54 protein-coding genes (1 of these 54 running past the window's edge) are annotated in these 57,671 nt (G+C 57.1%); 25 read left to right on the forward strand and 29 right to left on the reverse strand.

What is annotated here, in order from left to right; all coding sequences use genetic code 11:
• From DOU50_RS18175 to mdcA, 4 genes are all read right to left on the reverse strand, one after another.
• A partial coding sequence (locus tag DOU50_RS18175) for a carboxyl transferase domain-containing protein (protein ID WP_322742066.1) occupies positions 1–329 on the reverse strand: 329 nt, incomplete at its 3' end.
• Positions 322–621, reverse strand: coding sequence for a malonate decarboxylase acyl carrier protein (gene mdcC / locus DOU50_RS18180; protein ID WP_024907938.1), 300 nt, complete (start codon positions 619–621; stop codon positions 322–324). The genes mdcC and DOU50_RS18175, both read right to left, overlap by 8 nt.
• A 9-nt stretch (positions 622–630) precedes the next feature.
• On the reverse strand, positions 631–1,488 hold the full coding sequence (locus tag DOU50_RS18185) for a triphosphoribosyl-dephospho-CoA synthase (RefSeq protein WP_024907937.1): 858 nt from the start codon (positions 1,486–1,488) through the stop codon (positions 631–633).
• Positions 1,488–3,143 (reverse strand): malonate decarboxylase subunit alpha, encoded by a 1,656-nt coding sequence (mdcA, locus tag DOU50_RS18190; protein WP_024907936.1) that lies wholly within the window; start codon positions 3,141–3,143, stop codon positions 1,488–1,490. The genes DOU50_RS18185 and mdcA overlap by 1 nt, the downstream gene beginning before the upstream one ends.
• 228 nt (positions 3,144–3,371) lie before the next feature.
• Between mdcA and DOU50_RS18195 the strand changes: the two genes are divergently transcribed.
• From DOU50_RS18195 to DOU50_RS18205, 3 genes are read left to right on the forward strand one after another with little or no spacing between them, the layout of a single operon-like run.
• Entirely contained in the window at positions 3,372–4,394 is a 1,023-nt protein-coding gene (locus tag DOU50_RS18195) for a hydrolase (protein WP_024907935.1), read from the forward strand.
• On the forward strand, positions 4,391–4,609 hold the full coding sequence (locus tag DOU50_RS18200) for a YheU family protein (RefSeq protein WP_008503016.1): 219 nt from the start codon (positions 4,391–4,393) through the stop codon (positions 4,607–4,609). The genes DOU50_RS18195 and DOU50_RS18200 overlap by 4 nt, the downstream gene beginning before the upstream one ends.
• A gap of 30 nt (positions 4,610–4,639) precedes the next feature.
• Positions 4,640–5,509: a phosphoribulokinase gene (locus DOU50_RS18205; RefSeq protein ID WP_008503017.1), complete on the forward strand. Its 870-nt coding sequence runs from the start codon at positions 4,640–4,642 to the stop codon at positions 5,507–5,509.
• Positions 5,510–5,575: 66 nt separating this feature from the next.
• On the opposite strand, the gene DOU50_RS18210 is transcribed toward DOU50_RS18205, so the two are convergent.
• A complete protein-coding gene (locus DOU50_RS18210; RefSeq protein ID WP_008503018.1) occupies positions 5,576–5,980 on the reverse strand; it encodes an OsmC family protein in 405 nt (134 codons plus the stop codon).
• Between the two features lie 311 nt (positions 5,981–6,291).
• Between DOU50_RS18210 and crp the strand changes: the two genes are divergently transcribed.
• Both crp and DOU50_RS18220 read left to right on the forward strand, forming a co-directional pair.
• On the forward strand, positions 6,292–6,924 hold the full coding sequence (gene crp / locus DOU50_RS18215; protein WP_000242758.1) for a cAMP-activated global transcriptional regulator CRP: 633 nt from the start codon (positions 6,292–6,294) through the stop codon (positions 6,922–6,924).
• A gap of 57 nt (positions 6,925–6,981) precedes the next feature.
• Positions 6,982–9,069, forward strand: coding sequence for a YccS/YhfK family putative transporter (locus tag DOU50_RS18220; RefSeq protein ID WP_032648358.1), 2,088 nt, complete (start codon positions 6,982–6,984; stop codon positions 9,067–9,069).
• Here the strand turns inward: DOU50_RS18220 and argD are convergent.
• The 4 genes from argD to ppiA form a co-directional block, all read right to left on the reverse strand.
• Entirely contained in the window at positions 9,066–10,286 is a 1,221-nt protein-coding gene (gene argD, locus DOU50_RS18225; RefSeq protein WP_194266159.1) for a bifunctional acetylornithine/succinyldiaminopimelate transaminase, read from the reverse strand. The two genes, DOU50_RS18220 and argD, sit on opposite strands and share 4 nt — an antisense overlap.
• A gap of 86 nt (positions 10,287–10,372) precedes the next feature.
• Positions 10,373–10,936, reverse strand: coding sequence for an aminodeoxychorismate synthase component 2 (gene pabA, locus DOU50_RS18230; protein ID WP_148769865.1), 564 nt, complete (start codon positions 10,934–10,936; stop codon positions 10,373–10,375).
• A gap of 30 nt (positions 10,937–10,966) precedes the next feature.
• Positions 10,967–11,551 (reverse strand): putative adenosine monophosphate-protein transferase Fic, encoded by a 585-nt coding sequence (locus DOU50_RS18235; protein WP_148769866.1) that lies wholly within the window; start codon positions 11,549–11,551, stop codon positions 10,967–10,969.
• Between the two features lie 105 nt (positions 11,552–11,656).
• Entirely contained in the window at positions 11,657–12,229 is a 573-nt protein-coding gene (gene ppiA / locus DOU50_RS18240) for a peptidylprolyl isomerase A (RefSeq protein WP_023309471.1), read from the reverse strand.
• 278 nt (positions 12,230–12,507) lie between these two features.
• On the opposite strand from ppiA, the gene tsgA reads away from it, so the two are divergent.
• Complete coding sequence (gene tsgA / locus DOU50_RS18245; protein ID WP_061716375.1) at positions 12,508–13,692, forward strand: MFS transporter TsgA; 1,185 nt, start codon at positions 12,508–12,510, stop codon at positions 13,690–13,692.
• Positions 13,693–13,710: 18 nt separating this feature from the next.
• Here the strand turns inward: tsgA and DOU50_RS18250 are convergent, their stop codons facing one another.
• Positions 13,711–15,012, reverse strand: coding sequence for a cytosine deaminase (locus tag DOU50_RS18250; protein WP_148769867.1), 1,302 nt, complete (start codon positions 15,010–15,012; stop codon positions 13,711–13,713).
• 239 nt (positions 15,013–15,251) lie between these two features.
• On the opposite strand from DOU50_RS18250, the gene nirB reads away from it, so the two are divergent.
• From nirB to DOU50_RS18270, 4 genes are all read left to right on the forward strand, one after another.
• On the forward strand, positions 15,252–17,795 hold the full coding sequence (gene nirB / locus DOU50_RS18255; RefSeq protein WP_047646837.1) for a nitrite reductase large subunit NirB: 2,544 nt from the start codon (positions 15,252–15,254) through the stop codon (positions 17,793–17,795).
• Complete coding sequence (nirD, locus tag DOU50_RS18260) at positions 17,792–18,118, forward strand: nitrite reductase small subunit NirD (RefSeq protein WP_032648347.1); 327 nt, start codon at positions 17,792–17,794, stop codon at positions 18,116–18,118. The genes nirB and nirD overlap by 4 nt, the downstream gene beginning before the upstream one ends.
• 110 nt (positions 18,119–18,228) lie before the next feature.
• Entirely contained in the window at positions 18,229–19,602 is a 1,374-nt protein-coding gene (cysG, locus tag DOU50_RS18265; protein ID WP_148769868.1) for a siroheme synthase CysG, read from the forward strand.
• Positions 19,603–19,745: 143 nt separating this feature from the next.
• Positions 19,746–19,916 (forward strand): YhfL family protein, encoded by a 171-nt coding sequence (locus DOU50_RS18270; RefSeq protein WP_090420636.1) that lies wholly within the window; start codon positions 19,746–19,748, stop codon positions 19,914–19,916.
• A gap of 143 nt (positions 19,917–20,059) precedes the next feature.
• Here DOU50_RS18270 and trpS read toward each other — a convergent pair whose 3' ends face one another.
• The 12 genes from trpS to pilM form a co-directional block, all read right to left on the reverse strand.
• Entirely contained in the window at positions 20,060–21,064 is a 1,005-nt protein-coding gene (trpS, locus tag DOU50_RS18275) for a tryptophan--tRNA ligase (RefSeq protein ID WP_148769869.1), read from the reverse strand.
• Entirely contained in the window at positions 21,057–21,818 is a 762-nt protein-coding gene (gph, locus tag DOU50_RS18280; RefSeq protein WP_024907924.1) for a phosphoglycolate phosphatase, read from the reverse strand. Before gph ends, trpS begins: the two co-directional genes overlap by 8 nt.
• A complete protein-coding gene (gene rpe, locus DOU50_RS18285; protein WP_024907923.1) occupies positions 21,811–22,488 on the reverse strand; it encodes a ribulose-phosphate 3-epimerase in 678 nt (225 codons plus the stop codon). The genes gph and rpe overlap by 8 nt, the downstream gene beginning before the upstream one ends.
• A gap of 41 nt (positions 22,489–22,529) precedes the next feature.
• Positions 22,530–23,342 (reverse strand): adenine-specific DNA-methyltransferase, encoded by an 813-nt coding sequence (dam, locus tag DOU50_RS18290; protein ID WP_024907922.1) that lies wholly within the window; start codon positions 23,340–23,342, stop codon positions 22,530–22,532.
• A 67-nt stretch (positions 23,343–23,409) separates the two neighbouring features.
• The gene (gene damX / locus DOU50_RS18295) at positions 23,410–24,726 is read right to left on the reverse strand and encodes a cell division protein DamX (RefSeq protein ID WP_024907921.1); all 1,317 of its coding nucleotides are present in this window, start codon (positions 24,724–24,726) and stop codon (positions 23,410–23,412) included.
• 92 nt (positions 24,727–24,818) lie between these two features.
• The gene (gene aroB / locus DOU50_RS18300) at positions 24,819–25,907 is read right to left on the reverse strand and encodes a 3-dehydroquinate synthase (RefSeq protein WP_024907920.1); all 1,089 of its coding nucleotides are present in this window, start codon (positions 25,905–25,907) and stop codon (positions 24,819–24,821) included.
• Positions 25,908–25,964: 57 nt separating this feature from the next.
• Positions 25,965–26,486: a shikimate kinase AroK gene (gene aroK, locus DOU50_RS18305; RefSeq protein ID WP_003861630.1), complete on the reverse strand. Its 522-nt coding sequence runs from the start codon at positions 26,484–26,486 to the stop codon at positions 25,965–25,967.
• A gap of 286 nt (positions 26,487–26,772) precedes the next feature.
• The gene (gene hofQ, locus DOU50_RS18310; protein WP_148769870.1) at positions 26,773–28,011 is read right to left on the reverse strand and encodes a DNA uptake porin HofQ; all 1,239 of its coding nucleotides are present in this window, start codon (positions 28,009–28,011) and stop codon (positions 26,773–26,775) included.
• Positions 27,923–28,327, reverse strand: a complete 405-nt coding sequence (locus DOU50_RS18315) for a HofP DNA utilization family protein (RefSeq protein ID WP_032645261.1) — start codon at positions 28,325–28,327, stop codon at positions 27,923–27,925. The genes hofQ and DOU50_RS18315 overlap by 89 nt, the downstream gene beginning before the upstream one ends.
• The gene (locus DOU50_RS18320; protein ID WP_148769871.1) at positions 28,317–28,772 is read right to left on the reverse strand and encodes a HofO; all 456 of its coding nucleotides are present in this window, start codon (positions 28,770–28,772) and stop codon (positions 28,317–28,319) included. The genes DOU50_RS18315 and DOU50_RS18320 overlap by 11 nt, the downstream gene beginning before the upstream one ends.
• 3 nt (positions 28,773–28,775) lie before the next feature.
• Positions 28,776–29,270: a PilN domain-containing protein gene (locus tag DOU50_RS18325; protein ID WP_148769872.1), complete on the reverse strand. Its 495-nt coding sequence runs from the start codon at positions 29,268–29,270 to the stop codon at positions 28,776–28,778.
• Complete coding sequence (gene pilM, locus DOU50_RS18330) at positions 29,267–30,043, reverse strand: pilus assembly protein PilM (RefSeq protein ID WP_148769873.1); 777 nt, start codon at positions 30,041–30,043, stop codon at positions 29,267–29,269. The genes DOU50_RS18325 and pilM overlap by 4 nt, the downstream gene beginning before the upstream one ends.
• A 120-nt stretch (positions 30,044–30,163) precedes the next feature.
• On the opposite strand from pilM, the gene mrcA reads away from it, so the two are divergent.
• Positions 30,164–32,716 carry a peptidoglycan glycosyltransferase/peptidoglycan DD-transpeptidase MrcA gene (gene mrcA, locus DOU50_RS18335; RefSeq protein ID WP_032648328.1) on the forward strand — a complete coding sequence of 851 codons (2,553 nt, stop codon included), beginning with the start codon at positions 30,164–30,166 and terminating at the stop codon, positions 32,714–32,716.
• 79 nt (positions 32,717–32,795) lie between these two features.
• On the opposite strand, the gene nudE is transcribed toward mrcA, so the two are convergent.
• Positions 32,796–33,356, reverse strand: coding sequence for an ADP compounds hydrolase NudE (nudE, locus tag DOU50_RS18340; protein ID WP_023333707.1), 561 nt, complete (start codon positions 33,354–33,356; stop codon positions 32,796–32,798).
• Positions 33,357–33,677: 321 nt separating this feature from the next.
• On the opposite strand from nudE, the gene DOU50_RS18345 reads away from it, so the two are divergent.
• The 5 genes from DOU50_RS18345 to pckA all read left to right on the forward strand — a co-directional run bounded on the left by DOU50_RS18345 (position 33,678) and on the right by pckA (position 39,843).
• A complete protein-coding gene (locus DOU50_RS18345; RefSeq protein ID WP_061716367.1) occupies positions 33,678–35,813 on the forward strand; it encodes an intracellular growth attenuator family protein in 2,136 nt (711 codons plus the stop codon).
• A gap of 67 nt (positions 35,814–35,880) precedes the next feature.
• Positions 35,881–36,564, forward strand: coding sequence for a GMP/IMP nucleotidase (gene yrfG, locus DOU50_RS18350; RefSeq protein ID WP_024907913.1), 684 nt, complete (start codon positions 35,881–35,883; stop codon positions 36,562–36,564).
• Complete coding sequence (gene hslR / locus DOU50_RS18355) at positions 36,561–36,962, forward strand: ribosome-associated heat shock protein Hsp15 (RefSeq protein ID WP_023333710.1); 402 nt, start codon at positions 36,561–36,563, stop codon at positions 36,960–36,962. Before yrfG ends, hslR begins: the two co-directional genes overlap by 4 nt.
• 17 nt (positions 36,963–36,979) lie before the next feature.
• Entirely contained in the window at positions 36,980–37,864 is an 885-nt protein-coding gene (gene hslO, locus DOU50_RS18360) for an Hsp33 family molecular chaperone HslO (RefSeq protein WP_194266160.1), read from the forward strand.
• Positions 37,865–38,223: 359 nt separating this feature from the next.
• Positions 38,224–39,843: a phosphoenolpyruvate carboxykinase (ATP) gene (gene pckA, locus DOU50_RS18365; RefSeq protein WP_148769876.1), complete on the forward strand. Its 1,620-nt coding sequence runs from the start codon at positions 38,224–38,226 to the stop codon at positions 39,841–39,843.
• Positions 39,844–39,909: 66 nt separating this feature from the next.
• Here pckA and envZ read toward each other — a convergent pair whose 3' ends face one another.
• Both envZ and ompR read right to left on the reverse strand, forming a co-directional pair.
• Positions 39,910–41,256: a two-component system sensor histidine kinase EnvZ gene (envZ, locus tag DOU50_RS18370; protein WP_008503047.1), complete on the reverse strand. Its 1,347-nt coding sequence runs from the start codon at positions 41,254–41,256 to the stop codon at positions 39,910–39,912.
• Positions 41,253–41,972 (reverse strand): two-component system response regulator OmpR, encoded by a 720-nt coding sequence (ompR, locus tag DOU50_RS18375; protein ID WP_001157751.1) that lies wholly within the window; start codon positions 41,970–41,972, stop codon positions 41,253–41,255. Before ompR ends, envZ begins: the two co-directional genes overlap by 4 nt.
• A 228-nt stretch (positions 41,973–42,200) precedes the next feature.
• Here ompR and greB point away from each other — a divergent pair, with 228 nt between their 5' ends.
• The 5 genes from greB (at position 42,201) to feoC (ending at position 48,200) form a co-directional block, all read left to right on the forward strand.
• A complete protein-coding gene (gene greB, locus DOU50_RS18380) occupies positions 42,201–42,674 on the forward strand; it encodes a transcription elongation factor GreB (RefSeq protein WP_014885539.1) in 474 nt (157 codons plus the stop codon).
• Between the two features lie 86 nt (positions 42,675–42,760).
• Entirely contained in the window at positions 42,761–45,091 is a 2,331-nt protein-coding gene (locus DOU50_RS18385; protein ID WP_148769877.1) for a Tex family protein, read from the forward strand.
• Between the two features lie 284 nt (positions 45,092–45,375).
• The gene (gene feoA, locus DOU50_RS18390) at positions 45,376–45,603 is read left to right on the forward strand and encodes a ferrous iron transporter A (protein ID WP_008503050.1); all 228 of its coding nucleotides are present in this window, start codon (positions 45,376–45,378) and stop codon (positions 45,601–45,603) included.
• A gap of 29 nt (positions 45,604–45,632) precedes the next feature.
• The gene (feoB, locus tag DOU50_RS18395) at positions 45,633–47,951 is read left to right on the forward strand and encodes a Fe(2+) transporter permease subunit FeoB (RefSeq protein WP_148769878.1); all 2,319 of its coding nucleotides are present in this window, start codon (positions 45,633–45,635) and stop codon (positions 47,949–47,951) included.
• Between the two features lie 12 nt (positions 47,952–47,963).
• Positions 47,964–48,200 carry a [Fe-S]-dependent transcriptional repressor FeoC gene (gene feoC / locus DOU50_RS18400; RefSeq protein WP_024907906.1) on the forward strand — a complete coding sequence of 79 codons (237 nt, stop codon included), beginning with the start codon at positions 47,964–47,966 and terminating at the stop codon, positions 48,198–48,200.
• 33 nt (positions 48,201–48,233) lie between these two features.
• Here feoC and DOU50_RS18405 read toward each other — a convergent pair whose 3' ends face one another.
• Both DOU50_RS18405 and bioH read right to left on the reverse strand, forming a co-directional pair.
• Entirely contained in the window at positions 48,234–48,503 is a 270-nt protein-coding gene (locus tag DOU50_RS18405) for a YdgH/BhsA/McbA-like domain containing protein (protein WP_024907905.1), read from the reverse strand.
• Between the two features lie 111 nt (positions 48,504–48,614).
• Positions 48,615–49,388: a pimeloyl-ACP methyl ester esterase BioH gene (gene bioH, locus DOU50_RS18410; protein WP_148769879.1), complete on the reverse strand. Its 774-nt coding sequence runs from the start codon at positions 49,386–49,388 to the stop codon at positions 48,615–48,617.
• 36 nt (positions 49,389–49,424) lie between these two features.
• Here bioH and gntX point away from each other — a divergent pair, with 36 nt between their 5' ends.
• The 3 genes from gntX to gntT all read left to right on the forward strand — a co-directional run bounded on the left by gntX (position 49,425) and on the right by gntT (position 52,377).
• Positions 49,425–50,108 carry a DNA utilization protein GntX gene (gntX, locus tag DOU50_RS18415; protein ID WP_148769880.1) on the forward strand — a complete coding sequence of 228 codons (684 nt, stop codon included), beginning with the start codon at positions 49,425–49,427 and terminating at the stop codon, positions 50,106–50,108.
• A gap of 61 nt (positions 50,109–50,169) precedes the next feature.
• The gene (gene nfuA / locus DOU50_RS18420) at positions 50,170–50,745 is read left to right on the forward strand and encodes a Fe-S biogenesis protein NfuA (RefSeq protein ID WP_003861601.1); all 576 of its coding nucleotides are present in this window, start codon (positions 50,170–50,172) and stop codon (positions 50,743–50,745) included.
• A gap of 315 nt (positions 50,746–51,060) precedes the next feature.
• Positions 51,061–52,377 (forward strand): gluconate transporter, encoded by a 1,317-nt coding sequence (gene gntT, locus DOU50_RS18425; RefSeq protein WP_024907902.1) that lies wholly within the window; start codon positions 51,061–51,063, stop codon positions 52,375–52,377.
• Between the two features lie 108 nt (positions 52,378–52,485).
• Here gntT and malQ read toward each other — a convergent pair whose 3' ends face one another.
• Entirely contained in the window at positions 52,486–54,564 is a 2,079-nt protein-coding gene (malQ, locus tag DOU50_RS18430; RefSeq protein WP_148769881.1) for a 4-alpha-glucanotransferase, read from the reverse strand.
• A gap of 9 nt (positions 54,565–54,573) precedes the next feature.
• Positions 54,574–56,967, reverse strand: coding sequence for a maltodextrin phosphorylase (gene malP, locus DOU50_RS18435; RefSeq protein WP_024908894.1), 2,394 nt, complete (start codon positions 56,965–56,967; stop codon positions 54,574–54,576).
• 585 nt (positions 56,968–57,552) lie between these two features.
• On the opposite strand from malP, the gene malT reads away from it, so the two are divergent.
• On the forward strand, positions 57,553–57,671 hold the start of the coding sequence (gene malT / locus DOU50_RS18440) for an HTH-type transcriptional regulator MalT (RefSeq protein ID WP_024908893.1). Its footprint extends 2,587 nt past the window's final position; the window shows 119 of its 2,706 coding nt (coding positions 1–119); the start codon lies at positions 57,553–57,555; its stop codon lies beyond the right edge, outside the window.

A 57,671-nucleotide genomic window follows, 5' to 3' on the forward strand; every position in this document is an offset into this window, starting at 1 on the left:
AGGCACAGCACCGCCTGAGTCGGAATGCCGTTGCGGTTATCTTCCGCCGCCAGCTCCAGCGCCGCCGCCATTTTTGCACCGGACACTTCGCCCATGCTGCCGCCCTGGAACGCGCCTTCAATCGCCACGACGACGGCAGGCTTGCCGTTGATGGTGCCTTTTGCGACGACCATGCCGTCATCGGCCTGAGGAACAATCCCCTGCGGCCCAAGCCACGGAGAGATAATGCCTTCAAACGGATCCAGCAGTTCGCGGTAGCTGCCGTCATCCAGCAGGGCCTGCGCGCGCTGGCGCGCTTTTAGTTCGATAAAGCTGCTGTCATCACGCATGGCTCACCCCCTCAAAAACCTGTTCGATGCGAATGCGCGCCACGCCCGGCGTCGCGCCGAAGTCATGAATGGTCAGTTTGCCTGCCGGCAGGCTGCTGACCGTCTGCAGACGGTTGAACAGTGCCTCCCAGCGGCCACGGCTATTGTCTACTGAAGTGGTGATATCAATGGTTAAGGTCTGGCCCGGTTCGGCGGCGAACAACACCTCCATATCCCCGGAGCCGACAACCCCTGCCAGCGCCCTGCCGCTTACTTCGCGACTGGCGGGCACGGTCAATGTAATTTTTTCCATAACATCCTCTTAATGCTTTGAATAAGGCGTTTCGACGCGGTCGAGAAACAGCGTGGCGGCAAGCAGGTCGGCAGCGCCGCCCGGTGAGGCGTTAAGCGCCAGCATCTGACGGTCCAGGCTCGCCAGCGCCTGCTGGCCCGCCGCCGTTGCACAGCCTCCGGCGTTCAGTACCGCACGGGCACCGCTCTGCATGGCGTCCAGCCCCTCCATTCCGGCGCGCGACAGCACGCAGGTGTCGGTGAGCGACGTCATGATCGCCATCAGCGCGTCGAGCCTGGCATGCGTTTCGCTGCTGCCGTTGAGACGGCTGAGGCGAAGCTGCGGCAATGCGCGCTGCATAACGTGCGGGAACGCCTGCTGCGCCTCTTCGCGTGCGCCCGGCACGCGGTAGCGGTGCGTGGCGCGCAGGCCTTTGCTGAACACTTTGGGCGCCGCCTCGTCCGGTAGCTTTGCCAGCTGCGCGGCGGTGCGGGCGACATCTTGCGCCCTGGCATCACCGCCGAGCATCGCCACCGCGCTGACCAGCAACCCCAGCGCCCAAATCGCGCCGCGATGGGTGTTTACGCCCCCGGTTGCGGACATCATTTGCTGCTCGCCTTCGCGACCGAGTCGCCCGACGGTTTGCCGAAGCGCAATATCTGCCGGACGCTGCCAGCTTTGCTGCGCCAGCGCCTGAAACGTGGAGGTCAGGCTGTGCGCGGAGCGCTCCATCAGCGCAAGGGATAAATCGTGGTGCGCGCCGTTCCCCCGACTGTCCACCAAACCGGGTTTCGGGCTTAAACGTGCTTCGTCAATCAGACACTGCGTGGCGGTTCGCGCCAGCCATTCGGCACCGCCTTCAACCTGAATCTGGGGGAGAAGTTTCATTACCAGCTCCGGAATTTCGCAGGTGGGTTATACAAACCGCCGGACCACTCAACGAGGTCAGACACGCTGCCCGCAGCCAGCAGAGAGCGGGTGGCGTCAGTGCGGCGAATCCCCATATCTTCCGGATACACAACCTTGCCGCTCTGGCGCAGTTCCGCCACGCGTTTGGCGTCCACGCCCAGGCCGATGTCGGTGATCCCCGCGACGGCGGCAACCATGGCCCGACGCTCTTCCAGATCTTTCGCCCGGTAGAGGTAGGCAATCCCCTCTTCCGTCAGCACGTGCGTCACGTCATCGCCGTAAATCATGACTGGCGCCAGCGGCATACCGGAGGCTTTCGCCACGTCAACGGCATCGAGTTTTTCCACGAAGGTCGGCTTCACGCCTGCCTGGAAGGTTTCCACCATCTGCACGACCAGCTTTTTACCGCGCTGCATCGGGTCAGGCTCGGTGATCATGTTCAGCCAGGCCGGCGTGGCGTGGCGGCGACCGTGCGGGTCATGGCCCATGTTTGGCGCACCGCCGAAGCCGGAAAGACGACCGCGGGTCACGGTTGAGGAGTTGGCGTAGCCGTCAACCTGCAGCGTAGAGCCGATAAACATATCCACCGCGTACTGACCTGCCAGCTGGCAGAAGGCACGGTTGGAACGCATAGAGCCGTCGGCACCGGTAAAGAAGACGTCCGGACGAGCACGGATGTACTCTTCCATCCCCAGTTCGCCGCCGAAGCAGTGCACGCTCTCCACCCAACCGCTTTCGATGGCGGGGATCAGCGTCGGATGGGGGTTCAGCGTCCAGTGTTTACAGATTTTGCCCTTCAGGCCGAGCTGTTCGCCGTAGGTGGGCAGCAGCAGCTCGATCGCTGCGGTGTTAAAGCCGATCCCGTGGTTCAGGGACTGCACCTGGTGCTCCGCGTAGATGCCTTTGATGGCCATCATCGCCATCAGGATATGTTCCTGTTTAATGAGGCGTGGGTCGCGGGTGAACAGCGGTTCGATAAAGAACGGCTTATCGGCAACCACCACGAAGTCAATCCACGAGCCCGGGATATCCACGCGCGGCAGCTCGCATTCGTCGTCCACCAGCTCGTTCACCTGCGCGATGACGATGCCGTCGTGGAACGCAGCGGCTTCCACCAGCGCCGGGGTATCTTCGGTGCTCGCCCCGGTGTAGAGGTTGCCTTTGCGGTCGGCTTTAAAGCCGGCAATCAGCGCCACGTTGGGCGACAGGTCGACGTAGAGACGTGAGTAAAGTTCGATGTAGGTGTGAATTGCGCCGATTTCGAGCTGACCGTCTTCCAGCAGCTGGGAGATTCGCAGGCTCTGCGTCCCGGAGAAGGAGAAATCCAGCTTGCGGGCGATGCCTTTCTCGAAGATATCCAGATGCTCGCTGCGGCCGACGCTCGGCATGATCATATGCAGGTCGTGGACAATTTGCGGATTCACTTCGGCCAGCGCGCGGGAAAGGAAATCCGCCTGCTTCTGGTTGTTACCTTCCAGAACGACCTTGTCGCCAGGCGCGATTAATTTTTCCAGCATGGCGACAAGATCGCCGGTTGGCAGTACCTTGCCCTGCACCGGTACGGACGCCAGGCGACGCGCTTTTTCGCTGCGTCGCGTGTTCCATTGCCGGGTGGGTGTTTGCCCAGATAACATTATTAACCTCCTGATTCAGCTAATCATTTTGATTTGCTTAACGTTGAGTAAAGTGTGCGCTCTGGTGAGAAAGGCATCAATTAAGCGTAGAGTGGAATCATTAGCCTGAGAGTAATAATCAAGGTAAAGATTTGTGATCGGGATCAGTTCATGTTTCGGAAAACCAGGCTAAACGGGGTACAATTCGGAAAGTACCGTAAATTTCTGACAAGAATCAGCATCGCCCTTATGACCCAAATCATTCCATCAGACTTCGACATTGCGGCCGAAGACAGCACTGAGTTCGTGCCTATGCGCGGCGTGGCCAATCGCCATTTGCAGACCATGCTGCCGCGACTGATCCGCCGCAAGGTTCAGTTCACCCCACACTGGCAGCGGCTTGACCTGCCAGACGGTGATTTTCTGGATCTCGCCTGGAGCGAAGCGCCGGAGCAGGCCCGCCATAAGCCGCGTCTGGTGGTCTTTCACGGTCTGGAAGGCAGCCTGCACAGCCCGTATGCACATGGGTTAATTGAGGCGGCAAAAGCGCGCGGCTGGCTCGGCGTGGTGATGCATTTTCGCGGCTGCAGCGGCGAACCGAATCGTCAGAAACGCATTTATCACTCGGGTGAAACCGAAGACGGAACGTGGTTTTTACACTGGCTACGGGACAACTTTGGCACCGTGCCGACCGCCGCGGTGGGCTACTCGCTGGGCGGCAATATGCTGGCCTGCCTGCTAGCCAAAGAGGGTGAAACCGTCCCGCTGGATGCCGCCGTCATTGTCTCCGCACCGTTTATGCTGGAGCAGTGCAGCTACCACATGGATAAAGGCTTTTCCCGCGTCTATCAGCGCTACCTGCTCAACCTGCTGAAGGCCAACGCGGCGCGTAAGCTGAAAGCCTATCCGGATACCCTGCCGGTCAGCCTGCGTCAGCTGAAAAAGGTGCGCCGTATTCGCGAGTTCGACGACCTGATCACCGCGAAAATCCACGGCTTCGCCGATGCGATTGACTATTATCGTCAGTGCAGCGCCATGCCGCTGCTCAGCAAGATCACGCAGCCGACGCTGATCATTCATGCCAAAGATGACCCGTTTATGGATCATCACTCGATCCCCGCTCAGGAATTCCTGCCCGACAACGTTCACTATCAGTTGACCGAGCACGGCGGCCACGTCGGGTTTATCGGCGGTACGCTGCGCCGCCCGAAAATGTGGCTTGAGACGCGTATTCCTGACTGGCTAACCCCTTATCTGGACGGTGCAAAATGATTATTCCCTGGCAGGATCTGGCTCCCGAAACGCTCGATAATCTGATTGAAAGCTTTGTATTACGCGAAGGCACCGATTATGGTGAACAGGAACGCTCGCTTGAGCAAAAGGTCAACGATGTTAAGCGCCAGCTGAAAAGCGGCGACGTGGTGCTGGTGTGGTCAGAACTGCATGAGACGGTCAATATCATGCCCCGCAACGCGTTTCACGGCTGATCTTCCACCCTTTTCAGTCAGGGAGTTGCTATGTCTGCCAGACATCCGGTTATTGCCGTTACGGGGTCGAGTGGTGCGGGAACCACCACCACCAGCCTCGCCTTTCGCAAGATTTTCGCCCAGCTGAATCTTCGTGCGGCGGAGGTCGAAGGCGACAGCTTTCACCGCTACACGCGTCCGGAGATGGATATGGCCATCCGTAAAGCGCGCGATCTGGGTAAACACATCAGCTATTTCGGCCCGGAAGCCAATGACTTCGGCCTGCTGGAACAAACCTTTATAGAGTACGGTCAGAGCGGCAAAGGGCAGTCCCGCAAGTATCTGCATACCTATGATGAAGCCGTTCCCTGGAATCAGGTGCCGGGGACGTTCACCCCGTGGCAACCGCTGCCGGAACCCACCGACGTACTGTTTTACGAAGGATTGCACGGTGGCGTGGTCACCCCTCAACACGACGTGGCGCGCCACGTGGATCTGCTGGTCGGCGTGGTCCCTATCGTTAACCTGGAGTGGATCCAGAAGCTGACGCGCGACATGAGCGAGCGCGGCCATTCGCGAGAGGCGGTGATGGACTCGGTGGTGCGCTCCATGGAAGATTACATCAACTTCCTGACGCCGCAGTTCTCCCGCACCCATATCAACTTCCAGCGCGTGCCGACGGTGGATACCTCCAACCCGTTCGCGGCCAAAAGTATCCCATCCCTGGATGAGAGCTTTGTGGTGATCCATTTCCGCAATCTCGAAGGCATTGATTACCCCTGGCTACTGGCCATGCTGCAGGGCTCGTTTATTTCGCACATGAATACGTTAGTCGTGCCGGGCGGAAAAATGGGGCTGGCGATGGAGCTCATCATGACGCCGCTGGTGGAGCGACTGATGGAAGGGAAGCAGATTGCGTGAACATGTTCCCTCTCCCTGTGGGAGAGGGTTAGGGTGAGGGCATCAACACGCACGATGCCCCAATAATTAAGCCTCGATCACTTCATACGAATGCGTGATTTTTACCGCTTTCTCCAGCATTAACGCCACAGAGCAGTACTTCTCCGCAGACAGGTCCACCGCACGCGAGACCGCTGCGTCTTTCAACTCTTTACCGGTGACCACAAAGTGCAGATTAATATGGGTGAACAGGCGTGGCGCCTCTTCGCGACGTTCTGACGTGAGTTTAACCTCACAATCCGTCACGTCATGACGACCTTTTTGCAGAATCGACACCACGTCAATGGCGCTGCATCCCCCTGCCGCCATCAGCACCATTTCCATTGGGCTTGGCGCTTTATCGCCGGAGTTACCGTCCATCAAAATCTGGTGTCCTGACGCGGACTCGCCCAGGAACGTTAAACCTTCAACCCATTTCACGCGCGCTTGCATATTCTTAAACTCCAACGTTGCATTTTTGGTGACAGATTACGCGTGCGTTACATTTCTCGCAATGGAAGGCGACCTGCATCATGCTGAAGCGAGACACCAGGAGACACGCGGCGAAAGCTATGCTAAAACACTCTGGATGCTACAGTAATACATTGACGTTACACATGTATGCAGAGGACATCAAACTTTACTGGCTGCGAAACGTTACGGTAGCCGACTTCCCAGGGTATGGGTAAGAATTCGATTGCAACCCCAGAGTCCGGATGCATCTGATGACTCTGGTGACAGCTTATAACAGAGGATAACAGCGCATGGTGCTTGGCAAACCGCAAACAGACCCGACTCTCGAATGGTTCTTGTCTCATTGCCACATTCATAAGTACCCATCAAAGAGCACGCTGATTCACCAGGGTGAAAAAGCGGAAACGTTGTATTACATCGTTAAAGGCTCGGTGGCAGTGCTGATCAAAGATGAAGAAGGGAAAGAGATGATCCTTTCTTATCTGAACCAGGGCGATTTCATCGGTGAACTGGGCCTGTTTGAAGAGGGCCAGGAACGTAGCGCCTGGGTTCGTGCAAAGACAGCATGTGAAGTGGCTGAAATTTCTTACAAGAAGTTCCGTCAGCTGATTCAGGTTAACCCTGACATCCTGATGCGTCTTTCTTCCCAGATGGCGCGCCGTCTGCAGGTCACCTCAGAGAAAGTGGGCAACCTCGCCTTCCTGGACGTGACTGGCCGTATCGCACAGACCCTGCTGAACCTGGCGAAACAGCCAGACGCCATGACCCACCCGGACGGCATGCAAATTAAAATTACCCGTCAGGAAATTGGTCAGATCGTCGGTTGCTCCCGTGAAACAGTGGGCCGTATCCTGAAAATGCTGGAAGATCAAAACCTGATCTCCGCCCACGGTAAAACCATCGTGGTTTACGGAACGCGTTAATTCCGCTTAAACGGCGTGCCACCGCAAGGTGTCACGCCGTTTTTGTCTCTACTCCCCATGTGGCGCAGGCTGATCTATCACCCGGAAGTTAACTACGCACTGCGACAAACGCTGGTGTTGTGTCTTCCCGTGGCCATAGGCCTGATCCTCGGACATCTTCAGCAAGGTCTGCTGTTTTCCCTCGTGCCTGCCTGCTGCAACATCGCCGGTCTGGACACGCCGCATAAGCGCTTTTTCAAACGCCTGATTATCGGCGGCTGCCTGTTTGCGGGCTGTAGCCTCGCCGTACAGCTTTTACTGGCTCGGGATATCCCGCTGCCGCTGATCCTGACCGTGCTGGCGATGACCCTCGGCGTCACGGCGGAAATCAGTTCGCTGCACGCCCGCTTGCTTCCCGCGTCGCTGATTGCGGCCATTTTCACGCTGAGCCTCGCCGGGAATATGCCGGTGTGGGAGCCGCTGCTGATCTACGCCCTGGGGACATTATGGTACGGCCTATTTAACTGGTTCTGGTTCTGGCTGTGGCGGGAGCAGCCGCTGCGTGAATCCCTGAGCCTGCTCTACGTGCAGCTTGCGGATTACTGCGAAGCCAAATACACCCTGCTGACCCAGCATACCGATCCGGAAAAATCCTTACCGCCCCTGCTGACGCGCCAGCAAAAGGTGGTGGATCTGATAAGCCAGTGCTATCAGCAGCTGCATATGCTCGCCGCCAACAAGAACCACGAGTACAAACGGCTGCTGCGCACCTTCCAGGTCGGGCTGGATCTGCAGGAGCATATCTCCGTGAGCCTGCACCACCCGCAGGAGGTGCAAAAGCTGGTCGAGCGCAGCCACGCCGAAGCGGTGATCCGCTGGAACGCGCAGACGGTGTCCGCACGCCTGCGCGTGCTGGCCGATGATATTCTCTATCACCGCTACCCGACGCGCTTTAACATGGATAAGCAACTGGGCGCGCTGGAGAAAATCGCTCGTCAGCATCCGGATAACCCCGTCGGCCAGTTTGCCGCCTGGCACTTCAGCCGTATCGCCCGCGTGTTGCGCACGCAGCGCCCGCTTTATCCCCGCGACCTGATGGCGGATAAGCAGAAACGGCTGCCGCTATTGCCCGCGCTCAAAAGCTATCTTTCTCTTAAATCGTCCGCCCTGCGCAACGCCGCACGAATTAGCGTGATGCTCAGTACCGCCAGCCTGATGGGCATGGCGCTGCATCTGCCGAAACCCTACTGGATCTTAATGACCGTGCTGTTTGTCACCCAGAACGGCTATGGCGCCACGCGGGTGCGTATTCTGCATCGGGCTGGCGGAACGATGGCCGGGCTGATCATCGCGGGCGTGACGCTGCACTTCCACGTGCCGGAAGGCTATACTCTGGCAGGCATGCTGGCGATCACGCTGGTGAGCTACCTGATTATCCGCAAAAACTACGGCTGGGCGATGGTGGGCTTTACGGTGACGGCGGTATATACCCTGCAGCTGCTCACGCTCAATGGCGAACAGTTTATTGTTGCCAGGCTGATTGATACCCTGATCGGCTGTCTGATTGCCTTTGGCGGCATGGTCTGGCTGTGGCCGCAGTGGCAAAGTGGACTGCTGCGCCAGAACGCCCACGACGCGCTGGAAGCCGACCAGCAGGCCATTCGCCTGATCCTGAGCGACGACCCGCAGCCCTCTCCGCTGGCTTATCAGCGCATGAAGGTCAACCAGGCGCACAACGCCCTGTTCAACTCGCTCAACCAGGCGATGCAGGAGCCGGGCTTTAACTCGCACTATCTGGCAGACATGAAGCTCTGGGTGACGCACAGCCAGTTTATCGTCGAGCACATTAACGCCATGACCACGCTGGCGCGCGAGCACACGATGCTCACGCCGGATCTGGCGCAGCGCTATTTGCAGTCGTGTGAAATTGCGTTGCAGCGGTGTCAGCAGCGTCTGGAATATGACTCGCCGGGTGAGTCGGGAGATTCGAACATTCTGGAAGCGCCGGAAACGTTAACCCACGGGCCAATGAGCACCCTGGAGCAGCATTTGCAGCGCGTACTGGGGCATCTGAACACCATGCACACCATTTCGTCGGTGGCATGGCGTCAGCGTCCGCATCACGGGATTTGGCTAACCCGCAGGTTGAAGCGGACGGCGTATTAACCTTTTACGATCTTCGCGACCGCGGCGGCAAAGCGGATTAATCCTTCTTCGATGTCTTTGTCTTCAACCACCAGCGACGGTGCAAAGCGCATCACGTCCGGCCCGGCGTTCAGCACCATCACCCCTTCGCGAGCGGCGGCGTGCAGGAAGTCGCGCGCGCGGCCATTATACTGCGGCTTCAGCTCAGCGCCAATCAGCAGCCCCATCCCACGTATCTCGCTGAACACGTCGAACTGCTCGTCAATCTTTTGCAGGTGTTTTACGAACAGCTCGCGCTTCGCGTTGACGCCGTTCAACACCTCTGGCGTGTTGATGATGTCGAACGCGGCACCCGCCACGGCGCTCGCCAGCGGGTTACCGCCGTAGGTTGAGCCATGAGAACCGACGTGGAACGCGGAGGCGATCTCCTGCGTCGTCAGGACCGCACTCACCGGGAAACCGCCGCCGAGCGCTTTCGCGCTGGTCAGAATATCCGGCGTCACGCCGTAGTGCATATACGCGAACAGGTCCCCGGTACGTCCCATTCCGCACTGCACTTCATCAAAGACCAGCAGCGCCTGATGTTCGTCGCACAGTTCGCGCAGCCCTTTCAGGAATTCCGGGGTTGCCGCCGTCACGCCGCCTTCACCCTGGATCGGCTCAACGACTACCGCGCAGGTATGGTCGTCCATCACCGCTTTCACCGCGTGCAGATCGTTAAACGGCACGTGGACGATGTCGGCCGGTTTCGGGCCAAACCCGTCGGAATACTTCGGCTGGCCGCCAACGGAGACGGTAAAGAAGGAGCGTCCGTGGAAGGCATTGTGGAAGGCGATGATTTTGGTTTTGTACGGGCTGTGGCGCGTTGTCGCGTAGTAGCGCGCCAGCTTAAAGGCGGTTTCGTTGGCCTCGGTGCCGGAGTTCATAAACAGCACGCGCTCGGCGAAGGTGGCATCGATGATCTTACGTCCCAGGCGCAGCGCCGGTTCGTTGGTGAACACGTTGCTGGTGTGCCACAGGGTTTCGCCCTGGGTTTTTAGCGCCTCCACCAGCGCGGGATGGCAATGACCCAGCGCCGTGACCGCAATACCGCCCGCGAAATCCACATACTCTTTACCCTGCTGATCCCAGACGCGGCTGCCCTTTCCCTTCACCGGGATAAACTCAGCCGGTGCATAAATCGGCAGGATCACTTCATCAAATGTCGCGCGGGTAATTGCTGGTTGTTCAGTTGCCATGTCATGCCCATCCATTTTATGTCACATTGACTGTGAAAATATAATCACAAAATATGCATAAAAAATCACAGCAAGGCAACAGTTATTCAGCGATGGAGGAAATTTGCCAGCAGCGCATGGCCCTGCTCGCTGAGGATGCTTTCCGGGTGAAACTGCACGCCTTCGAGGTCCCATTCACGGTGACGAATCCCCATGATCTCCTGCGTATCGCTCCAGGCCGTCACCTCAAAGCAGCCGGGCAGCGTCGACGGGTCAATGACCAGGGAATGGTAGCGCGTCACGGTTAACGGATTATTGAGCCCCGTGAACACTCCGGTGCCCGTGTGGGTGACCGGCGAGGTTTTACCGTGCATCACTTTGGCGGCGCGCACGATGGTGGCACCAAACGCCTGGGCAATCGCCTGATGGCCCAGACAGACGCCCAGGATCGGCAGCCTGCCGGCATAGTGCTGGATCACATCCAGAGAAATACCCGACTCCGAGGGCGTACACGGCCCCGGAGAAATCACGATTTTCTGTGGAGCCAGCGTCTCGATATCGGCGAGATCGATCTCGTCGTTGCGACGAACAACCACCTCGGCACCCAGTTCGCAAAAATACTGGTAAAGGTTCCAGGTGAAGGAATCGTAGTTATCAATCAGCAGAATCATGGCGGCTCCCGAAAAAAATGCCGCCCTATTCTACTCAGATTCCCGCGCTTCGCTCACTACTTTGGCAAAGATAGCGTTCAGCGCGGATAAATCACCCGTTGCGCCGCTGCGGTTAGCCGCCACCCACTGCTCGGGATCGATATCGCGCCAGTCCAGCGCGTAGCCTGCATGGAACGCCAATTGCTCGAAGAACACGCGTTGGGCAATACCGTTGCCGCGCATGAAGGGATGCAGCATGTTGATTTCGCAGTAATAGTGGCTAACCCGGTCAACAAACGCCGCTTTCTCAAGACCCACAAGATATTTTTCGCTTTCCAGCGCCGCCATCAGCTCGTTACCCATCTTTTCGATGTATTCGAAATGGCAGAACGGAATATCACCTTTAAAAATATCCTCGGTACGGAGTTCGCCTGCCCGCTTCATCTCGCTGCGGTACAAATGACGATGAATAAGGCACAGATGGGGCAACCCAGGCGCGGAAGGCCCAAGCTCCAGCGTCTCAATGTGGGGTTCCGAGGGACCATTACCTTTTTCAAGGAGACAACTGGCCTGTAAATTGACGTTACGCTGCTGTTCCCAGAGACGGGATTTTTGCTTGTCGGTGAGTTTTTTCACTTAACGCCTCCCTGAATAGTCCGTTTGCCACAAGTATAAGCAGCAAAACGCGCTTTCGCAGGGAGGGCGACATCACGCGGGCAGGAGAGCCCGCGTTCAGAAGAATTACGGCAGAACTTTTGCGGAGAGGATAACCACCGGTTTTGACGGCACATTCTGATACGGACCGACGTCGTGAGTAGGCACCTGAGAAATCTTGTCAGCCACGTCCATCCCTTTCACGATTTTACCGAACACCGCATAGCCGAAGTCACGCTGACCGTGGTCGAGGAAGGCGTTATCCGCCACGTTGAGGAAGAACTGGCTGGTCGCGCTATCTTTGTCTGCGGTACGCGCCATGGAGATGGTGCCGCGCTTGTTCAGCAGGCCGTTGTCCGCTTCGTTTTTAATAGGCGGGTTCGGCTGCTTCTGCTGCATCTGCTCGTTGAAGCCGCCGCCCTGCACCATAAAGCCAGGGATCACGCGGTGGAAGGTGGTGTTGTTATAGAAACCACTGTTCACGTAGTCGAGGAAGTTTTTCACAGAAACCGGAGCTTTCTGGCTATTCAGTTCCAGCTCAATGTTCCCGGCGGAGGTGGTCAGCAGAACGTGAGGGTCCCCTTTGGCTGCCAGCGCAGCAGGGGAAACGGCAGAAAGAGCAAACACAGCTGCGACAGCCGCCAGTGTTGATTTGAGCATGAGAATTCCTTAACAAAGCGCAGTATAAAAAGCGAATGGCTTGATTCTAAAGAGCAGTATGAACGGAGACCAGCCTTTTACCTAATTTTACGAAATTGAAACAGTTGTAACCGCGCAAACGGTTGGCTTTAGCGCCTTTTTGTGTGATCAAGATCACATAAAAACCTGCAATGAACTTCTTATTTCTCTTAAAAGATATGAATGGATCACTTTAATGTCTAAAATCTGCCCGCTCTCAGCGCCCCCTGGGCGCTTTTCTTTTTCTGAACAGGCCAGACATGACTAACAGCAATCGCATCAAGCTCACATGGATCAGCTTCTTCTCCTACGCCCTGACCGGCGCGTTGGTGATCGTCACCGGGATGGTGATGGGAAATATCGCAGACTACTTCCAGCTGCCCGTTTCCAGCATGAGTAATACCTTCACCTTCCTCAACGCAGGGATCCTGATCTCTATCTTCCTGAATGCCTGGCTGATGGAAATCGTCCCGCTGAAAACCCAGCTGCGTTTTGGCTTTGTGCTGATGGTCGCCGCCGTGGCTGGCCTGATGCTAAGCCACAGCATCGCGCTGTTCTCCGCCGCCATGTTCGTGCTTGGTCTGGTCAGCGGGATCACCATGTCGATCGGTACGTTCCTGATTACCCATATGTATGAAGGCCGCCAGCGCGGCGCGCGCCTGCTGTTTACCGACTCCTTCTTCAGCATGGCCGGAATGATTTTCCCGATGGTCGCGGCCGTTCTGCTGGCGCGCAGCATCGAGTGGTACTGGGTCTATGCCTGCATTGGTCTGGTCTACGTGGCGATCTTTATTCTGACCTTCGGCTGCGAGTTCCCGGTGCTGGGCAAGAAAGCGCAAACCACCGCAGAGCCCGTTGCGAAAGAAAAGTGGGGAATCGGCGTGCTGTTCCTCTCCATCGCCGCACTGTGCTACATCCTGGGCCAGCTGGGCTTTATCTCCTGGGTACCGGAATACGCCAAAGGTCTGGGCATGAGCCTGAACGATGCGGGTCAACTGGTGAGCGATTTCTGGATGTCTTACATGTTCGGCATGTGGGCGTTTAGCTTCATCCTGCGCTTCTTCGACCTGCAGCGCATTCTGACCGTGCTGGCAGGCCTGGCGACCGTGCTGATGTACCTGTTCATCAACGGCTCCCCGGAACATATGCCGTGGTTCATTCTGACCCTGGGCTTCTTCTCCAGCGCGATCTACACCTCGATCATCACCCTGGGCTCCCTGCAGACCAAAGTGGCCTCGCCGAAGCTGGTTAACTTCGTTCTGACCTGTGGCACCATCGGCACCATGCTGACCTTCGTGGTGACGGGCCCGATCGTTGCCCACAGCGGCCCGCTGGCCGCGCTGCATACCGCGAACGGTCTGTACGCCGTGGTGTTCATCATGTGCTTCATCCTGGGCTTTGTTACCCGCCACCGCCAGCACAACGCGGCAGCGGCATCGCACTAAACCCTGCGCCCCTTTGCATTAGGCAGAGGGGCTGTTTCTGGCGAAACTTACCTCTTCTCCTCCGGTATCCATCTGGATCCAGGTCTGCGCCAGCTGGGTCGTAGCGATCACGCGCCCCTGACGAATCGACCAGCGCACCGGCACCTGACAGCGCACCGCTTCAAACCCGCTCTCCGCAGGCAGAATAATCAGGTTTGCCGGGTTTCCCGTTTCAATGCCGTAATCGCTCAGGCCAAAGGTCCGGGCGCTGTTGTGGGTGATGAGATTCAGGCCGCTGTCGATTTGCGGGTAGCCCATCATCTGACAGACGTGCAGCCCCATATGCAGCACCTGCAGCATGTTGCCGGTGCCGAGCGGGTACCACGGGTCGAAGACGTCGTCGTGACCGAAGCAGACGTTAATGCCCGCCTCCTGCAGCTCTTTCACCCGGGTGATGCCGCGACGCTTCGGATAGTCATCAAAGCGCCCCTGCAGGTGGATGTTGACCAGCGGGTTCGCGACGAAGTTAATCCCCGACATTTTCAGCAGGCGGAAGAGCCGCGAGGTGTAAGCGCCGTTATAGGAGTGCATGGCGGTGGTGTGGCTGGCCGTCACGCGCGGCCCAATACCGGCCTCATACGCCAGCGCGGCCACCGTCTCGACAAACCGCGACTGTTCGTCGTCAATTTCGTCGCAGTGAATATCCAGCGGACGGTCATACTTCTTCGCCAGCTCGAAAGCGATGTGCAGCGACTGGACGCCATATTCCCGGGTAAATTCGAAGTGTGGGATCGCCCCAACCACGTCGGCGCCCAGCTTTAACGCCTCTTCCAGCAGCGCCGCGCCGTTCGGATAAGAGAGAATACCTTCCTGCGGGAACGCGACGATTTGCAGCGTTACCCACGGCGCCACCTCCTGCTTCACCTCCAGCATCGCCTTCAGGGCGGTCAGCGTCGGGTCGGAGACATCCACATGGGTGCGAACAAACTGAATGCCGTTGGCAATTTGCCACTTCAGCGTTTTCCAGGCGCGCGCTTTAACGTCCTCATGACTGAGCAACGCCTTGCGCTCGGCCCAGCGCTCGATGCCTTCGAACAGCGTGCCGGACTGGTTCCAGTTCGGCTCACCCGCCGTCTGGGTGGTATCAAGATGGATGTGCGGCTCGATGAACGGCGGAATAGCCAGCCCACCGCGCGCATTCAGTACTTCATAACTTTCGGCATGGGTGTCGTCCATCGGGGTGATGTCACCAAATCGCCCGTTCTCAATGGCGAGCTGCCACAGCCCTTCCCGACCCGGTAAACGAACATTCTGAACAAGCCATAACGGTGCTGTAGACATACCTTTCCCCTAAAAAACGCCGCTGATATTCAGGCGTATCGTTTTTTGCAAAATCGCCCCTGAGTTGTACACAAATTCAACGAACACGAAAAGCCTTCGATTTCCAATACTTATAAAAATCCTGACAAATCAGTTATATACCACCTAAGGAGTAGGCGAAGACGTATTTGATTTGCATCAATAAGCGCCCCTGCTGAATCGTTAAGGTAGGCAATAATAGAAAAGAAATCGAGGCAATAATGAGCAAAGTCAGACTCGCTATCATCGGTAACGGCATGGTCGGCCACCGCTTTATCGAGGATCTTCTCGATAAAGCCGATGCTGAGCAGTTCGATATTACCGTGTTCTGTGAAGAACCCCGCAAGGCGTACGACCGTGTGCACCTCTCTTCCTACTTCTCCCATCATACCGCCGAAGAGCTCTCTCTGGTGCGGGAAGGTTTCTACGAGAAGCATGGCGTAAAGGTGCTGGTGGGCGAACGCGCTATCACCATCAACCGTCAGGAAAAAGTGATCCACTCCAGCGCCGGGCGTACGGTTTTTTACGACAAGCTGATCATGGCGACGGGCTCCTATCCGTGGATCCCGCCGATTAAAGGCTCGGAAACGCAGGATTGCTTCGTCTACCGTACCATTGAAGACCTCAACGCCATTGAGTCCTGCGCACGCCGCAGCAAGCGCGGTGCGGTGGTCGGCGGCGGTCTGCTGGGCCTGGAAGCGGCTGGCGCGCTGAAAAACCTCGGCGTTGAAACCCACGTCATCGAATTTGCCCCGATGCTGATGGCCGAACAGCTGGACCACATGGGCGGTGACCAGCTGCGTCGTAAAATCGAGAGCATGGGCGTGAAGGTTCACACCAGCAAGAACACCAAAGAGATTGTCCAGGAAGGCACCGAAGCACGCAAAACCATGCGCTTTGCCGACGGCAGCGAGCTGGAAGTGGACTTCATCGTCTTCTCCACCGGTATTCGTCCGCGCGACAAGCTGGCGACCCAGTGCGGGCTGGCCGTAGCGCAGCGCGGCGGGATCATGATTAACGACGCCTGCCAGACCTCCGATCCGGATATCTACGCTATCGGCGAATGCGCCAGCTGGAACAACCGCGTATACGGTCTGGTGGCGCCGGGCTACAAAATGGCGCAGGTCGCCGTGGACCATATCCTCGGCAGCGAAAACGCGTTTACTGGCGCAGACATGAGCGCCAAGCTGAAGCTGCTGGGCGTGGACGTAGGCGGTATTGGCGATGCGCACGGCCGCACCCCGAATTCCCGCAGCTATGTCTATCTCGACGAAAGCAAAGAGGTCTACAAACGACTCATCGTCAGCCAGGACAACAAAACCCTGCTCGGCGCGGTGCTGGTGGGCGACACCAGCGACTTCGGTAATCTGCTCCAGCTGGTGCTCAACGCCATCGAACTGCCGGAAAACCCGGACGCGCTGATCCTCCCGGCGCACGCCTCCAGCGGCAAGCCGTCCATCGGCGTAGATAAACTGCCGGACAGCGCGCAGATTTGCTCCTGTTTCGACGTCACCAAAGGCATGCTGATCTCTGCCATCAACAAAGGCTGCCACACCGTTGCGGCGCTGAAAGCGGAAACCAAAGCCGGTACCGGCTGCGGCGGCTGTATTCCGCTGGTCACGCAGGTGCTGAACGCCGAGCTGGCGAAACAGGGCATCGAAGTGAACAACAACCTGTGCGAGCATTTCACGTATTCTCGCCAGGAGCTGTACCACCTGATCCGTGTGGAAGGCATCAAGTCCTTCGATGAACTGCTGGCGAAGCACGGCCAGGGCTACGGCTGTGAAGTATGTAAGCCGACCGTCGGCTCCCTGCTGGCCTCCTGCTGGAACGAATACGTGCTCAAGCCGGAGCACACGCCGCTGCAGGACACCAACGACAACTTCCTGGCCAACATCCAGAAAGACGGCACCTACTCCGTGATTCCACGCTCGGCCGGTGGTGAAATTACGCCGGAAGGGCTGGTCGCGGTGGGCCGTATCGCACGTGAATTTAACCTTTACACCAAAATTACCGGCTCCCAGCGTATCGGCCTGTTCGGCGCGCAGAAGGACGATCTGCCGGAAATCTGGCGTCAGCTGATTGAAGCGGGCTTCGAAACCGGCCACGCGTACGCCAAAGCGCTGCGCATGGCGAAAACCTGCGTGGGCAGCACCTGGTGTCGCTACGGCGTCGGCGACAGCGTGGGCTTCGGCGTGGAGCTGGAAAACCGCTACAAAGGCATCCGTACCCCGCACAAAATGAAGTTTGGTGTCTCCGGCTGCACCCGCGAATGTGCGGAAGCGCAGGGTAAAGACGTGGGTATTATTGCCACCGAGAAAGGCTGGAACCTGTATGTGTGCGGCAACGGCGGGATGAAACCGCGCCATGCGGACCTGCTGGCGGCGGATCTCGATCGCGACACGCTGATTCAGTATCTCGACCGCTTCATGATGTTCTACATCCGTACCGCCGATAAGCTGACCCGTACCGCCTCCTGGCTCGATAACCTCGAGGGCGGCATCGACTACCTGAAATCGGTCATCATCGACGACAAGCTGGGCCTGAACGAACATCTGGAAGCGGAGATGGCGCGCCTGCGCGAGGCGGTGATCTGCGAGTGGACGGAAACCGTCAACACCCCGGCGGCACAGACGCGCTTCAAACACTTTATCAACAGCACCCAGCGCGACCCGAACGTACAGGTTGTGCCGGAGCGCGAACAGCATCGTCCGGCGACGCCGTATGAACGTATTCCGGTCACGCTGGTGGAGGAAAACGCATGAGCCAGTGGGTAAACATCTGCAATATTAACGACATTCTCCCCGCCACCGGCGTCTGTGCGCTGCTGGGCAACGAGCAGGTCGCGATTTTCCGCCCTCGTCACGATGAACAGGTCTTTGCTATCAGCAATATCGACCCGTTCTTCGAGGCCAGCGTGCTCTCCCGCGGACTGATTGCCGAGCACCAGGGTGAACTGTGGGTCGCCAGCCCGTTGAAAAAGCAGCGTTTCCGCTTAAGCGACGGGTATTGCATGGAAGATGAGAGCCGCTCTGTGAAGCACTACGACGTCCGCGTGAAGGACGGTAAGGTGCAGCTGAAAGGCTAATCCCCCGCCCTTTTAGGGATAACGGCAGGAAAGTCGTATGTTCTGTGCGATCCCTGCTGTTATCCTGACGTCAATTCTTACCCCCTCCATGAATGCTGCGAGGTAACGTCGTGGATCACCTGCCGATTTTTTGTCAATTACGCAACCGCGACTGCCTGCTCGTGGGCGGCGGCGACGTGGCTGAACGCAAAGCGCGCCTGCTGTTAGAGGCTGGCGCCCGACTGACCGTTAACGCCCTTTCCTTTGCCCCCCAGTTTGAGGTCTGGGCGCAGGAAGGGATGCTTACGCTGGAACAGGGTGCGTTTAATGAATCCCTGCTGGATACCTGCTGGCTGACCATTGCCGCGACGGATGACGATGAAGTGAACCAGCGCGTGAGCGATGCCTGCGAAGCGCGCCGTATCTTCTGCAACGTGGTGGATGCGCCGAAAGAGGCCAGCTTTATCATGCCGTCGATTATCGACCGCTCGCCGCTGATGATTGCGGTATCGTCCGGGGGACGTTCACCGGTTCTCGCGCGTCTGCTGCGGGAAAAACTGGAAGCCCTGTTGCCCCAGCATCTTGGTCAGATTGCGCATTATGCCGGGCAACTCCGCTCCCGCGTGAAGCAAACCTTCTCGACAGTGGGCGAGCGCCGCCGCTTCTGGGAAAAATTCTTTGTGAACGACAGGCTGGCGCAGTCGCTGGCGAATCAGGACACCAAAGCCGTTGAAGAGACGACCGAACAGCTGCTGAGTGAACCGCTGGACCATCGCGGTGAAGTGGTGCTGGTAGGCGCAGGCCCTGGAGATGCGGGTTTGCTGACGCTGAAAGGGCTACAGCAGATCCAGCAGGCGGATATCGTGGTGTACGACCGTCTGGTTTCTGATGACATCATGAATCTGGTCCGTCGCGACGCCGACCGCGTCTTCGTGGGCAAACGGGCGGGCTACCACTGCGTGCCGCAGGAGGAGATTAACCAGATCCTGCTGCGCGAGGCGCAGAAAGGTAAACGCGTAGTGCGCCTTAAGGGCGGCGATCCGTTTATCTTTGGTCGCGGCGGCGAGGAGCTGGAAACCCTGTGCGACGCGGGCATTCCGTTCTCCGTCGTGCCGGGCATTACGGCAGCATCCGGCTGCTCAGCGTACTCTGGCATTCCGCTGACCCACCGGGATTACGCCCAGAGCGTGCGTCTGGTGACGGGCCACCTGAAGACCGGCAGCGAGCTGGACTGGCATAATCTGGCCGCCGAAAAGCAGACGCTGGTGTTCTACATGGGGCTCAATCAGGCCGCCACGATTCAGGCGAAGCTGCTGGAGCACGGTATGAATGCGGATATGCCCGTCGCGCTGGTGGAAAACGGTACGTCCATCAAGCAGCGCGTGGTAAATGGTGTACTGACGCAGCTCGGTGAGCTGGCGCAGCAGGTTGAAAGCCCGGCGCTGATTGTGGTGGGTCGTGTGGCTGAACTGCGCGACAGGCTGAACTGGTTCTCGAATCACTAACGCATATTCTTCCTTTCCGGAGTAGTCCTTAAGCGGACTACTCCCCTCTTACCGCTGTCGATAACATACCGCCCCGAAGTGGAACTTTTCCCTTTATTCCATTGAGTTACATCCAATTTTCGTTTTTAAGACAAGGAATGCGTATGTTCAAACTGGCAAAAGCCGCCATTCTGGTTGGCCTGTTATCGACGCTGACTGCCTGCACCGGTCACGTACAGAACACCAAAAATAACTGCAGCTACGATTATCTGCTGCACCCGGCGATCTCCATTTCGAAGATCATCGGTGGTTGCGGCCCGGCGGCGCAGCAGTAAACGTTTTACAGGCGTAAAAAAACCGGGATGTCCCGGTTTTTTTGTTTAGAGAAGTGCGGCCTGATGCCCTCACCCTGACCCTCTCCCACAGGGAGAGGGAACAAACCCTAAAAACGGTAACGTGGTTACCGTTTTGCTTTTACTTAAGGTTTACCCACAAACCCAATCGCGTTGTATACCGCTTTCAGGGTTTCGGACGCGCGCGCGCTGGCTTTTTCCGCGCCCTCTTTCATCACCTTCTGCAGGAAGGCTTCGTCATTGCGATAGCGGTTATAGCGCTCCTGCAGCTCAGTCAGCATCCCGGAAACGGCGTCTGCCACTTCACCTTTCAGGTGGCCGTACATCTTGCCTTCGAAGTGCTGTTCCAGCTCAGGAATGCTCTGGCCGGTCACGCCGGAGAGGATATCCAGCAGGTTGGAGACGCCCGCTTTGTTCTGCACGTCGTAGCGCACAACAGGCGGCTCGTCGGAGTCGGTGACCGCGCGCTTGAGCTTTTTGACGACGGATTTCGGATCTTCCAGCAGGCCGATAACGTTGTTGCGGTTATCGTCAGACTTGGACATCTTTTTGGTCGGCTCCAGCAGCGACATCACGCGCGCACCGGATTTTGGAATAAACGGCTCTGGCACTTTGAACACATCACCGTAGATCGCGTTAAAGCGCTGGGCGATATCGCGGCTCAGCTCAAGATGCTGCTTCTGGTCTTCACCCACCGGCACCTGGTTGGTTTGATACAGCAGGATGTCTGCCGCCATCAGCACCGGATAGTCAAACAGACCGGCGTTGATGTTTTCAGAGTAGCGCGCGGATTTATCCTTGAACTGGGTCATGCGGCTCAGCTCGCCGAAATAGGTGTAGCAGTTCAGCGCCCAGCCCAGCTGCGCGTGCTCCGGCACGTGAGACTGAACGAAGATGGTGCTTTTCTCAGGATCGATGCCGCAGGCAAGGTACAGCGCCAGCGTATCGAGAGTGGCTTTGCGCAGCTTCTCAGGATCCTGACGCGCGGTAATCGCATGGAGATCGACGATGCAGTAGATGCAATGGTAGTCATCCTGCATGCTGACCCACTGACGTAACGCACCCATGTAGTTACCAATGGTCAATTCACCTGAAGGCTGTGCGCCACTAAAAACGATGGGCTTAGTCATTATTCAATTCCTGATGTTCACTGTGCGAAAGCCCGAGTGCGGGCAACAAATCTTTGAAGTGGTCGAAGACCACATCCGGCTCACTTAGCGTGATGGCCTCACCGTAGTTGTAGCCATAGGTTAATCCGACGGAAGGACACCCTGCCGCTCGGGCAGCCAGAATATCATTGCGCGAATCCCCGACAAAGAGCAGCTCCGCAGGCGTTAAGGATAATTTTCCTGCCACCAGCAAAAGCGGTTCCGGATGCGGCTTTTTGTTCTGCACGTCATCGCCGCCCACAATCACGGAGAAATACTTCGCGATATCGAGCGCTTCCAGCAGAGGTGCAACGAACGGGGTTGGCTTGTTGGTCACCAGCCCCAGCGGGATGCCCTTCGCGTGCAGCGCGCTCAGCGTTTCCTGAACGTCCGGGAACAGGAAACTGCCCTCCTCGACGGTCTCTTCGTAGAAACGATCGAACAGTTTGCGCAGAATACGCAGCTGCTCATCCTTAGGAATGTCAGCGTGATCGACGCTCGGTTTACCCTGGGCGGAACGCTGCGACGCACGCTCCTGGCGAGCCCACGTCAGCGCACGCTCCATCAGAACATCGGCGCCGTTGCCAATCCACGTTACCACGCGTTCTTCACCTGCAACGGGCAGCTCAAGTGCGTACAGCGCCTGATCTACGGCGCTCGTTAAGCCCGGCGCGCTGTCGACCAGCGTACCGTCGAGGTCGAATGCCACACCCCGAATAGCCTGTAATTTATCCATGACTTACCTTCGCCAGCTCGCGGCGCATTTCATCAATGACTTTTTTGTAATCCGGTTGGTCGAAAATGGCTGAACCGGCAACAAACATATCCGCGCCCGCTGCCGCAATTTCACCAATGTTATTCACTTTCACACCGCCGTCCACTTCCAGACGAATATCGTAGCCTGACTCGTCAATACGACGGCGAACTTCACGCAGCTTATCCAGCGTGTGGGGGATAAACGACTGGCCGCCAAAGCCCGGGTTAACGGACATCAGCAGGATCACGTCCAGCTTGTCCATGACATAGTCGAGATAGCTCAGCGGCGTGGCCGGGTTAAACACCAGACCCGCTTTACAGCCGTTCTCTTTGATCAGCTGCAGCGTGCGGTCGACGTGTTCAGAGGCTTCCGGATGGAAAGTGATGATGCTGGCACCCGCCGCGGCGAAGTCAGGCACGATGCGGTCAACAGGCTTCACCATCAGGTGAACGTCGATCGGCGCGGTAATGCCATAGTTACGCAATGCCTTGAGCACCATTGGACCAATGGTCAGATTCGGAACGTAGTGGTTATCCATCACGTCGAAATGGACGACATCTGCGCCAGCCGCGAGAGCTTTGGCGGTATCTTCACCCAGACGGGCAAAATCGGCCGACAGAATTGAGGGAGCAATCAAAAACTGTTTCATCCGCTTCTCCTTGAAATGTGTTTACCGGCGGGCAAAACGGCTCAGGGGCGATAAAGAGCCAGAAGTTCGTCCACCTTTTTACGTGTGCCGCCGTTGCTGCTAATGCTACGCCGCACTTTGACCTGAAAATGCTTCGCGGCTTTGTACCATTCGCGCGTATCAGGGGTATCGTGATTCGAAATTAACACCGGAATTCTTTTGCTGACCAGCTTTTCCGCCATCTCAGCCAGACGAGCCTGTTCGGCCGGGCTGAAGCTGTTGGTGTGATAGGCGGTGAAGTTCGCCGTCGCAGACAGCGGCGCGTAAGGCGGGTCACAGTAAACCACCGAGTTTACGCCTGCCAGTTCCATACACTCTTCATAGGAGAGGCAATGAAACTCTGCGTTCTGCGCTTTTTCGGCAAAGTGATACAGCTCGTCCTGCGGAAAATACGGGCGCTTATAGCGGCCAAAAGGCACGTTAAATTCCCCGCGCAGGTTATACCGGCACAGGCCGTTGTAACCATGTCGGTTGAGGTAGAGGAACAGCAGGGCTCTGCGGAACGGGTCCTGGCTCTGGTTAAACTCCGCGCGGTACTGGTAGTAAACGTCCGGGTTATTGTTCTCGGGCGTAAACAGTTTGCGCGCCTCGGCGACATACTCATCGGTACGCAGCTTAACGATGTTATAGAGGCTGATAAGGTCGCTGTTGATATCCGCCAGGATATAACGAGAAAAATCGGTGTTGAGGAACACCGATCCTGCACCCACGAAAGGTTCGATAAGACACTCGCCTTTAGGCAGGTGCTTTTTAATATCATCGAGCAGGGGGTATTTCCCCCCTGCCCATTTCAGAAAAGCGCGATTTTTTTTCATGCTGACTAACTGATTACACCTTCTCCAGCTGTGGAGAAAGCTCCGACAGCATCCTGCGCTTTAAACATTACTTCAGATCGGCCTGAACCTGATGAATCGGCTTCGCCCATGGGTTTTTCGCCTGAACATCAGCTGGCAGCGCCGCTACGGCACGTTTTGCTTCATCTTTGGACGAATAAACACCGCTCACCAGCACATACCACGGCTGACCGTTACGGGTCGTCTGATAAACAACGTAGTTTTTCAGATTTGATTTCTTCGCCCAGCTGTTGAGGTTGTCATAGTTAGACGAACTGCTCAGCTGCAGCGTGTAGTTGCTGGATGGCGCAGACTTCAGCGAGCCAACGTTACCTGCAGTTTTACCTGCTGCGCTGCTGGAGGCTGTTGCCGTGGCTGCTGGAGCCGTTGCTGCAGGCGCAGCTGTGGCAGCCGGTGCCGTGGTGGTCGCCGTGGCTTTCGGCGCAGTCTGCGTGACGGGCGCTTTAGCTGGCTCGCTCACCGCGGCCGTTTCGGTGTGTTTCGGCTGTGCCGGTACGGCTTTCACTTCAGGCGCTTTAACGACTGCCTGAGGTTTGGTTTCACGCTTAGGCTCAATCACCGCCTGCTTGCGTTCAGGACGTGTCGCAGTCTGCGTCTGGCGCGGCTTGGTTTCCGTCGCGGCCGCTTGCGGCTGAGCGTTACCACCGCGAACCGGGGCAACGGTTGCAGGTTCAGTTGGCAACGTAGAGTTAACCACGACGTTATCAACCTGCTGCTGGTTCTGCGGCTGCGTCAACGCATTGTTCAGGTCTCCCTGAACTTCTACGCGCTGCTGGCCTTCAGGCGTAGCAGGTGCCTGACCCTGAGCAGGGGTTGAAGAAACAGGCGGCAGAGAAACATCCTGCGGCGCTGCGGTGTTCCCTGCGGTCTGCTCTGCGGAAGTGGTACCCGGAGCAGGCTGCGCACCATTCGCCTGATTGGACGCATCGTTACCGGACAGGTTGATGCTCTTCTCAGCGGAAGCCGTTTGCTCGGTTGAGTTCGTTGACGGTGCTTTAAGCGCGGAGCCAATGCCGACAATCAGCAGCACAAGCACCAGAACGCCAAGGCCCATCATGATGTACTGGCGGGACGCCGGTTTAGGCGCAGCGGCTTTTTTACGTTTACGCGGGCGACGCTCTACAGGCTGTTCGTCCATTGAATCTTCTTCGGACTCATAATCCTCTTCTGCTCGCTCTTCGTGCGCGTTGCGGCTGCGCGAAGGGCGACGATCGTCTGCATCCAGATCAACATCGTCAAAGTTGATCTGCGGCTCGTTATCACGTTCTGAAGATTGACGAGAACGACCAGTACGACGATCGCTGGGATCGGGTTTCAGCTCGTCTTCTGGTTTGAATTCATCCATTTAACACCCCACTCAAAGGCTTATGCCAACGACTTTGCATTTCACCTGAAGCTAAACGACCACCTGCGACAGTGGCCTGACCTTTCTAGTTGTTACGCCTGCTGACAGTCAGCGATAGCGCCAAGAACGACATCGTGCGGCACTCCGCCGCGTACTTCACTCTTCCCTATTGCAAGCGGGAGTACAAGACGCATCTCACCTGCCAATACTTTTTTATCGCGCATCATGTGGGGTAAATACGCTTGCGCCGACATCTCCTGCGGCCCGGTCACCGGCAAACCTGCACGCTCAAGCAGCGCAATAATGCGTGCCGTCTCTTCCGGCTTGAACTGCCCGAGACGTTCGGAGGTGCGAGCCGCCATCACCATGCCGGCCGCAACGGCTTCACCGTGCAGCCAGTTACCGTAGCCCATTTCGGCTTCAATCGCGTGACCAAACGTATGCCCAAGATTCAGTAAAGCACGTAAGCCCGTTTCACGCTCGTCTGCGGCAACAACTTCTGCTTTCAGCTCACAGCAACGACGAATGCAGTATGCCAGTTTAGCCTCATCCAGGCCCAGCAGCGCATCCATATTCTCTTCAAGCCAGCTAAAGAACTCGCCATCCAGAATAATGCCGTATTTGATCACTTCCGCCAGACCAGAAGCCAGCTCGCGCTTCGGCAGCGTTTTCAGACAGTCGAGATCCACCACCACCGATGCGGGCTGGTAGAAGGCGCCAATCATGTTTTTACCGAGCGGATGGTTGACTGCCGTTTTGCCACCGACAGAGGAGTCGACCTGGGACAGCAACGTGGTCGGGATTTGAATAAAACGGACGCCACGTTGATAGCTTGCGGCCGCAAAACCGGTCAGATCGCCCACAACACCGCCGCCCAGGGCAAGCAGTGTTGTATCGCGACCGTGTGGTTTTTGCAGCAATGCGGTAAAGACGGTATCCAGTACCGTCAGGCTTTTATACTGCTCGCCATCGGGGAGAATCACACTGTCGACTTTTACGCCCGCCTGCTCAAGCAGGTGGCGTACGCGGTCGAGATAAAGCGGAGCCAGCGTCTCATTGGTGACCAGCATCGCCTGATCACCCGCTTTCAGTGGTAAAAAGGAAGCTGGGTCGTTAAACAAACCAGCCGCGATGGTGATAGGGTAACTACGTTCCCCGAGAGTAACTGTAATCCTCTCCATGACGCGACATCCACCTTTAATGCTTTTACCCGCAGGCGAGTGTATATAAAGCCAGAATCAGTTGCTTTCCAGCATATGAATAATCTGGTTTGCAACCACTTTAGCGCTCTGGTCGTCAGTACGAATGGTCACATCGGCAATCTCTTCATACAGCGGATTGCGTTCATCGGCCAACGCTTCCAGAACTTCGCGTGGTGGCGTTTCAACCTGCAGCAGCGGGCGCTTTTTATCGCGCTGCGTACGTGCCAGCTGTTTCTCGATAGTCGTCTCAAGATAGACCACTACGCCACGGGCGGAGAGACGGTTGCGGGTTTCGCGAGATTTCACAGAGCCGCCGCCTGTTGCCAGAACGATGCCCTGTTTTTCCGTGAGTTCGTTGATCACTTTTTCTTCTCGGTCACGGAAACCTTCTTCGCCTTCTACGTCGAAAACCCAGCCCACATCAGCTCCGGTTCGTTTCTCAATCTCTTGATCAGAATCGTAAAATTCCATATTGAGTTGTTGAGCTAACTGACGCCCAATAGTGCTTTTGCCGGCACCCATAGGCCCAACCAGAAAGATATTGCGTTTCTCTGCCATTTTATCGGTACTACTAAGACTATTCGTTAATGGTAATCCCCGCTGCGCAGACACCCGGCGTAGCAGGACATGAACTGAAACCTCATATGCAATAGAGCGAGAGTCAGACTAAAAATTATCTCAATACTCCGGCTTGTTTGGCAACTGATTAAATCACCGCGCCGGGCGCATAAGGTAATAAGACGTAAGTCCAACTCAAATCGGTACTCCTTGTATGCTAATTCATGCCCCACGTCAAACATCTGCAACAAACTGAATGCAAATTCATTGCGGGGATCGTTACCCGTCAGCGAATACCGACCAGACGTGGTGTAATAAACACCACTAACTCCCGCCGTTCGTTGTCTTTCCCGTCATGGCGAAAAAGCTGACCAAGCCAGGGGATTTTTCCCAGCCCCGGTACGCTGTCACTGCCGGTTTTGTTCTTCTGCGAAAAAATTCCGCCCAACGCCAGCGTTTCTCCACTTTTTACCTCCACCTGGGTTTCTATCTCCTGTTTGTCGATCGCCAGCGTTTCGCCGTCCGCCTGCTGCAGAACCTGTCCCGGCATATTTTCGCTGATGTGCAATTTCAGGCGCACGCGCCCTCCCGGTAACACCACCGGCGTGACCTCCATCCCTAATACCGCTTCCTTAAACTCAACGGAGGTGGCGCCGCTTTCACCGCTTGAGACCTGATACGGGATCTCACTCCCCTGCTTGATACTGGCCGGCTGCATATGCGAGGCCAGCAGCCGCGGGCTGGCGATGATATCGACCTGCTGTTTTTGCTCCAGCGCAGAGAGCTCCAGATCCAGCAGCCGACCATTGATCCGTCCGATGTTAAAACCCACGTGGCTGGTGGCGCTGGCGACGGAAAGATCGCTGCCAAGCGTGGTGAGCTGGCCAACCTTGCCCGCGTCGGTGGCGTCGGCGAGATTCCACTTCACTCCCAGCTCACGCAGGCTTTTTTCATTAATGGTCACAATGTGCGCCGCCAGCTCGACCTGTTCGACGGGAATATCCATCTGAGCGGCCCAGCGCTGCAGCGTCTCCACCACCGTCTGGTTATCCCGGATCAGCAGGCGGTTGGTGCGTTTGTCGACAGATAAACTCCCCTTCGGGCTCAGGAGTTTTTCCGCGGCTTTTTGCAGCTCTCCGGCATCGGCATAGGAAAAAGGGATAGTGTGAGACACCAGCGGCGCATCAAGCTGTCGACGCGCCCGCTCCTGTTCTGAACGTTCCTGCTGTTCACGCTGCCAGGCGGCGGTATGCACGTAAAAAATGCCCGCGTCCTCGCGCAGGACAAGTCCGGCACTGGAGACTACCGTCCGTAACGCCTGCCGCCAGGGGACGTGCGTCAGGTTGAGCGAAATCGTGCCGTTGACATCAGGCGAGACCACCAGATTACGGTTCTCATGTGCGACCAGGGCCTGTAACACCTGGACCACAGGAACGTCATCCACCACCAGCGTGACCGGTTTTGGCGCGGCGGCCCACAGCGGATGGCTGAACGCCAGCAGCCACAGCATTATCCGTAAATTCATTCTTATCCGTTCCTTCTCGTTGCCACGTCCATTTTTCTGGTTCACATGTGTCACCCACATCAACAACCAGTTCCGTTGCATTGATGGCTGTTATCGTCCAGCCTGCCGGGAAGCGCTCATGCGTTTTCAGCCGGTACCAGCGCTTTTGCCCATCCTGTAAAATGCCGATAGCCTGCTGTCCTCCCACCATGCCGCGATAGTGCCACTGCGCCAGCTCGCCAATGGCGCAGGGATCGTCCGGCGGGTGAAACGGATCGCGCATGCCGGTCAATAGCAGCGCTGAGCAAACCAGCAAATATCGCGCGCTATTTCGCATGTGCCAGCTCCAGCCGCAGGCGCAACGCCGTACCTTGTGGCGAAATCGCAAAAGCGGCGATCTGCACATCCCGCTGCGCCAGCCGGGAAAAAAGCGCCGGAAGCGCCTGCCACTCAACCTCCAGCATCAGTTCCCCTCCGTTCTGCAGCGGCTTCCAGTGAACCAGCGTCGTGTTATCACCCTGAAAATCGAGCGGGGAAAAAGATATCATCTCCCGTGATTCCGGCGTTTCCGGACGAAACGGCACCTTTCTGACCGCAGGCCATAACGCTGCGTTAGCTCTCGTGTCCTGAATCAGCTGGCGCTGTCGTTCAGCACACTGCCTCTCTACCGGTCTGAGCAAGGTGCCCCACGCGGCCAGTCCTGCCAGGAGACTCCCCAGACACCAGAAGAGCACCCGATACCAGGGACGGCTTTCGCACCAGCGTTCTAACAGGGTATCCACGCGTTACCCCTCGCTTTTAAGCTGAAGGGTGAACATCCAGCGCCCCTGGCTGTCCCGCCGAAGCTCACCCGCCGTCCCTGGCGTAAAACCCGCTATTTGGCCAAGCGCATCGCGCAGAGCAGACAGGGCCGGCAGGGTTATGGCATACCCGCTCAGCATCAGAGCAGGAGGCTGATAGCGCAGCTCTGTCAGCCAGACCTGTGCCGGAATGGTGCGGGAAAGGGCTTCCAGCACCGGTTGCCATGCACGTCGTTGAATTTCCTTCGCTGGCAGCTGCGCCTGTGAGGCGAGTCTCTGCCGGGAGAGAAGCACATGCTGCACGGCCTGCATGCCCGTCAGATCCGTTTGCAGCGCGTGCAGCCTCATAAGAGGGTTCATCCGCAGACAGAAAATGGCCATGAAGATTAACAGTACGGTACCGACACACATTGCGCCCCAGAAACGCAGGCATCGCGCGCGTCGCTGCTGACGCCAGGGCAGAAAGTTCATGATGCTCATCCGGGCACCTCGCTCATGGCCAGCGCCAGCGCAACGGTATAATCAGCGCCGCAGTCCGGCAGCGGGGCATGGCAGCGCTCAAGGATTTCCCACGGGTCACGTCGGCTATCAAACAGCGCGATGTCATCCGGACCAAGCGCCAGCAGCGCCGACAGCTCAGCCACATTGTCTGCTTCTGTGGTAAAGCGTCGTCCCCACTGGTGGCGCATCGCCCAGAGCCACTGCCGCTCGTCCCGCCAGGCGATGCACTTCGCTGGTGTCACCGCAGGAAGAAGATTCGCCAGAGCGCTGGCATCCGGCGTAATGGTCATCAGCCGCAAACGCAGCGCCTTCGCCAGCGCCAGAAGGGTGTCGACCTCGTTGTTTTGTGCGGCTGTCACCTGAAAGGTATTGCTGAACGTATCCTGCACGTAATCGAAACAGAGCGTATCGGCAGACATCTCCAGTTCGCGGGCGAGCGCGGCGCCAAGCCATGAGAGCTGCTCGCTGTCGCGCAGCGCAACGGTCGGGCGGGCAAGCGACCGCTGCAGGGTGCGGGCTGTCGGGAAAGAGAGGAACGCCCGGTGGTAGTGCGGCAGCGTTTTTCGCCAGTCGCGTAACGCATCAACCAGCTGTTCTGGCTGATAAATTTTGCCGTCACGAATGATGCCTTCAGCCAGCGGGATTGCCCACCAGCGCCGCAAACACCAGCCGGACTTCTCCCGGGCCAGTGCGACGATCAGTACCCTATCCTGTTGAATATGAATGCCCGTTTGCCATGTTTTGAAAGCCATGCTTCACGATCTCCTTATCGCCCGTCACCCTGACGGCTATATCAATGAATCAGGCTTGCCTTTATACTACCGCGCGATTGTTTAGAAACTGCCCAAGTGAAACCAAATGGGAAATCTCCGGTGAAGTTCGTAAAGTATTTATTCATCCTTGCAGTCTGTTGCATTCTGCTGGGAGCAGGCTCGATTTACGGTTTGTACAAATATATTGAGCCACAGCTACCTGATGTCGCCACGCTTCGCGATGTGCGACTCCAGATCCCGATGCAAGTCTATAGCGCCGATGGCGAGCTCATGGCGCAGTATGGCGAGAAGCGTCGTATTCCGCTGACCTTAAACCAAATTCCCCCCGTGATGGTGAAAGCCTTTATCGCCACGGAGGACAGCCGTTTTTACGAGCACCACGGTGTCGATCCTGTGGGGATTTTCCGCGCCGCGAGCATTGCGCTGTTCTCTGGTCACGCCTCTCAGGGAGCGAGTACCATTACGCAGCAGCTGGCGCGTAACTTCTTCCTCAGCCCTGAAAAGACGCTGATACGTAAGATCAAAGAGGTGTTCCTTGCGATCCGTATTGAACAGCTGCTGAGCAAAGACGAAATCCTTGAGCTGTACCTCAACAAAATCTACCTGGGCTACCGCGCCTATGGCGTGGGGGCTGCCGCACAGGTGTACTTCGGTAAGCCTGTTGAGCAACTCACCTTAAGCGAAATGGCAACCATTGCCGGTCTGCCAAAAGCGCCGTCCACGTTTAACCCGCTCTACTCGCTCGATCGCGCCACCGCGCGTCGGAACGTCGTCCTGTCACGTATGCTGAGCGAAGGCTACATCAGCCAGAGCGAGTACGAGCAGGCGCGTAACGATGTCATTGACGCTAACTACCACGCCCCTGAGATCGCCTTCGCCTCCCCTTACCTGACCGAGATGGTTCGCCAGGAGATGGTGAATCGTTATGGCGACAAGGCCTATGAAGATGGCTATCGCGTGTACACCACCGTCACCCGCAAAGTTCAGCAGGCGGCGCAGGAAGCGGTACGCAACAACGTGATGGACTACGATATGCGTCACGGCTATCGCGGCCCGTCAAACGTGCTGTGGAAAGTGGGCGAAAGCGCGTGGGACAGCAAAAAAATCACCAGTACGCTGAAGGCGCTGCCAACCTACGGTCCGCTCCTTCCTGCCGTGGTGACACAGGCCGATCCTCAGGAGGCCGTTGCGACGCTTGCGGACGGTACCTCCGTCTCCCTGCGTATGGACGGTATCCGCTGGGCGCGTCCGTACCGCTCGGATACGCTGCAGGGCGCCACGCCGCGTAAAGTGACCGACGCGGTACAAACCGGGCAGCAAATCTGGGTGCGCAAGGTAGGTGAATCCTGGTGGCTGGCGCAGGTGCCGGACGTCAACTCGGCCCTGGTCTCTATCAACCCGCAGAACGGCGCCATCCTGGCCCTGGTCGGCGGGTTTGATTTCAACCAGAGCAAATTTAACCGCGCCACCCAGGCGCTGCGTCAGGTCGGTTCCAATATCAAACCGTTCCTCTACACGGCAGCGATGGATAAGGGCTTGACCCTCGCCAGCATCCTTAACGACGTGCCAATTTCCCGCTGGGATGCCGGTGCCGGTTCCGACTGGCAGCCGAAGAACTCCCCTGCGGAGTATGCCGGTCCTATTCGTCTTCGTCAGGGCCTGGGACAGTCGAAAAACGTGGTGATGGTACGCGCCATGCGCGCGATGGGCGTCGACTATGCCGCAGAGTATCTGCAGCGCTTCGGCTTCCCGGCGCAGAATATCGTTCGCACCGAGTCGCTGGCGTTGGGCTCAGCCTCCTTTACGCCGCTTCAGGTTGCACGCGGGTACTCGGTGATGGCCAACGGCGGCTTCCTGATTGATCCGTACTTCATCAGCAAGATCGAGAACGACCAGGGTGGCGTGCTGTTTGAAGCGAAGCCGAAAATTGCCTGCCCTGACTGCGATATTCCAGTCATTTATGGCAATACGCCGAAATCCGACGTGCTTGAAAACAAGGACATGGAAGACCCGGCCGTGTCGCAGGAGCAGCAGAACGGCGTTGTGCCGCAGCCGCAGCTGGAACAGGCGAACCAGGCGCTGGTGGCGCAGACCGGTGCGCAGCAGTATGCCCCGCATGTGATCAACACGCCGCTGTCGTTCCTGATCAAAAGCGCGCTGAACACCAACATCTTCGGTGAACCGGGCTGGCAGGGTACCGGCTGGCGTGCAGGACGTGATTTGCAGCGCCATGATATCGGCGGTAAAACGGGGACAACCAACAGCTCGAAAGACGCGTGGTTCTCCGGTTACGGGCCGGGCGTGGTGACATCGGTCTGGATCGGCTTCGACGATCACCGCCGCGATTTAGGGCGTACCACGGCCTCCGGCGCGATTAAGGATCAGATTTCCGGCTACGAAGGCGGAGCGAAGAGCGCGCAGCCGGCCTGGGACGCCTACATGAAGTCCGTTCTTGAAGGCGTGCCGGAGCAGCCGCTGACGCCACCGCCGGGCGTGGTGACGGTCAATATCGACCGCAGCACGGGCCAGCTCGCCAACGGCGGTAACAGTCGCGAAGAGTATTTCATTGAGGGCACGCAGCCAACCACACAGGCGGTGCACGAGGTGGGTACAGAGATCATCGATAACGGCGAAACGCACGAGCTGTTCTAAAAATAAAAATGCCCGGTAAAAACCGGGCAAAGCATCGTAGGCCGGGTAAGGCGAAGCCGCCACCCGGCTTTTTTATGGCCTACAGTCGCCCCTGCCCCTTCAACCACTCCCGTACCAGGAACAGTGCGCTCACATTGCGAGCCTCATTAAAGTCAGGGTCTTCCAGCAGATCCATCAGGTGCGCCAGCGGCCAGCGAACCTGCGGCAGCGGCTCCGGCTCATCCCCTTCCAGCGATTCAGGATAGAGATCTTCAGCGACCACAATATTCATTTTGCTGGAAAAATAAGACGGCGCCATGCTCAGTTTTTTCAGGAATGAAAGCTCATTCGCCCCGAAACCGACCTCTTCTTTCAGCTCGCGGTTTGCCGCTTCAAAGACGGTTTCACCCGGATCGATAAGCCCTTTCGAGAACCCAAGCTCGTAAGATTCCGTTCCCACAGCGTATTCGCGGATCAAAATCAGATGATCGTCGATAATGGGAATAATCATCACCGCTTCGCGCGACGAGGGGCGCATACGTTCATAAACGCGACGCACACCGTTGCTGAACTCCAGGTCCACACTTTCAACATTAAACAGCCGCGATTTGGCGACAGTTTCAACATTCAGAATGGTGGGTTTTTGTAGTGGTTTGCTCATCGTGATGGGTCTTAGCAGTGAGAACTGGGGTTATTGTGCGATACGCCGCACGGTTTCGGCAATGTCAATTGTTCTGTATTTACATTTGTGCAACGTAGCAGGAATCAATCCTCAATTCAAAACAAATGTCAAGAGGTTGAAATGTTTCCAGGAATTTGCTGATATCGCGCCATAACAGGCTTTGCTATCATCACCGGTCACTGGGATGCGCTTCAGAATGCTCAAGTTCGACTCCATACTTGCCGATAGCCAACCACAGACACTCATTCAATGTAAAGGTGCTACTGACTACACCTGTAAGATAAGTAAGATGGGGAAAGCATGAGCACCATTTTGATTGTTCTCGCTGCTATGCTGGCCGGCGCATTGGTTGCAGGGTGGATGTACAGGCGCCGCGTACAGCGCCGTTATCGTCTGCCCTTTTTAAATGCATTTGCGGGCGCGACCACGCGTAAACTCACGCAAGACGAGCGCGATGCAGTTGAAAACTATCTCGAAATCCTGAACCGTTCTCAGCTCACGCCTGGGCCAACGGGAGCTACCGCCGCCCCCGTCGCGCTAAAGCTCAATGCGCAAAGTGATACCGTGCTCTGCGTGACGCGCTCCATCACGCGCTATGGCATCACCACTGATGACCCCAACAAATGGCGCTATTACCTGGATTCCGTCGAAGTGCATCTCCCTCCGTCCTGGGAGCAATACATTAATGACGAAAACAGCGTTGAGCTGATTCACACCGATTCGTTGCCCCTGGTTATTTCGCTTAACGGCCACACGCTGAATGAATACCTTCAGGAAGCCCCGCGTTTTGCGCTGGAGCGTGCGAGTTCAACGCAGGCTTCCATTCGTGGCGAAGAGACTGAGCAGATCGAACTGCTGAATATTCGCCAGGAAACCCATGAAGAGTACGCCCTGAGCCGCCCGGACGGCATTCGTGAAGCGCTTCTGATCGTCTCCGCCTTCCTGCTCTTTTTTGTCTGCCTGTTGACGCCGGATGTGTTTGTCCCCTGGCTGGCGGGAGGCGCGGTGCTGCTGCTGGCGGCCGGGCTTTGGGGTCTCTTTGCCCCACCGGCCAAAACCTCGTTGCGCGAGATCCACTGCCTGCGCGGTACGCCAAAGCGCTGGGGCCTGTTCGGTGAAAACGATCAGGAACATCTCAATAATATTTCGCTCGGTATTATCGACCTGATCTACCCGCGCCACTGGCAACCGTGGATTGCGCAGGACCTGGGTCAGAAAACGGATATTGATATCTACCTTGACCGACACGTTGTGCGTCAGGGGCGCTTCTTATCCCTGCATGATGAAGTGAAAAATTTCCCGCTTCAGCACTGGCTTCGCAGCACGGTCATTGCCGGAGGCGCGGCGCTGGTCTTAGTCATGCTGCTGCTTTTCGTGCCGCTGGATATGCCCATCAAATTCACCCTGTCGTGGATCAAAGGGGCGCAAACCATCGAAGCGACCAGCGTCAACAAGCTGGATGAAGCCGGTGTGCGCGTGGGGGACACGCTGCGCCTGAAGGGTACCGGGATGTGTAATATTCACACCCCGGGGGCGTGGAACACCCGCCAGAATTCGCCGTTTATGCCGTTCGACTGCTCGCAAATTATCTGGAACGACGCTCCGCCGCTGCCGCTGCCGGAATCCGAAGTGGTGAATAAAGCCACGGCCCTTACCCAGACGGTGAACCGCCAGCTGCACCCGAAAACGGACGATGACTCGCGCGTCAGCCCCGCGCTGCGCTCTGCCATTCAAAAATCAGGCATGGTTCTGCTGGATGATTTTGGTGACATCGTCCTGAAAACGCAGGATTTATGCTCCTCTCAGGATGAGTGCATACGTCTTAAAAACGCCCTGGTAAACCTGGGTAACAGTAAAGACTGGGACTCGCTGGTGAAACGCGCCGAAGCGGGACGACTGGACGGTGTTAACGTGCTGCTGCGTCCGGTGAGCGCTGAATCGCTGGATAACCTGGTCGCCACCTCCACCTCGCCGTTCATGATGCGCGAGACCACCCGTGCGGCTCAGGCGCTGAACAGCCCGGCACCGGGTGGGTTTGTGATTGTCAGCGATGAGGGCAGCGACCTGGTCGATCAGCCTTACCCGCAGGTTGCGCTTTACGACTACCCGGCGCAGGAGCAGTGGAGCCAATTCCAGCGCCTGGCGCAGATGCTGATGCAAACGCCGTTCAGTGCCGAAGGGATCGTCACAAGCCTTTACACCGACGCCAACGGCACTCGCCATATCGGCCTGCACCGGATGCCGGATAGCGCAGGGCTATGGCGTTACATCGGCACCTCTCTGCTGATGACCGCAATGCTGATTGCCATTTTCTGGAACGGCTTTATGGCCCTGCGCCGCTACCAGCGCTCGCGCACCCGGCTTGCCGAGATCCAGCAATATTACGAAAACTGCCTCAATCCTAAGCTGATCCCCTCCTCTGAGAGCCTGATCTGATAACGTCGTTGCGCGACAAGATGTGCTACCCTGTCGCGCACGTTTCTTCTGGCTGGAGTTCCCCCTTATGCACCTTGATATCGCCTGGCAGGAGGTTGATACCGTTCTGCTGGATATGGACGGCACGCTGCTCGATCTCGCCTTTGATAACTATTTCTGGCAAACGCTGGTTCCTGAAACCTATGGCGAGCAGCAGGGGATCTCCCCGGCAGAAGCGCAGGCATTCATTCGTTCGCAATATAGCGCGGTCCAACATACGCTAAACTGGTACTGTCTTGACTACTGGAGCGATCGCCTCGGTCTGGATATTTGTGCCATGACGACCGCCCAGGGTCCACGCGCCGTATTGCGCGAGGATACGGTTCCGTTCCTGGATGCGCTGAAAGCAAGCGGCAAGCGCCGTATTTTACTGACCAACGCGCATCCACATAATCTGGCGGTGAAGCTGGAGCATACGGGTCTGGCGTCGCACCTTGATTTATTACTTTCCACCCACACATTTGGTTATCCGAAAGAGGATCAGCGGTTGTGGCATGCGGTGAAGGAAGAGACGGGTTTGCAGCCAGAACGTACGCTGTTCATTGATGACAGCGAGCCCATTCTGGATTCCGCGGCAAAGTTTGGCATCCGCTACTGTTTGGGCGTTACCAATCCTGACTCTGGCCTGGCTGAAAAAAGCTATCTGCGCCACCCTGGACTGAACGACTATCGCCAGATGATCCCCTCACTGACCGTGAAGGAGACGCCATGAAAGAAAAACCCTCTGACGGGGTAAGACTGGATAAATGGCTGTGGGCTGCGCGTTTTTATAAAACACGCGCCCTTGCCCGCGAGATGGTTGACGGCGGAAAAGTGCATTACAACGGCCAGCGCAGCAAACCGAGCAAGCTGGTTGAGCTGAATGCCACCTTAACGCTGCGTCAGGGCAACGATGAACGTACGGTAGTGATTAAAGCCATTACCGAACAACGTCGACCCGCAACGGAAGCCGTACTGCTTTATGAAGAGACGGCGGAGAGCATTGAAAAGCGCGAGAAGACCGCTCTGGCGCGCAAAATGAACGCGCTGACGATGCCTCACCCGGACCGGCGACCGGATAAAAAAGAGCGCCGCGACCTGATGAAATTTAAACACGGTGAGACTGAATAACCTCACCCGCACGAGAGATGAAAATGGCCCAACACGACCAATTACACCGCTATCTGTTTGAACAATTCGCCGTGCGCGGCGAGCTGGTCACCGTATCTGAAACCTGGAAACAGATTCTGGAAAACCACAACTACCCGCTGCCGGTGAAGACCCTGTTGGGCGAACTGCTGGTTGCCACCAGCCTGCTGACGGCGACGCTGAAGTTTGCCGGTGATATCACCGTGCAGCTGCAGGGTGACGGCCCGATGACGCTGGCGGTCATTAACGGCAATAACCAGCAGCAGATGCGCGGCGTCGCGCGCGTTCAGGGCGACGTGCCTGAAAATGCAGACCTCAAAACGCTGGTGGGTAATGGCTACCTGGTGATCACCATCTCCCCTGAGGAAGGTGAGCGCTATCAGGGCGTGGTGGGTCTGGAAGGCGATACCCTGGCGGCCTGCCTGGAAGATTACTTTATGCGTTCTGAACAGCTGCCGACGCGTCTGTTCATCCGCACCGGTGAAGTGGACAGTCAGCCTGCTGCAGGCGGTATGCTGCTGCAGGTTCTGCCTGCGCAGGACGCGCAGACCAATGACTTTGAGCACCTGGCGACGCTGACAGAAACCATCAAAGCGGAAGAGTTGTTCAACCTGTCAGCGACTGACGTGCTGTGGCGTCTGTACCACGAAGAAGAAGTGACCGTTTATGACCCGCAGTCCGTGGAATTTAAGTGCACCTGCTCCCGCGAACGCTGCGCTGGCGCACTGAAAACCCTGCCGGACGAAGAGATCGACAGCATCATGGCGGAAGACGGTGAAATTGATATGCACTGTGACTACTGCGGTACGCACTATGTGTTCAATTCAATGGATATCGCTGAGATCCGCAATAACGCCTCCCCGGCAGATCCACAGGTTCACTAAACCTCTTTCCCCTCACCCTATAACCCTCTCCCCTTCGAGGAGAGGGCTGGGGTGAGGGTAAAAACTCCACCCAAGCTGAATCGTTTTCCCTATGTAACTCTTACGTAATTTTCTTACGTGTATGCGATTACATTCACATTCCTTCCGATAAAATCACCAGTCTTTAACCTTTTCGGAACATTTTCCCCACCCAAAAAGCGATTCCTGCGATAATCCGCCTGCGCTGTGACTGGAGTCGCAGCGTTTTCCGTTAGTAAGGGTTTTGTCCAGATGCATGAATCTATGAGCCCCGTCGCGGTAAACAACCCCAGAAAAACCCTACAATTTCAGGCAGTACATATTGGCTAAGGAGCAGTGATATGCGTGTTACTGGTTTAACCCCGCAAGATCTCAAGGCTTATGGTATTCACGACGTCCAGGAAATCGTCTACAACCCCGACTACGATACGCTGTATCAGGAAGAGCTCAATCCAGCACTGGAAGGATACGAGCGTGGTGTGTTGACGAATCTTGGTGCTATCGCCGTCGATACCGGTATCTTTACCGGTCGTTCGCCGAAAGATAAGTATATCGTCCGAGACGAAACCACCCGCGATACGCTGTGGTGGGCTGACAAGGGCAAAGGGAAGAACGACAATAAACCGCTCTCTCCGGAAACCTGGCAGCACCTGAAAGGGCTCGTCACCCATCAACTTTCCGGCAAGCGTTTGTTTATTGTCGACGCTTTCTGCGGCGCTAACGCCGACACCCGTCTCTCCGTACGTTTTATCACCGAAGTGGCCTGGCAGGCGCATTTCGTGAAAAACATGTTTATTCGTCCAACCGACGAAGAGCTGCAGGACTTCACCCCTGATTTCATCGTGATGAACGGCGCGAAATGCACCAACCCACAGTGGAAAGAGCAGGGTCTGAACTCCGAAAACTTTGTTGCCTTCAACCTGACCGAGCGTATCCAGCTGATCGGCGGTACCTGGTACGGCGGCGAAATGAAGAAAGGGATGTTCTCGGTCATGAACTACCTGCTGCCGCTGCGGGGCATTGCCTCCATGCACTGCTCGGCGAACGTCGGTGAAAAAGGCGACGTGGCGGTCTTCTTCGGCCTGTCCGGCACCGGGAAAACGACTCTGTCCACCGATCCTAAACGTCGTCTGATTGGCGATGACGAACACGGCTGGGATGACGACGGCGTATTCAACTTTGAAGGCGGCTGCTACGCGAAGACCATTCGCCTGTCTGAAGAGGCCGAGCCGGATATCTTCCACGCGATCCGTCGCGATGCGCTGCTGGAAAACGTCACCGTGCGTGCCGACGGCTCCATCGACTTCGACGATGCGTCGAAAACGGAAAACACCCGCGTCTCTTACCCGATCTACCACATCGACAATATCGTGAAGCCGGTGTCAAAAGCGGGTCATGCCACGAAGGTTATTTTCCTGACGGCGGATGCGTTCGGCGTACTGCCTCCGGTGTCTCGCCTGACGGCCAGCCAGACGCAGTACCACTTCCTCTCCGGTTTCACCGCCAAGCTGGCGGGCACCGAGCGCGGCGTGACGGAGCCAACCCCAACCTTCTCCGCCTGCTTCGGCGCGGCCTTCCTGTCGCTGCACCCGACGCAGTACGCTGAAGTGCTGGTGAAACGCATGCAGGCATCCGGCGCGCAGGCATACCTGGTGAACACCGGCTGGAACGGTACCGGCAAACGTATCTCCATCAAAGATACCCGCGCGATTATCGACGCTATTCTGGATGGTTCTCTGGACGACGCCGAAACCTTCACGCTGCCGATGTTTGACCTGGCGATCCCAACGTCGCTGCCGGGTGTGGATACGCATATCCTCGACCCGCGCAATACGTACGGTTCGCCGGAGCAGTGGCGTGAGAAAGCGGAATCGCTGGCGAAACTGTTTATCGAGAACTTCGAGAAGTACACCGATACTCCGGCGGGTGCTGCGCTGGTGAATGCGGGTCCAAAACTGTAGTCCATGTCGGGTGGCGGCTTCGCCTTACCCGACCTGTAAAAAAGGGTGGCGAATGCCACCCTTTTTTTAACTCTCTTTCACCTGCCCCCGCGTGACCGGTACCGGCAACCAGGCGCGAATGCTCAACCCACCCCGCTCGCTGGTGCCAATCTCCAGCAACCCGTTATGGTTGTCCACAATACGTTGCACAATCGCCAGGCCTAAGCCTGTACCGCTGGTGCTGCGCGCGCTGTCACCGCGCACAAACGGCTGGAACAGATGCTTACGCTGCTCGGGCTTGATGCCCGGACCGTCATCTTCCACCTGGAACCAGGCGCGGTTGAGCTCAGAGCCGCTGCTGACCTTAATCCAGCCGTTGCCGTAGCGCGCCGCGTTAACCACCATGTTGGCCACCGCGCGTTTAATGGAGAGCGGGTGCATACGTACCTGGATCTCGCCAGCCTGAAGGTCGGTATCGATCTCGCGCTCGTAGCCGCTTTCCGCCGCCACCACTTCACCCAGCACCGCGTTCAGATCCGCCATCTCCATCGGCATCTCCTGACCGGTGCGCAGGTAGTCGATGAACTGCTCGATGATGGCGTTACACTCTTCGATGTCCTTATTGATGGACTCGGCAAGATAACCGTCCTCTTCTCCCATCATTTCCGTCGCCAGACGGATACGCGTCAGGGGGGTGCGCAGATCATGGCTGACGCCCGCCATCAGCAGCGTACGGTCATCCGCCAGCTGCTTCACGCCTGCCGCCATATGGTTAAACGCGCGCGTCACCGAGCGGACTTCCGAGGCTCCATACTCGCGTAGCGGAGGAGGAATAATCCCTTTACCGACCTGCAGCGCAGCGTGCTCCAGGTCGACCAGCGGTCGGTTCTGTATACGGATAAATAGCCACGCGCCGCCTATCGCCAGCAGCATAATCGCCAGGGTGTAGCGGAACAGCGGCGAGAAGTCGCCCTGATGGATTTCGGTCAGCGGGACGCGCACCCAGATATTGGGTGACAGCCAGGTTTTCAGCCAGACGACGGGCGAGCTCTTGTTGACCTCAACGCGCACTTCCGTCGGGCCGCCCAGCTGCTGCGCCATCTGCTGGCTGAGGAATTCATAGTGCTGCGCCCAGCGCAGGCCCGCGTCTTCCGCCGCTTCATTCGAGTAGAGCGAAATGCCCAGTTCACGGTAGATTTCACGGCGAAACGCCGGGGGAACGACGAGCTGCGTGCCGTCCTCCAGCTGCAGTTTATCGGTCATCAGCATACGGACTTCGTAGGCCAGGACCTTATTAAACTGCTGGAGGCTCGGCAGGATCGCAAAGTTCAGCACCACCAGATAGGTCGTCACCAGGCTGACGAACAGCAGGGTGACGATCAGTAACAGGGTGCGGGCAAACGAGCTACGCGGCGAGAAGCGCATTCGCCTCATGCTTTAGAGCCGTCCGGGACGAACACGTAGCCCAGACCCCATACGGTCTGAATATAACGAGGATGCGCCGGATCTTCTTCCACCATGCGGCGCAGGCGGGAGATCTGCACGTCAATAGAGCGTTCCATTGCGGAGTATTCGCGACCGCGCGCCAGGTTCATCAGCTTGTCACGGGAAAGCGGTTCACGCGGGTGGCTGACCAGCGCTTTCAGGACCGCAAACTCGCCGCTGGTGAGCGGCATTGGCTCGTCTTCACGGAACATCTCGCGCGTACCGAGGTTCAGCTTGAACTTGCCGAAGGCGATGACGGCTTCTTCCTGCGACGGCGCGCCAGGCAGTTCGTTAGCCTGACGGCGAAGGACAGCGCGAATACGCGCCAGCAGTTCACGCGGGTTAAACGGTTTTGGAATATAGTCGTCGGCGCCGATTTCGAGGCCCACGATACGGTCAACTTCTTCTCCCTTCGCCGTCACCATGATGATCGGCATCGGGTTGCTCTGGCTGCGCAGACGGCGGCAGATAGAAAGCCCGTCTTCGCCAGGCAGCATCAGGTCGAGAACCATCAGGTGGAAAGATTCACGGGTCAGCAGACGGTCCATCTGCTCAGCGTTCGCGACGCTACGAACCTGGAAGCCCTGCTCGGTCAGATAACGTTCCAGCAGCGCACGCAGGCGCATGTCGTCATCCACGACCAGAATTTTGTAGTTCTCTTGCATTGTGTGTACTCCCAAAGGTTCGGATAGTCTTTGTAACAGCGTATTCTAAAAAAGTGCACGTATTCGACCAGTTAATTCTGGTATAAATTCTAGTCGAAATTGTTACAAAGCATATTTAACAGCAGCTTATCTGTTCATTTCATCACATAAATCATTATTAATCCTGTCTGTTACACTGTGTGGTACGTATTGTGCGCAAGACAGAAAACCGGCAGCAAAGGCTTTACCATGAAAACGCCCCTGATCACCCGCGAAGGGTATGAGAAGCTCAAAAAAGAGATGGATTACCTCTGGCGCGAAGAGCGTCCTGAAGTGACCAAAAAAGTGACCTGGGCCGCGAGCCTGGGCGATCGCAGCGAAAACGCTGACTACCAGTACAACAAAAAGCGGCTGCGCGAAATTGACCGCCGGGTTCGCTATCTGACGAAGTGCCTCGAGAATCTCAAAATTGTCGATTACTCACCGCAGCAGGAGGGCAAAGTGTTCTTCGGCGCGTGGGTGGAGATTGAAAACGACGACGGCGACACCCTGCGCTTTCGCATTGTCGGCTACGATGAAATTTTTGGTCGTAAGGATTACATCTCCATCGACTCCCCGATGGCGCGCGCGCTGTTGAAAAAGGAAGTGGGCGATCTGGCCGTCGTGCAGACCCCAGCCGGCGAAGCCAGCTGGTACGTCAATGAGATCGTCTACGTAAAATAGTCCGAGAGCGCCCTCCCCGGCTGGCATTTTGCCGTGTCAGCCCGTATAACTATCCCCTGATTTTTGACCCACAAGATGATAAAGCCATGATGAAAGATTCGCTCTGCCGCATTATTGCGGGTGATATTCAGGCCAGAGCCGAACAGGTAGAAGCTGCCGTTCGCCTGCTTGATGAAGGGAACACCGTGCCATTTATTGCGCGCTATCGTAAGGAAGTCACCGGCGGTCTGGATGACACGCAGCTGCGTAACCTGGAAACCCGTCTCGGTTATCTGCGCGAACTGGAAGAACGTCGTCAGGCGATCCTTAAGTCCATCGGCGAACAGGGCAAGCTGACCAGCGAACTGGAAAGCGCCATCAACGGCACCCTGAGCAAAACCGAACTCGAAGACCTCTATCTGCCGTATAAACCGAAGCGCCGCACGCGCGGACAGATTGCGATTGAAGCGGGTCTTGAGCCGCTGGCCGACCTGCTGTGGAACGAGCCGTCCCACGATCCGGATACCGAAGCGGCGAAATTTATCGACGCTGACAAAGGCGTAGCGGACACCAGGGCCGCCCTCGACGGCGCACGCTACATTCTGATGGAGCGCTTCGCCGAAGACGCCGCCCTGCTCGCCAAAGTGCGTGATTACCTGTGGAAGAACGCCCACATCGTCTCTACCGTCGTCGTCGGTAAAGAGGAAGAAGGCGCGAAATTCCGCGACTACTTCGATCACCACGAACCGATCTCTACCGCCCCTTCCCACCGCGCGCTGGCGATGTTCCGCGGCCGCAACGAAGGCGTGCTGCAGCTCTCCCTGAACGCCGACCCGCAGTTTGACGAGCCGCCGAAAGAGAGCCACTGCGAGCAGATCATCATCGACCATCTTGGCCTGCGCCTGAACAACGCCCCGGCGGACAGCTGGCGCAAAGGCGTGGTGAGCTGGACCTGGCGCATCAAGGTGCTGATGCACCTCGAAACCGAGCTGATGGGCACCGTGCGCGAGCGCGCCGAAGATGAAGCGATTAACGTCTTCGCCCGTAACCTGCACGACCTGCTGATGGCCGCTCCTGCTGGCCTGCGCGCCACCATGGGTCTCGATCCGGGTCTGCGCACCGGTGTAAAAGTCGCTGTGGTTGACGGCACCGGCAAGCTGGTGGCGACCGATACCATTTATCCGCACACTGGCCAGGCAGCGAAAGCGGCCGTGGTAGTGGCGGCGCTGTGCGAAAAATACAACGTCGAGCTGGTTGCCATCGGCAACGGTACGGCCTCACGTGAGACCGAGCGTTTCTACCTCGACGTGCAGAAGCAGTTCCCGAAAGTGACGGCGCAGAAAGTGATCGTCAGCGAAGCGGGGGCATCCGTCTATTCCGCATCCGAGCTGGCGGCACAGGAGTTCCCGGACCTGGACGTTTCCCTGCGCGGTGCGGTCTCTATCGCTCGCCGCCTGCAGGATCCGCTGGCGGAGCTGGTGAAGATCGACCCGAAATCCATCGGCGTGGGCCAGTATCAGCACGACGTGAGCCAGACGCAGCTGGCGCGCAAGCTGGATGCTGTCGTGGAAGACTGCGTTAACGCCGTCGGCGTTGACCTGAACACCGCCTCCGTTCCGCTGCTGACCCGCGTGGCGGGCTTAACCCGCATGATGGCGCAGAACATCGTCGCCTGGCGTGACGAGAACGGCCAGTTCCAGAACCGTCAGCAGTTGCTGAAGGTAAGCCGTCTGGGGCCAAAAGCCTTTGAGCAGTGCGCGGGCTTCCTGCGCATCAACCACGGCGATAACCCGCTGGATGCCTCTACCGTTCACCCGGAAGCGTACCCTGTGGTGGAGCGTATTCTGGCCGCCACCCAGCAGGCACTGAAAGATCTCATGGGCGACAGCAGCGCTCTGCGCAATCTGAAAGCCGTTGATTTCACCGATGACAAATTTGGTGTCCCAACCGTTACCGACATTATCAAAGAGCTGGAAAAGCCGGGCCGCGATCCGCGTCCTGAGTTCAAAACGGCGACCTTTGCTGACGGCGTGGAAACCATGAACGACCTGCTGCCCGGCATGGTGCTGGAAGGCGCGGTGACAAACGTCACCAACTTTGGCGCGTTTGTGGATATCGGCGTGCATCAGGACGGTCTGGTCCATATCTCCTCCCTTGCCGACAAGTTCGTTGAAGACCCGCACACCGTGGTCAAAGCGGGCGACATCGTGAAGGTCAAAGTGCTGGAAGTGGATCTGCAGCGCAAGCGTATCGCCCTGACCATGCGTCTGGACGAGCAGCCGGGTGACACCAACGCGCGCCGTGGCGGAAACGGCGGTGGCCGCGAGCAGCAGCGTCCGGCCGCGAAAGCAGCAAAACCGCGCGGACGTGATGCCCAGCCTGCAGGCAACAGCGCGATGATGGATGCGCTGGCGGCAGCGATGGGTAAGAAACGCTAAACCCTCACCCTAACCCTCTCCCCACAGGGGAGAGGGAATAATAATATCGTGCCGTAATATATGAAACCGATTGCACATCCATATTTAAACCACCAATTATCACCCCGTTAACAAATCCTCTCCTTTTCGTTTTCCAGGCATTTCAGCAAATATTGAGCAAGGTCAAAAAGGCCGTAAATTAATATCGCAAACAACATTCCGTCACAGTTTTAATATTGCTGATAAAAACTATTCTCATTATCATCCCATAGTAGATAATTTAACCTTTCGTGGAATCAGGCGTTATGCAATTCACTCCAGACAGTGCATGGAAGATTACCGGTTTTACCCGCGAAATTAGCCCGGCCTATCGGCAAAAGCTGCTGTCGCTGGGCATGCTGCCAGGCTCGTCCTTTCAGGTCGTACGCGTGGCGCCGTTAGGCGATCCGGTTCATATCGAAACCCGCCGCGTGAATCTGGTGCTGCGTAAGAAAGACCTCGCGTTAATAGAAGTCGAAGCTTTATCCCGATAACAAGCCAGCGGTTTCAGTGAGTCTAAAAAATGAAAAAGTTAACTATTGGCTTAATTGGCAATCCTAATTCCGGCAAGACTACGCTTTTTAACCAGCTGACTGGAGCCTGCCAGCGCGTGGGCAACTGGGCGGGCGTGACGGTTGAGCGTAAAGAGGGCCAGTTCACGACAACGGACAATCAGGTAACGCTGGTCGACCTTCCCGGCACCTACTCCTTAACCACCATTTCGTCGCAAACCTCGCTCGATGAGCAGATTGCCTGCCACTATATTCTTGGCGGCGACGCGGACCTGCTGATCAACGTGGTCGATGCCTCCAATCTCGAGCGTAACCTTTATCTGACGCTGCAGCTGCTGGAGCTGGGGATCCCCTGCATCGTGGCGCTCAACATGCTCGACATTGCGGAGAAACAAAAGCTGCGCATTGACGTCGATGCCCTCTCCGCGCGCCTGGGGTGCCCGGTGGTTCCGCTGGTCTCGACGCGCGCTCGCGGTATTGATGCGCTGAAGCTGGCCATTGACCGTCACGCAGGGAATCGTGACATTGAGCTGGTGCATTACGCGCAGCCTCTCCTGCGCGAAGCCAATTTGCTGGCGCAGGAGATGAACAACAGCATGCCTGCGAAACAGCGCCTGTGGCTTGGACTGCAGATGCTGGAAGGGGATATCTACAGCCGCGCTTACGCCGGCCATGCGGCCGATAAGCTGGACGCGACGGTAGCCCGTCTTAGCGACGAGCTGGACGACCCGGCGCTGCACATCGCCGACGCCCGTTATCAGGCCATCGCCTCGATTTGCGACGTTGTCAGCAACGCGCTGACGGCAGAACCCAGCCGCTTTACGACGGCAGTGGATAAGATAGTGCTTAACCGCTTCCTCGGTTTGCCCATCTTCCTGCTGGTGATGTACGTGATGTTCCTGCTCGCCATTAACATCGGTGGCGCACTGCAGCCGATTTTTGACGCCGGTTCCGTCGCGGTCTTCGTCCACGGGATCCAGTGGGTAGGTTACACCCTGCACTTCCCGGAATGGCTCACCATCTTCCTCGCGCAGGGGATCGGCGGCGGTATCAACACCGTTCTGCCGCTGGTGCCGCAGATCGGCATGATGTATCTGTTCCTCTCGTTCCTGGAAGATTCCGGCTACATGGCGCGCGCCGCGTTCGTGATGGATCGTCTGATGCAGGCGCTGGGTCTGCCGGGTAAATCCTTCGTCCCGCTGATCGTCGGCTTCGGCTGTAACGTGCCGTCGGTGATGGGCGCACGCACCCTGGATGCGCCGCGTGAACGTCTGATGACCATCATGATGGCGCCGTTTATGTCCTGCGGTGCCCGACTGGCGATCTTTGCGGTCTTTGCGGCAGCCTTCTTTGGTCAGCAGGGCGCGCTGGCGGTCTTCTCGCTGTATGTGCTGGGCATCGTGATGGCGATCCTCACCGGTCTGATGCTGAAGCACACCATCATGCGCGGTGAAGCGTCACCGTTTGTGATGGAGCTGCCGGTGTACCACGTGCCGCATCTGAAAAGCCTGGCGATCCAGACCTGGCAGCGTCTGAAAGGCTTTGTGCTGCGCGCCGGTAAGGTGATTGTCATCGTCAGCATTTTCCTGAGCGCGCTGAACAGCTTCACCCTCAGCGGGCAGGCGGCAGATAACATCAACGACTCTGCCCTCGCTTCCGTCAGCCGCGTTATCACGCCGGTCTTCAAACCGATTGGCGTACATGAGGATAACTGGCAGGCAACCGTCGGGCTGTTCACCGGTGCGATGGCGAAAGAGGTGGTTGTCGGCACCCTGAACACGCTTTACACCGCTGAGAACATTCAGGAACAGGAATTTAATCCGGCAGAGTTTCATCTCGGTCATGAGCTGCTGGGTGCCGTAGAGGAGACCTGGCAGAGCCTGAAGGACACCTTCAGCCTGAGCGTGCTGGCGAACCCGATTGAAGCGAGCAAAGGCGACGGCGAAATGGCGACGGGTGCCATGGGCGTGATGGGCGAGAAATTTGGCAGCGCGTCCGCGGCCTACAGCTACCTTATCTTTGTACTGCTCTACATTCCGTGCATCTCGGTGATGGGGGCGATTGCCCGCGAGTCCAGCCGCGGCTGGATGGGTTTCTCCATCCTGTGGGGGTTGAACATTGCCTACTCGCTGGCGACGCTGTTTTATCAAACCGTTAACTTCAGCCAGCATCCGCGCTACAGCCTGGTCTGCATTCTCGCGGTTGTGCTGTTTAACGTGGTAGTGCTCGGTCTGCTGCGGCGGGCACGCAGCCGCGTCGATATCGACCTGCTGGCAAACCGTAAAACCGCCGCGACCTGCTGCAGCAGCCCGGCGGGCGACTGCCACTAAGGAGTACACCACATGGCATCGTTGATTCAGGTTCGTGACCTGCTGGCGCTACAGGGGCGGATGGAGGCGAAACAGTTGAGCCTCAGCCTGCATACGCCGCAGCCGATGATCGATGCCATGCTGGAAAGACTGGAAGCCATGGGGAAAGCCGTGCGGATTCAGGAAGACGCGGACGGCTGTCTCTCCGGCAGTTGTAAAAGCTGTCCGGAAGGAAAGGCCTGCCTCAGGGAGTGGTGGGCACTGCGCTAGTAAAGCCAGGCATCGCTGCCCGGCTTTATCGTATTACTTGTAGACGTCCGCCGTTGCGCGTACGTTCTTCGTGTCTTTGTTTGCACTGGTTACCACGTAGTACGTCCCACCCAGTTCATCCGCTTTCTTTGACAGCTCTCTGCGAGCATCCATCGGTGCGGTAGTATCAGACGTAGAGATCTCACCAACTTTGGTCAGATTCATGCCGGCAACTTTATCTTTTTCCAGCTCTTTTGCCGCAAAGACGCCAAATGAAAGTGACCCAATAACCAGAGAAGTGACAATACCTGTAACAAGTTTCATAACCTGACTCTCCATAGGATTGTTGTTTTGATTATCGTAAGCAGAACAACCGCAACGACATCTGGAGTATGGTTGCGGTGTGTAACTTTTTCCAGGCAGGATAGAAAATAATCAGTCGAAACGTTGACTTAACGCAATGAGCGCTGAACAAAACTCCGCCGGATGAGAGATGAACGGGGCATGTGCGGCTTTGGCAATGATCTGCGATTCGCTGTTCGGCCACAGTTCATCCAGCAGCGGAGCCACTTTGCGCGGCACAATCCCGTCGAGGTAACCATAAATACGCAGGTGCGGCAGCGTCAGGGCGGCCAGCGGCTCGCGCAGATCAACGGTTTTCAGGAGCTCAAGACCGCCATTAAGCACCTCAACCTCCGGCATCGGCAGTGAAAGCACGGTCTGCTTCAGCGTGCGGGCATCCTTACGGGCGGTTTCAGTTCCCATCGTCTGCAGGGCGAGGAAGCGCTCTACGGTCCGCTGGAAATCTTCGCTCAGCTGCTGCTGGAATCCCGCCAGTACTTCGGGTTTTATCCCCGGCCACGCGTCCTGCGCGCTAAAACAGGGCGACGACGCCACCGTCACCAGCGCTTGTACGCGGTCTGGTCGCGACAGCGCAACCTGGCTCGCCACCAGCCCGCCCAGGCTCCAGCCCAGCCAGACAGCGTTTTGCGGCGCGGCGTCCAGAACCTGCTGCGCCATCTCATCAAGCGACAACGCGCCATACCCGCGGCTGCGGCCAAAGCCGGGTAAATCCACCAGATGCAGTGTGAAATGCGAGGCGAGTTCCTCACATATGCAATGCCATATCTCCGCATTCAGGCCCCATCCGTGCAGCAGCACAAGATGGCAATTTCCTGTCCCTACAGTCTGCCACCACAGCGTCTTCATCAGTTACTGTTCTCTTTTTTCACATGGAGGTTGCATATGCTAACAGTACCTGGGTTGTGCTGGCTATGCCGAATGCCGCTGGCGCTCAGCGGGTGGGGCGTCTGCTCCGTCTGTACGCGTTCGCTGGAATGGCGTATCGGGATCTGTCCACAATGTGGTTTACCGGCCACAAATTCCTCTTTGCCCTGCGGCCGCTGCCTGAAGAAATCCCCGCCGTGGAGCGCGCTGGTGGCCGTAGATGATTATGTTCCACCGCTGAGCAGGCTGATTCACGCGCTGAAGTTTTCCGGGCAGAGCTCGCTTGCACCGCCCCTTGCCCGCCTGCTATTGCTGGCGGTTTTGCAGGCACGGCGTCATCGCGCACTGCCGAAAATTGACAGGGTGGTGAACGTCCCCTTATACCGACATCGGCATTGGCGGCGCGGCTATAACCAGAGTGACCTGATCTGCCGTCCCCTCGCACGGTGGCTCGGCTGTCGGTATGATACCAGCGCGCTGACGCGTGTTCATGCCACCGCCATCCAGCATCAGCTCAGCGCGCGGCTTCGCAAAAGAAACCTCAAAAATGCCTTTCGCCTTGAATTACCGGTCGACGGTCTCCATATCGCGATTGTGGATGATGTCGTCACCACGGGCAGTACCGTTGCTGAACTTTCCCGACTGCTTTTGCGAAGCGGCGCCGCGTCGGTTCAGGTATGGTGTCTGTGCCGTACCTTGTAGCCCTTCTTCAATGGGCGTATGATTATACCCAGGTAATTTAGTCAACTATTAGGCCAAAGCTATGATCCGTATTTCCGATTCTGCACAAGCGCACTTTGCCAAACTGCTGGCAAATCAGGAAGAAGGGACGCAGATCCGCGTGTTTGTGATTAATCCAGGCACTCCGAATGCAGAATGTGGTGTTTCTTATTGTCCTCCGGACGCTGTGGAAGCCACCGACACTGCCCTTAAATTTGAACAGCTCACCGCCTACGTTGATGAGCTGAGCGCACCGTATCTTGAAGATGCGGAGATCGACTTCGTCACCGATCAGCTGGGTTCTCAGCTGACCCTGAAAGCGCCGAACGCGAAAATGCGTAAAGTGTCTGACGATGCACCGCTGATGGAGCGCGTCGAGTATCTGCTGCAATCCCAAATCAACCCACAGCTGGCGGGCCACGGCGGTCGTGTTTCCCTGATGGAAATCACGGAAGATGGCCTGGCGATCCTGCAGTTTGGCGGCGGTTGTAACGGTTGTTCAATGGTCGATGTCACCCTGAAAGAAGGGATCGAGAAGCAGCTGCTGAACGAGTTCCCGGAACTGAAAGGCGTGCGTGACCTGACCGAACACCAGCGCGGCGAGCACTCCTACTACTGATTCATTGCCCGTCTGTATTGCCCGGTGGCGCTGCGCTTACCGGGCCTACAAAACCCTGCCCCCCTCTTCGTTCCCCTCTATATGTTGACCTGCGTCTCATAATTCACATTTTGCCTGCCAGGGTGATTCTCAATCACGTCATGTTACCCGTATCATTCTCATGGGCACTAAGCACACTCATAACAGCCGACTAAACTTAATGGTTTCCAAGGCATCAGTATTAGTGCCGTTACTTCTCTGTTCCCAGTTGGGACAATCGGAATGTGTCGTTGAAACAATGACGTTACCCATAACAATTCAAAGGCCAGGTAAATCATGCCATTAGTCATCGTTGCTATCGGTGTTGTGTTATTACTGCTCTTGATGATCCGTTTCAAAATGAACGGATTTATCGCTCTGGTTCTGGTGGCACTTGCAGTCGGTCTGATGCAGGGTATGCCGCTGGTTAAAGTTATCAGTTCCATCAAAGCCGGTGTCGGCGGCACGCTCGGCAGCCTGGCGTTGATCATGGGCTTCGGCGCCATGCTCGGTAAAATGCTGGCGGACTGTGGTGGCGCCCAGCGTATTGCTACCACGCTTATCGACAAATTTGGTAAGAAGAATATTCAGTGGGCAGTGGTGTTAACCGGTTTTACCGTCGGTTTCGCGCTGTTCTATGAAGTGGGCTTCGTGCTGATGCTGCCGCTGGTGTTCACCATCGCGGCTGCCGCGAGCATCCCGCTGCTGTATGTTGGTGTGCCGATGGCTGCGGCGCTGTCCGTGACCCACGGCTTCCTGCCGCCGCACCCGGGTCCAACCGCTATCGCGACCATCTTCCACGCGGATATGGGTAAAACCCTGCTGTTCGGTACGATTCTGGCGATCCCGACGGTGATTCTGGCAGGCCCGGTTTATGCCCGCTTCCTGAAGGGCATTGATAAGCCAATCCCGGAAGGTCTGTACAGCGCCAAAACCTTCACCGAAGAAGAGATGCCTGGTTTTGGCGTCAGCGTCTGGACCTCTCTGGTACCGGTGATCCTGATGGCAATGCGTGCCGTGGCAGAGATGATCCTGCCGAAAGGTCATGCGTTCCTGTCCGTTGCGGAATTCCTGGGTGACCCGGTGATGGCAACGCTGATCGCAGTGCTGATCGCGATGTTCACCTTCGGTCTTAATCGCGGCCGTTCAATGGATCAGATCAACGACACGCTGACCTCGTCCATCAAAATCATTGCCATGATGCTCCTGATCATCGGCGGTGGCGGCGCGTTCAAGCAGGTTCTGGTCGACAGCGGCGTGGACAAATACATCGCTGCCATGATGCATGAAACCAACGTGTCGCCGCTCCTGATGGCCTGGTCTATTGCCGCGGTGCTGCGTATTGCGCTGGGCTCTGCGACCGTTGCGGCGATTACCGCAGGCGGTATCGTTGCTCCGCTGATTGCCACCACGGGCGTGAGCCCTGAGCTGATGGTTATCGCCGTCGGTTCCGGTAGCGTGATTTTCTCTCACGTTAACGACCCGGGCTTCTGGCTGTTCAAGGAGTACTTCAACCTGACGATCGGTGAAACCATCAAGTCCTGGTCCGCGCTGGAAACCATTATTTCGGTGTGCGGTCTGGTCGGGGTGCTGCTGCTCAATATGGTTGTCTGATACCATAAGTCGGGTGGCGGCTACGCCTTACCCGACCTACTCGATACATGTAGGCCCGGTAAGCGCAGCGCCACCGGGCAATAAAAAACCGCCAATGGCGGTTTTTTATCACTTCTTACCGGCTGCTTTTCGCCGCTTGTCCAAATCCTTAATCAGCCTGTTCACCCCGTCATCGGCAAACATCGCCTCAAGCGTGGTGGACAGCTTGCGACGCCAGTTCTTGTACTGATAGCTGGTGCCCGGAATGTTCACCGGCTCCGCCATATCAATCCAGTCTTCCGGCTGCAGGCCCAGCAGGGCGCTGTTACTGTCGGCAATATAGCGCTGCAAACCACGGTTGAGGGTCGCGGTCATCGACATCAACGACGCCTTATGCCCGGCGCGTTTCGGCAGACAGCCCTGCTTGTGCAGCGCATCCAGCAGCCCCTGTTTAGAAAGCTCGCGATCCTGATACAGGCCACGTAACACCTCTTCATCAGGATACAGTCCCAGCGTTTTGCCGAGCGTCAGATCGCCACTTTCCCAATAGCCACGAAGCGTAGGAAGGTCATGCGTCGTCGCGACTGCCATTGACTGTTCAGGGTACGCTTGCGGCGCGCGGAAGGTTTTCTCATGGTCGTTTTCAAAATAGAGCACTTTATAGGAGTAGACGCCGCTGTCGCGGAGCTTGCTGACAATTTCCACCGGCACGGTACCGAGATCTTCACCGATCACCATGCACTGGTGGCGCTTACTTTCCAGCGCCAGGATCGACAGCAGATCGTCAACCGGGTACTGCACGTACGCCCCGTGATCCGCCGTTTCACCGTACGGGATCCACCACAGGCGCAGCACGGACATCACGTGGTCAATACGCAGCGCCCCGCAGTTCTGCATGTTAGCGCGCAGCAGGTCGATAAACGGCTCGTAGGCGCGCGCCGCCATGACGTGCGGATCCATTGGCGGCAATCCCCAGTTCTGACCGAGCGGGCCAAGGATATCCGGTGGCGCCCCCACGGAGGCTTTCAGACAGTAAAGTTCACGATCGCACCAGGTTTCCGCGCCGCCTTCCGCCACGCCGACGGCCAGGTCACGATACAGGCCGATCGGCATCTTATAGCCCTGGCTCACCTGCCAGCAGGCGGCAAACTGGCTGTACGCCAGCCACTGCAGCCACAGGTAGAAGTCCACCTCATCGGCATATTTTTTACAGAACGCTTTTACTTCCGGCGTGTCGACGGATTGATACGCTTCAGGCCAAACCGGCCAGCCCCAACGCATTTCGTCCTCTTTCACCTGATACGCGTGCAGCGCATCAAACGCCGCCTGCCAGTACAGGCTCTCGCCCTCCTGTGTCACAAACTGACGGAACGCGGCCATCTGCTCGTCGTCACGCTGCGAAAAGCCTTTCCACGCCAGACGCAGCGCGGCCATTTTCAGCGCCGTGACGGTGGAATAGTCCACCCAGTCTGCGTCGCGCGCCTGCTTCAGCGCCTGCTGCGTGGTGCTGAGTTTCCACCACGCCTGCGCCTCTTTGCTGTTTTTGAAGTCATCTAAGGCGTTAACGTCGATATAAATCACGTTCAGCCAGCGACGGGACGACGGGCTATACGGGCTGGCGCTCTCCGGGTTGGCGGGATAAAGCGCGTGGATCGGGTTGAGGCCGATGAACGCGCCGCCGCGCTCGCCCACGGATACCAGCATATTCTTCAGATCGCCAAAATCACCGATGCCCCAGTTGCTGTCCGAACGCAGGGTGTAGAGCTGCACGCAGGCGCCCCACAGCTTTTTACCTTCGAGCAACGCCTGCGGCTCGTAGCAGCGTTTTGGCGCGACGATCACCCGGCAGTGGAAACGCAGGTCATCCTGGGTGAGCGTGAGGGTGTGATAGCCCTCCGGCAGCTTTGCCGGAAGGTTTAACGTTTTGCCGCCGGTGGCGTGGCCTTTGTGCTGATGCCCCTCTTCGGTAGTCAGCAGCCAGCTAAACTCGCCGCGCCCCTCCACCGCCAGCGGCATCTTTTTGCCTGCGGTGAATACCTTCACGTTCGGCACCGGCGCAGCCGACGCTTTCGCGTCGGTTTTGTGCATAGCGTCCAGCAAACGTCTTTTGGTGTCGGCGCCAATAGACTGCGGTTTGCCGTGAGCATTAATGTAACTGAGGCTGATCCCCGCCGCCTGCGCGGCGCTGTCCAGACGTTTACTCTCCATCGCGCTTCCTTAGCGTTTTGCCTGCCAGATACGGGCCTGATAATCACGGATTGAACGGTCAGAGCTGAACATACCGCAGCGGGCGGTGTTCAGGATGCACGCCCGGGTCCACGCTTCCTGGTCGCGATACAGCACGTCGACCTGCTTTTGCGCTTCGACATAGGCCGTGAAGTCCGCCATCACCAGATACGGGTCACCGCCGTGTTTGTCCATGCTGTGCAGCATCTGGTCAAACGCGTGCTTGTCGCCGTCGCTGTATTTACCGCTTTCCAGCTCCTTCAGCACCGCATCAAGCACTTTGTCTTTCTTACGCCATTTCACCGGGTCATAGCCTTTGGCCTTGATGGCTTTCACCTCTTCCACGGTATGGCCGAAGATAAAGATATTCTCTTCCCCCACCTTCTCGGCGATTTCGACGTTGGCCCCGTCGAGCGTACCGACGGTAAGCGCGCCGTTCAGCGCCAGCTTCATGTTGCCGGTACCGGACGCTTCTTTCCCTGCGGTAGAGATCTGCTCGGAGATATCCGCCGCCGGGATCAGCATTTCAGCCGCCGAGACGCAGTAATCCGGCAGGAACACCACCTTCAGCTTGTCGCCCACTTTCGGATCGCTGTTGATCGCCGCCGCCACTTTATTGATGGCGAGGATGATGTTTTTCGCCAGGTAGTAGCCCGGCGCCGCTTTCGCACCGAACAGGAACACGCGCGGCACGCGGTCGGCCTGCGGGTTCTCGCGGATCTCTTTGTACAGCGCCAGAATGTGCAGCAGGTTCAGGTGCTGGCGTTTGTACTCGTGCAGACGCTTGATCTGGATATCGAAAATCGCATTCGGGTTGATCTCAATCCCGGTACGCATTTTCACGAACTCCGCCAGGCGAACCTTGTTCTCCAGCTTGATCGCACGGTACTGCTCGCGGAATTTCGCGTCGTCGGCCTGTTTTTCCAGGTTGATGAGCTGGTCCAGATCGTTGGCCCACTCTTTCTTCAGGGTCTTGTCCAGCAGGCCGGCCAGCAGCGGGTTGCACTGCTTGATCCAGCGACGCGGCGTGATGCCGTTGGTCACGTTGTGGAATTTGGTTGGCCATAGCTGGTGGTATTCAGGGAACAGATCTTTCACCACCAGATCTGAGTGCAGCGCCGCCACGCCGTTCACCGCAAAGCCGCTGACCACGCACATGTTTGCCATGCGCACCTGCTTATCGTGAACCACCGCCAGCTTCGCCCAGACCGCTTTATTGCCCGGCCAGGTTTTATCCACGAGCTTTTTAAACTGGTCGTTAATCTTGTTGATGATCTGCATGTGGCGCGGCAGCAGCGCTTTCACCAGCTTCTCATCCCAGCACTCGAGCGCTTCCGGCATCAGGGTGTGGTTGGTGTAGGCAAAGGTACGGCTGGTGATGGCCCAGGCGTCATCCCAGCTCAGTTGATGCTCGTCGATCAGCACGCGCAGCAGTTCCGGGATCGCAATCGTCGGGTGCGTGTCGTTGAGCTGAATCACTTCGAAGTCCGGCAGCTGCGCCAGCTTGCGGCCCGCCAGGTGATGGCGACGCAGGATGTCCGCCACGGAGCAGGCGCACTGGAAGTACTGCTGCATCAGGCGCAGCTTTTTACCGGCCAGGTGGTTGTCGTTCGGATAGAGGACTTTGGTCAGCTTCTCGGCGTCGATGCCCTGCTGCTCGGCGCGCAGGAAATCGCCGTCGTTGAATTTGGTCAGGTTAAACGGATGGGCATGCTTCGCCTGCCACAGACGCAGCGGCTGCGCCACGCCGTTACGGTAGCCAAGCACCGGCAGATCCCAGGCTTCACCGGTGATGGTGAACGCCGGCTCCCAGAGCCCCTGCTTTGTCACTTTCCCGCCAATGCCAACCTGCACATCCAGCTGCGCGTTGTGGCGGAACCACGGATAGGTATTGCGATGCCAGTCGTCCGGCGCTTCCATCTGATGACCGTCAGCGAACGACTGACGGAACAGGCCGTACTGGTAGTTCAGGCCGTAGCCAATCGCCGACTGGCCGACGGTCGCCATGGAGTCCAGGAAACAGGCCGCCAGACGTCCCAGGCCGCCGTTGCCCAGCGCCGGGTCAATCTCTTCTTCCAGCAGGTCGGTCAGGTTAATGTCGTGCTCTTTCAGCACATCACCGACTTCCTGATACCAGCCGAGGTTCAACAGGTTGTTGCCCGTCAGACGGCCAATCAGGAACTCCATTGAAATGTAGTTTACATGGCGCTGGCCTTTTACCGGTTTTGCCAGGGGTTGAGCATCCAGCTGCTCTGCGAGCGCACCGCTCACTGCCTGCCACCACTGGTGAGGCGTCATTTCGTTTGCAGCATGAAGGCCAAAACGCTGCCACTGACGCGTCAGGGCAGCCTGGAATTGAGCTTTGTTGAAGGTAGGCTGTGACATAGGGGATCGGCATCCTTTAGAAAGAAAACACAAGTTGGCGCTAGTGTGCCTGGCTCATTTCCCCTCTTCCTCCTCCCGTGGGGGATTAGACAGGGAGGAGTAGCGGGGATGAGCAGAAAAGTGTGATCGAGGCCACTCTCAGAGCATAGTTCGAGTGTGCCCGGAAGATAAAAAAGTAACCGAGGATAATGTCAAAGAAATGAAATGCAGTTTCGGGTGAAATCAAACCCCACCGAAATAATTACTTACGTAGAATAATATTTCTGCAATCGGGTAATCGCTAAGGAGATTATTAATCTCCCTTAACTTTACCAGCAGTATATTAAATTTGACGTCACTATCCCTTTCTGAAACCAGTTTCAGCGCAGCGGTAACCAGTACAGACAAGCCAGCAGTGACGCGGCGTCAAAGACCTTTCCAGAAAGTTCCATCTTCTTCCTGAATGTTTTGTGACAGAGTGCAAATTCACAGCCACCAAATCCAGACATAACTTGCAATAGTTAACTTATTGGCCGACCTTATATCCATTAATTACGAAGCGCAAAAAAAATAAAATCTCTCGTTCCCCACAGTGAAGTGAAACCTATGTTGATTCCGTCTAAATTAAGTCGCCCGGTTCGCCTTGACCATACAGTGGTCCGCGAACGTCTGTTGGCTAAACTTTCCGGCGCGCATAATTTCCGACTGGCGCTGGTTACGAGCCC

It is taken from the genome of Enterobacter sp. C6, assembly GCF_008122455.1.
GTDB classification, from domain to species: Bacteria; Pseudomonadota; Gammaproteobacteria; order Enterobacterales; family Enterobacteriaceae; genus Enterobacter; species Enterobacter pseudoroggenkampii.

Bases quoted from the DNA above. Each gene is read 5' to 3' on its own strand.
- hslO (WP_194266160.1), top strand. From the start codon at position 36,980: ATGAAAATGGCCCAACACGACCAATTACACCGCTATCTGTTTGAACAA.
- nirD (WP_032648347.1), top strand. From the start codon at position 17,792: ATGAGCCAGTGGGTAAACATCTGCAATATTAACGACATTCTCCCCGCC.
- damX (WP_024907921.1), bottom strand. From the start codon at position 24,726: ATGGATGAATTCAAACCAGAAGACGAGCTGAAACCCGATCCCAGCGAT.
- DOU50_RS18325 (WP_148769872.1), bottom strand. From the start codon at position 29,270: ATGAGCATCATGAACTTTCTGCCCTGGCGTCAGCAGCGACGCGCGCGA.
- feoC (WP_024907906.1), top strand. From the start codon at position 47,964: ATGGCATCGTTGATTCAGGTTCGTGACCTGCTGGCGCTACAGGGGCGG.
- trpS (WP_148769869.1), bottom strand. From the start codon at position 21,064: ATGACTAAGCCCATCGTTTTTAGTGGCGCACAGCCTTCAGGTGAATTG.
- ppiA (WP_023309471.1), bottom strand. From the start codon at position 12,229: ATGCTCAAATCAACACTGGCGGCTGTCGCAGCTGTGTTTGCTCTTTCT.
- crp (WP_000242758.1), top strand. From the start codon at position 6,292: ATGGTGCTTGGCAAACCGCAAACAGACCCGACTCTCGAATGGTTCTTG.
- nirB (WP_047646837.1), top strand. From the start codon at position 15,252: ATGAGCAAAGTCAGACTCGCTATCATCGGTAACGGCATGGTCGGCCAC.
- DOU50_RS18385 (WP_148769877.1), top strand. From the start codon at position 42,761: ATGATGAAAGATTCGCTCTGCCGCATTATTGCGGGTGATATTCAGGCC.
- feoA (WP_008503050.1), top strand. From the start codon at position 45,376: ATGCAATTCACTCCAGACAGTGCATGGAAGATTACCGGTTTTACCCGC.
- pilM (WP_148769873.1), bottom strand. From the start codon at position 30,043: ATGGCTTTCAAAACATGGCAAACGGGCATTCATATTCAACAGGATAGG.
- dam (WP_024907922.1), bottom strand. From the start codon at position 23,342: ATGAAAAAAAATCGCGCTTTTCTGAAATGGGCAGGGGGGAAATACCCC.
- yrfG (WP_024907913.1), top strand. From the start codon at position 35,881: ATGCACCTTGATATCGCCTGGCAGGAGGTTGATACCGTTCTGCTGGAT.
- gntX (WP_148769880.1), top strand. From the start codon at position 49,425: ATGCTAACAGTACCTGGGTTGTGCTGGCTATGCCGAATGCCGCTGGCG.
- DOU50_RS18345 (WP_061716367.1), top strand. From the start codon at position 33,678: ATGAGCACCATTTTGATTGTTCTCGCTGCTATGCTGGCCGGCGCATTG.
- greB (WP_014885539.1), top strand. From the start codon at position 42,201: ATGAAAACGCCCCTGATCACCCGCGAAGGGTATGAGAAGCTCAAAAAA.
- tsgA (WP_061716375.1), top strand. From the start codon at position 12,508: ATGACTAACAGCAATCGCATCAAGCTCACATGGATCAGCTTCTTCTCC.
- hofQ (WP_148769870.1), bottom strand. From the start codon at position 28,011: ATGAATTTACGGATAATGCTGTGGCTGCTGGCGTTCAGCCATCCGCTG.
- DOU50_RS18315 (WP_032645261.1), bottom strand. From the start codon at position 28,327: ATGCGAAATAGCGCGCGATATTTGCTGGTTTGCTCAGCGCTGCTATTG.
- malP (WP_024908894.1), bottom strand. From the start codon at position 56,967: ATGTCACAGCCTACCTTCAACAAAGCTCAATTCCAGGCTGCCCTGACG.
- DOU50_RS18205 (WP_008503017.1), top strand. From the start codon at position 4,640: ATGTCTGCCAGACATCCGGTTATTGCCGTTACGGGGTCGAGTGGTGCG.
- DOU50_RS18195 (WP_024907935.1), top strand. From the start codon at position 3,372: ATGACCCAAATCATTCCATCAGACTTCGACATTGCGGCCGAAGACAGC.
- mdcA (WP_024907936.1), bottom strand. From the start codon at position 3,143: ATGTTATCTGGGCAAACACCCACCCGGCAATGGAACACGCGACGCAGC.
- gph (WP_024907924.1), bottom strand. From the start codon at position 21,818: ATGGATAAATTACAGGCTATTCGGGGTGTGGCATTCGACCTCGACGGT.
- DOU50_RS18185 (WP_024907937.1), bottom strand. From the start codon at position 1,488: ATGAAACTTCTCCCCCAGATTCAGGTTGAAGGCGGTGCCGAATGGCTG.
- feoB (WP_148769878.1), top strand. From the start codon at position 45,633: ATGAAAAAGTTAACTATTGGCTTAATTGGCAATCCTAATTCCGGCAAG.
- DOU50_RS18210 (WP_008503018.1), bottom strand. From the start codon at position 5,980: ATGCAAGCGCGCGTGAAATGGGTTGAAGGTTTAACGTTCCTGGGCGAG.
- argD (WP_194266159.1), bottom strand. From the start codon at position 10,286: ATGGCAACTGAACAACCAGCAATTACCCGCGCGACATTTGATGAAGTG.
- malQ (WP_148769881.1), bottom strand. From the start codon at position 54,564: ATGGAGAGTAAACGTCTGGACAGCGCCGCGCAGGCGGCGGGGATCAGC.
- DOU50_RS18270 (WP_090420636.1), top strand. From the start codon at position 19,746: ATGTTCAAACTGGCAAAAGCCGCCATTCTGGTTGGCCTGTTATCGACG.
- envZ (WP_008503047.1), bottom strand. From the start codon at position 41,256: ATGAGGCGAATGCGCTTCTCGCCGCGTAGCTCGTTTGCCCGCACCCTG.
- nfuA (WP_003861601.1), top strand. From the start codon at position 50,170: ATGATCCGTATTTCCGATTCTGCACAAGCGCACTTTGCCAAACTGCTG.
- DOU50_RS18200 (WP_008503016.1), top strand. From the start codon at position 4,391: ATGATTATTCCCTGGCAGGATCTGGCTCCCGAAACGCTCGATAATCTG.
- DOU50_RS18405 (WP_024907905.1), bottom strand. From the start codon at position 48,503: ATGAAACTTGTTACAGGTATTGTCACTTCTCTGGTTATTGGGTCACTT.
- mdcC (WP_024907938.1), bottom strand. From the start codon at position 621: ATGGAAAAAATTACATTGACCGTGCCCGCCAGTCGCGAAGTAAGCGGC.
- DOU50_RS18250 (WP_148769867.1), bottom strand. From the start codon at position 15,012: ATGTCTACAGCACCGTTATGGCTTGTTCAGAATGTTCGTTTACCGGGT.
- pabA (WP_148769865.1), bottom strand. From the start codon at position 10,936: ATGATTCTGCTGATTGATAACTACGATTCCTTCACCTGGAACCTTTAC.
- DOU50_RS18220 (WP_032648358.1), top strand. From the start codon at position 6,982: ATGTGGCGCAGGCTGATCTATCACCCGGAAGTTAACTACGCACTGCGA.
- hslR (WP_023333710.1), top strand. From the start codon at position 36,561: ATGAAAGAAAAACCCTCTGACGGGGTAAGACTGGATAAATGGCTGTGG.
- bioH (WP_148769879.1), bottom strand. From the start codon at position 49,388: ATGAAGACGCTGTGGTGGCAGACTGTAGGGACAGGAAATTGCCATCTT.
- gntT (WP_024907902.1), top strand. From the start codon at position 51,061: ATGCCATTAGTCATCGTTGCTATCGGTGTTGTGTTATTACTGCTCTTG.
- aroB (WP_024907920.1), bottom strand. From the start codon at position 25,907: ATGGAGAGGATTACAGTTACTCTCGGGGAACGTAGTTACCCTATCACC.
- nudE (WP_023333707.1), bottom strand. From the start codon at position 33,356: ATGAGCAAACCACTACAAAAACCCACCATTCTGAATGTTGAAACTGTC.
- rpe (WP_024907923.1), bottom strand. From the start codon at position 22,488: ATGAAACAGTTTTTGATTGCTCCCTCAATTCTGTCGGCCGATTTTGCC.
- aroK (WP_003861630.1), bottom strand. From the start codon at position 26,486: ATGGCAGAGAAACGCAATATCTTTCTGGTTGGGCCTATGGGTGCCGGC.
- ompR (WP_001157751.1), bottom strand. From the start codon at position 41,972: ATGCAAGAGAACTACAAAATTCTGGTCGTGGATGACGACATGCGCCTG.
- pckA (WP_148769876.1), top strand. From the start codon at position 38,224: ATGCGTGTTACTGGTTTAACCCCGCAAGATCTCAAGGCTTATGGTATT.